57 protein-coding genes, 1 tRNA gene, 1 other RNA gene, 2 pseudogenes and 1 other annotated feature (1 of these 62 running past the window's edge) are annotated in these 56,441 nt (G+C 47.7%); of the genes and pseudogenes, 32 read left to right on the top strand and 29 right to left on the bottom strand.

The window, feature by feature from the left end; genetic code table 11:
* Positions 1-407: the 3' portion of a TlpA family protein disulfide reductase gene (locus KU854_RS20275; RefSeq protein WP_218360147.1), read on the top strand. 97 nt of this gene lie to the left of the window's left edge; the window shows 407 of its 504 coding nt (coding positions 98-504); its start codon lies beyond the left edge, outside the window; it ends in the stop codon at positions 405-407.
* Positions 404-763 (top strand): c-type cytochrome, encoded by a 360-nt coding sequence (locus tag KU854_RS20270; protein ID WP_218360146.1) that lies wholly within the window; start codon positions 404-406, stop codon positions 761-763. The genes KU854_RS20275 and KU854_RS20270 overlap by 4 nt, the downstream gene beginning before the upstream one ends.
* Before the next feature lie 13 nt (positions 764-776).
* Here KU854_RS20270 and KU854_RS20265 read toward each other — a convergent pair whose 3' ends face one another.
* Together KU854_RS20265 and KU854_RS20260 are read right to left on the bottom strand one after the other, a co-directional pair.
* Positions 777-1,463: a helix-turn-helix transcriptional regulator gene (locus KU854_RS20265; RefSeq protein WP_218360145.1), complete on the bottom strand. Its 687-nt coding sequence runs from the start codon at positions 1,461-1,463 to the stop codon at positions 777-779.
* A gap of 12 nt (positions 1,464-1,475) precedes the next feature.
* Complete coding sequence (locus tag KU854_RS20260) at positions 1,476-1,799, bottom strand: hypothetical protein (protein ID WP_218360144.1); 324 nt, start codon at positions 1,797-1,799, stop codon at positions 1,476-1,478.
* Between the two features lie 134 nt (positions 1,800-1,933).
* Between KU854_RS20260 and miaE (KU854_RS20255) the strand changes: the two are divergent.
* Positions 1,934-2,083, top strand: a pseudogene (gene miaE / locus KU854_RS20255) (tRNA isopentenyl-2-thiomethyl-A-37 hydroxylase MiaE); the annotation flags it as partial.
* A gap of 172 nt (positions 2,084-2,255) precedes the next feature.
* The gene (locus KU854_RS20250; protein ID WP_218360143.1) at positions 2,256-3,692 is read left to right on the top strand and encodes a restriction endonuclease; all 1,437 of its coding nucleotides are present in this window, start codon (positions 2,256-2,258) and stop codon (positions 3,690-3,692) included.
* A 70-nt stretch (positions 3,693-3,762) separates the two neighbouring features.
* Here the strand turns inward: KU854_RS20250 and KU854_RS20245 are convergent, their stop codons facing one another.
* The 7 genes from KU854_RS20245 to KU854_RS20215 all read right to left on the bottom strand — a co-directional run bounded on the left by KU854_RS20245 (position 3,763) and on the right by KU854_RS20215 (position 10,202).
* Positions 3,763-4,686: a hypothetical protein gene (locus KU854_RS20245; RefSeq protein WP_218360142.1), complete on the bottom strand. Its 924-nt coding sequence runs from the start codon at positions 4,684-4,686 to the stop codon at positions 3,763-3,765.
* Positions 4,687-4,881: 195 nt separating this feature from the next.
* Positions 4,882-5,643, bottom strand: coding sequence for a tRNA isopentenyl-2-thiomethyl-A-37 hydroxylase MiaE (gene miaE / locus KU854_RS20240; RefSeq protein ID WP_218360141.1), 762 nt, complete (start codon positions 5,641-5,643; stop codon positions 4,882-4,884).
* A 777-nt stretch (positions 5,644-6,420) separates the two neighbouring features.
* Entirely contained in the window at positions 6,421-6,744 is a 324-nt protein-coding gene (locus tag KU854_RS20235; protein WP_218360140.1) for a hypothetical protein, read from the bottom strand.
* On the bottom strand, positions 6,734-7,033 hold the full coding sequence (locus KU854_RS20230; RefSeq protein WP_218360139.1) for a hypothetical protein: 300 nt from the start codon (positions 7,031-7,033) through the stop codon (positions 6,734-6,736). Before KU854_RS20230 ends, KU854_RS20235 begins: the two co-directional genes overlap by 11 nt.
* Positions 7,026-7,325, bottom strand: a complete 300-nt coding sequence (locus KU854_RS20225) for a hypothetical protein (protein ID WP_218360138.1) — start codon at positions 7,323-7,325, stop codon at positions 7,026-7,028. The genes KU854_RS20230 and KU854_RS20225 overlap by 8 nt, the downstream gene beginning before the upstream one ends.
* A 329-nt stretch (positions 7,326-7,654) precedes the next feature.
* The gene (gene mobV / locus KU854_RS20220) at positions 7,655-8,551 is read right to left on the bottom strand and encodes a MobV family relaxase (RefSeq protein ID WP_218360137.1); all 897 of its coding nucleotides are present in this window, start codon (positions 8,549-8,551) and stop codon (positions 7,655-7,657) included.
* A 118-nt stretch (positions 8,552-8,669) separates the two neighbouring features.
* Positions 8,670-10,202, bottom strand: coding sequence for a recombinase family protein (locus KU854_RS20215; protein WP_336245271.1), 1,533 nt, complete (start codon positions 10,200-10,202; stop codon positions 8,670-8,672).
* Between the two features lie 43 nt (positions 10,203-10,245).
* Here KU854_RS20215 and miaE (KU854_RS20210) point away from each other — a divergent pair.
* Both miaE (KU854_RS20210) and KU854_RS20205 read left to right on the top strand, forming a co-directional pair.
* Positions 10,246-10,908: pseudogene (miaE, locus tag KU854_RS20210) on the top strand (tRNA isopentenyl-2-thiomethyl-A-37 hydroxylase MiaE); the annotation flags it as partial.
* A 165-nt stretch (positions 10,909-11,073) separates the two neighbouring features.
* Positions 11,074-11,814 (top strand): sporulation protein, encoded by a 741-nt coding sequence (locus tag KU854_RS20205; protein WP_218360136.1) that lies wholly within the window; start codon positions 11,074-11,076, stop codon positions 11,812-11,814.
* Positions 11,815-11,879: 65 nt separating this feature from the next.
* Here KU854_RS20205 and KU854_RS20200 read toward each other — a convergent pair whose 3' ends face one another.
* Complete coding sequence (locus KU854_RS20200) at positions 11,880-12,521, bottom strand: hypothetical protein (protein ID WP_218360135.1); 642 nt, start codon at positions 12,519-12,521, stop codon at positions 11,880-11,882.
* Positions 12,522-12,794: 273 nt separating this feature from the next.
* On the opposite strand from KU854_RS20200, the gene KU854_RS20195 reads away from it, so the two are divergent.
* From KU854_RS20195 to KU854_RS20185, 3 genes are all read left to right on the top strand, one after another.
* A complete protein-coding gene (locus tag KU854_RS20195; protein WP_218360134.1) occupies positions 12,795-13,391 on the top strand; it encodes a TetR/AcrR family transcriptional regulator in 597 nt (198 codons plus the stop codon).
* 103 nt (positions 13,392-13,494) lie between these two features.
* Positions 13,495-14,529 carry an NADP-dependent oxidoreductase gene (locus KU854_RS20190; RefSeq protein WP_218360133.1) on the top strand — a complete coding sequence of 345 codons (1,035 nt, stop codon included), beginning with the start codon at positions 13,495-13,497 and terminating at the stop codon, positions 14,527-14,529.
* Between the two features lie 133 nt (positions 14,530-14,662).
* A complete protein-coding gene (locus KU854_RS20185; protein WP_218360132.1) occupies positions 14,663-15,136 on the top strand; it encodes a DM13 domain-containing protein in 474 nt (157 codons plus the stop codon).
* Here KU854_RS20185 and KU854_RS20180 read toward each other — a convergent pair.
* Positions 15,114-15,596: a YbaK/EbsC family protein gene (locus KU854_RS20180; RefSeq protein WP_218360131.1), complete on the bottom strand. Its 483-nt coding sequence runs from the start codon at positions 15,594-15,596 to the stop codon at positions 15,114-15,116. The two genes, KU854_RS20185 and KU854_RS20180, sit on opposite strands and share 23 nt — an antisense overlap.
* 156 nt (positions 15,597-15,752) lie before the next feature.
* On the opposite strand from KU854_RS20180, the gene KU854_RS20175 reads away from it, so the two are divergent.
* Positions 15,753-16,649, top strand: coding sequence for a patatin-like phospholipase family protein (locus KU854_RS20175; RefSeq protein WP_218360157.1), 897 nt, complete (start codon positions 15,753-15,755; stop codon positions 16,647-16,649).
* A gap of 299 nt (positions 16,650-16,948) precedes the next feature.
* Complete coding sequence (locus KU854_RS20170) at positions 16,949-17,866, top strand: DMT family transporter (protein ID WP_218360130.1); 918 nt, start codon at positions 16,949-16,951, stop codon at positions 17,864-17,866.
* Positions 17,867-17,916: 50 nt separating this feature from the next.
* Here the strand turns inward: KU854_RS20170 and KU854_RS20165 are convergent, their stop codons facing one another.
* From KU854_RS20165 to KU854_RS20155, 3 genes are all read right to left on the bottom strand, one after another.
* Positions 17,917-18,471 (bottom strand): DNA-3-methyladenine glycosylase I, encoded by a 555-nt coding sequence (locus tag KU854_RS20165; protein ID WP_218360129.1) that lies wholly within the window; start codon positions 18,469-18,471, stop codon positions 17,917-17,919.
* Positions 18,472-18,639: 168 nt separating this feature from the next.
* Complete coding sequence (locus tag KU854_RS20160) at positions 18,640-21,414, bottom strand: calcium-binding protein (protein WP_218360128.1); 2,775 nt, start codon at positions 21,412-21,414, stop codon at positions 18,640-18,642.
* Between the two features lie 434 nt (positions 21,415-21,848).
* Complete coding sequence (locus KU854_RS20155) at positions 21,849-23,627, bottom strand: calcium-binding protein (protein ID WP_218360156.1); 1,779 nt, start codon at positions 23,625-23,627, stop codon at positions 21,849-21,851.
* Positions 23,628-24,857: 1,230 nt separating this feature from the next.
* On the opposite strand from KU854_RS20155, the gene KU854_RS24935 reads away from it, so the two are divergent.
* Entirely contained in the window at positions 24,858-26,066 is a 1,209-nt protein-coding gene (locus KU854_RS24935; RefSeq protein WP_255555660.1) for a HAMP domain-containing methyl-accepting chemotaxis protein, read from the top strand.
* 30 nt (positions 26,067-26,096) lie between these two features.
* A complete protein-coding gene (locus KU854_RS24930; protein WP_255555659.1) occupies positions 26,097-26,813 on the top strand; it encodes a methyl-accepting chemotaxis protein in 717 nt (238 codons plus the stop codon).
* Between the two features lie 52 nt (positions 26,814-26,865).
* Here the strand turns inward: KU854_RS24930 and KU854_RS20145 are convergent, their stop codons facing one another.
* Entirely contained in the window at positions 26,866-27,363 is a 498-nt protein-coding gene (locus KU854_RS20145) for a M48 metallopeptidase family protein (RefSeq protein ID WP_218360127.1), read from the bottom strand.
* Between the two features lie 128 nt (positions 27,364-27,491).
* On the opposite strand from KU854_RS20145, the gene KU854_RS20140 reads away from it, so the two are divergent.
* The gene (locus KU854_RS20140) at positions 27,492-27,833 is read left to right on the top strand and encodes a thioredoxin family protein (protein WP_218360126.1); all 342 of its coding nucleotides are present in this window, start codon (positions 27,492-27,494) and stop codon (positions 27,831-27,833) included.
* Positions 27,834-27,835: 2 nt separating this feature from the next.
* Here KU854_RS20140 and KU854_RS20135 read toward each other — a convergent pair whose 3' ends face one another.
* Positions 27,836-28,270, bottom strand: a complete 435-nt coding sequence (locus KU854_RS20135) for a VOC family protein (RefSeq protein WP_218360125.1) — start codon at positions 28,268-28,270, stop codon at positions 27,836-27,838.
* 136 nt (positions 28,271-28,406) lie between these two features.
* Positions 28,407-31,028 (bottom strand): type I DNA topoisomerase, encoded by a 2,622-nt coding sequence (gene topA / locus KU854_RS20130; protein ID WP_218360155.1) that lies wholly within the window; start codon positions 31,026-31,028, stop codon positions 28,407-28,409.
* A gap of 415 nt (positions 31,029-31,443) precedes the next feature.
* On the opposite strand from topA, the gene KU854_RS20125 reads away from it, so the two are divergent.
* Complete coding sequence (locus KU854_RS20125; protein ID WP_218360124.1) at positions 31,444-31,692, top strand: YciN family protein; 249 nt, start codon at positions 31,444-31,446, stop codon at positions 31,690-31,692.
* A 44-nt stretch (positions 31,693-31,736) separates the two neighbouring features.
* Here the strand turns inward: KU854_RS20125 and KU854_RS20120 are convergent, their stop codons facing one another.
* A complete protein-coding gene (locus KU854_RS20120) occupies positions 31,737-32,147 on the bottom strand; it encodes a DUF805 domain-containing protein (RefSeq protein ID WP_218360123.1) in 411 nt (136 codons plus the stop codon).
* A gap of 8 nt (positions 32,148-32,155) precedes the next feature.
* Positions 32,156-33,214, bottom strand: a complete 1,059-nt coding sequence (gene sohB, locus KU854_RS20115; protein ID WP_218360122.1) for a protease SohB — start codon at positions 33,212-33,214, stop codon at positions 32,156-32,158.
* Positions 33,215-33,541: 327 nt separating this feature from the next.
* Here sohB and KU854_RS20110 point away from each other — a divergent pair, with 327 nt between their 5' ends.
* Positions 33,542-34,282, top strand: a complete 741-nt coding sequence (locus KU854_RS20110) for a YciK family oxidoreductase (protein ID WP_218360121.1) — start codon at positions 33,542-33,544, stop codon at positions 34,280-34,282.
* 246 nt (positions 34,283-34,528) lie between these two features.
* Here the strand turns inward: KU854_RS20110 and rluB are convergent, their stop codons facing one another.
* From rluB to rnm, 3 genes are all read right to left on the bottom strand, one after another.
* Positions 34,529-35,563, bottom strand: a complete 1,035-nt coding sequence (gene rluB, locus KU854_RS20105; RefSeq protein WP_218360120.1) for a 23S rRNA pseudouridine(2605) synthase RluB — start codon at positions 35,561-35,563, stop codon at positions 34,529-34,531.
* A 246-nt stretch (positions 35,564-35,809) separates the two neighbouring features.
* The gene (locus KU854_RS20100; protein WP_218360119.1) at positions 35,810-36,430 is read right to left on the bottom strand and encodes an L-threonylcarbamoyladenylate synthase; all 621 of its coding nucleotides are present in this window, start codon (positions 36,428-36,430) and stop codon (positions 35,810-35,812) included.
* A complete protein-coding gene (gene rnm, locus KU854_RS20095) occupies positions 36,427-37,302 on the bottom strand; it encodes an RNase RNM (RefSeq protein WP_218360118.1) in 876 nt (291 codons plus the stop codon). Before rnm ends, KU854_RS20100 begins: the two co-directional genes overlap by 4 nt.
* Before the next feature lie 122 nt (positions 37,303-37,424).
* Positions 37,425-37,518: a sequence feature (Trp leader region), on the top strand.
* Positions 37,519-37,582: 64 nt separating this feature from the next.
* Between rnm and aroF the strand changes: the two genes are divergently transcribed.
* From aroF to gspS2, 11 genes are all read left to right on the top strand, one after another.
* Positions 37,583-38,596: a 3-deoxy-7-phosphoheptulonate synthase gene (aroF, locus tag KU854_RS20090; protein ID WP_218360117.1), complete on the top strand. Its 1,014-nt coding sequence runs from the start codon at positions 37,583-37,585 to the stop codon at positions 38,594-38,596.
* The gene (locus tag KU854_RS20085; protein ID WP_218360116.1) at positions 38,593-40,176 is read left to right on the top strand and encodes an anthranilate synthase component 1; all 1,584 of its coding nucleotides are present in this window, start codon (positions 38,593-38,595) and stop codon (positions 40,174-40,176) included. Before aroF ends, KU854_RS20085 begins: the two co-directional genes overlap by 4 nt.
* Entirely contained in the window at positions 40,173-40,772 is a 600-nt protein-coding gene (locus KU854_RS20080; protein WP_218360115.1) for an aminodeoxychorismate/anthranilate synthase component II, read from the top strand. The genes KU854_RS20085 and KU854_RS20080 overlap by 4 nt, the downstream gene beginning before the upstream one ends.
* Before the next feature lie 24 nt (positions 40,773-40,796).
* Positions 40,797-41,798 (top strand): anthranilate phosphoribosyltransferase, encoded by a 1,002-nt coding sequence (gene trpD / locus KU854_RS20075; RefSeq protein WP_218360114.1) that lies wholly within the window; start codon positions 40,797-40,799, stop codon positions 41,796-41,798.
* Positions 41,798-43,165, top strand: coding sequence for a bifunctional indole-3-glycerol-phosphate synthase TrpC/phosphoribosylanthranilate isomerase TrpF (gene trpCF, locus KU854_RS20070; protein ID WP_218360113.1), 1,368 nt, complete (start codon positions 41,798-41,800; stop codon positions 43,163-43,165). The genes trpD and trpCF overlap by 1 nt, the downstream gene beginning before the upstream one ends.
* Before the next feature lie 8 nt (positions 43,166-43,173).
* On the top strand, positions 43,174-44,364 hold the full coding sequence (gene trpB / locus KU854_RS20065) for a tryptophan synthase subunit beta (RefSeq protein WP_218360112.1): 1,191 nt from the start codon (positions 43,174-43,176) through the stop codon (positions 44,362-44,364).
* Positions 44,364-45,185 carry a tryptophan synthase subunit alpha gene (gene trpA, locus KU854_RS20060; protein ID WP_218360111.1) on the top strand — a complete coding sequence of 274 codons (822 nt, stop codon included), beginning with the start codon at positions 44,364-44,366 and terminating at the stop codon, positions 45,183-45,185. Before trpB ends, trpA begins: the two co-directional genes overlap by 1 nt.
* 163 nt (positions 45,186-45,348) lie before the next feature.
* Positions 45,349-45,894: a septation protein A gene (locus tag KU854_RS20055; RefSeq protein ID WP_218360110.1), complete on the top strand. Its 546-nt coding sequence runs from the start codon at positions 45,349-45,351 to the stop codon at positions 45,892-45,894.
* A 67-nt stretch (positions 45,895-45,961) separates the two neighbouring features.
* Complete coding sequence (yciA, locus tag KU854_RS20050) at positions 45,962-46,360, top strand: acyl-CoA thioester hydrolase YciA (RefSeq protein WP_054778897.1); 399 nt, start codon at positions 45,962-45,964, stop codon at positions 46,358-46,360.
* Between the two features lie 85 nt (positions 46,361-46,445).
* Positions 46,446-46,748, top strand: a complete 303-nt coding sequence (locus tag KU854_RS20045) for a YciI family protein (protein ID WP_054778896.1) — start codon at positions 46,446-46,448, stop codon at positions 46,746-46,748.
* A gap of 30 nt (positions 46,749-46,778) precedes the next feature.
* Positions 46,779-47,183 (top strand): type II secretion system pilot lipoprotein GspS-beta, encoded by a 405-nt coding sequence (gene gspS2 / locus KU854_RS20040; protein ID WP_054778895.1) that lies wholly within the window; start codon positions 46,779-46,781, stop codon positions 47,181-47,183.
* A 32-nt stretch (positions 47,184-47,215) separates the two neighbouring features.
* Here the strand turns inward: gspS2 and KU854_RS20035 are convergent, their stop codons facing one another.
* The 5 genes from KU854_RS20035 to KU854_RS20015 all read right to left on the bottom strand — a co-directional run bounded on the left by KU854_RS20035 (position 47,216) and on the right by KU854_RS20015 (position 50,829).
* On the bottom strand, positions 47,216-47,470 hold the full coding sequence (locus KU854_RS20035) for a glutathione S-transferase family protein (protein WP_218360109.1): 255 nt from the start codon (positions 47,468-47,470) through the stop codon (positions 47,216-47,218).
* Positions 47,471-47,486: 16 nt separating this feature from the next.
* The gene (locus tag KU854_RS20030; RefSeq protein ID WP_218360108.1) at positions 47,487-48,434 is read right to left on the bottom strand and encodes a class I SAM-dependent methyltransferase; all 948 of its coding nucleotides are present in this window, start codon (positions 48,432-48,434) and stop codon (positions 47,487-47,489) included.
* Positions 48,431-48,646, bottom strand: a complete 216-nt coding sequence (locus tag KU854_RS20025) for a hypothetical protein (protein ID WP_255555658.1) — start codon at positions 48,644-48,646, stop codon at positions 48,431-48,433. The genes KU854_RS20030 and KU854_RS20025 overlap by 4 nt, the downstream gene beginning before the upstream one ends.
* A gap of 41 nt (positions 48,647-48,687) precedes the next feature.
* Positions 48,688-49,359 (bottom strand): TIGR01621 family pseudouridine synthase, encoded by a 672-nt coding sequence (locus KU854_RS20020; RefSeq protein WP_218360107.1) that lies wholly within the window; start codon positions 49,357-49,359, stop codon positions 48,688-48,690.
* A gap of 123 nt (positions 49,360-49,482) precedes the next feature.
* Positions 49,483-50,829, bottom strand: a complete 1,347-nt coding sequence (locus tag KU854_RS20015; RefSeq protein ID WP_218360106.1) for a sodium-dependent transporter — start codon at positions 50,827-50,829, stop codon at positions 49,483-49,485.
* A 391-nt stretch (positions 50,830-51,220) separates the two neighbouring features.
* Here KU854_RS20015 and cls point away from each other — a divergent pair, with 391 nt between their 5' ends.
* The 5 genes from cls (at position 51,221) to KU854_RS19990 (ending at position 55,930) form a co-directional block, all read left to right on the top strand.
* Positions 51,221-52,681 (top strand): cardiolipin synthase, encoded by a 1,461-nt coding sequence (gene cls, locus KU854_RS20010; protein ID WP_218360105.1) that lies wholly within the window; start codon positions 51,221-51,223, stop codon positions 52,679-52,681.
* 443 nt (positions 52,682-53,124) lie between these two features.
* Complete coding sequence (locus KU854_RS20005) at positions 53,125-53,463, top strand: MarR family winged helix-turn-helix transcriptional regulator (RefSeq protein ID WP_336245270.1); 339 nt, start codon at positions 53,125-53,127, stop codon at positions 53,461-53,463.
* A gap of 212 nt (positions 53,464-53,675) precedes the next feature.
* Positions 53,676-53,978, top strand: a complete 303-nt coding sequence (locus KU854_RS20000) for a hypothetical protein (protein WP_218360104.1) — start codon at positions 53,676-53,678, stop codon at positions 53,976-53,978.
* Positions 53,979-54,174: 196 nt separating this feature from the next.
* Positions 54,175-55,095 (top strand): manganese-dependent inorganic pyrophosphatase, encoded by a 921-nt coding sequence (locus tag KU854_RS19995; RefSeq protein WP_218360103.1) that lies wholly within the window; start codon positions 54,175-54,177, stop codon positions 55,093-55,095.
* A gap of 502 nt (positions 55,096-55,597) precedes the next feature.
* Positions 55,598-55,930 carry a tRNA-binding protein gene (locus KU854_RS19990; RefSeq protein WP_218360102.1) on the top strand — a complete coding sequence of 111 codons (333 nt, stop codon included), beginning with the start codon at positions 55,598-55,600 and terminating at the stop codon, positions 55,928-55,930.
* A gap of 58 nt (positions 55,931-55,988) precedes the next feature.
* Here the strand turns inward: KU854_RS19990 and KU854_RS19985 are convergent.
* Both KU854_RS19985 and KU854_RS19980 read right to left on the bottom strand, forming a co-directional pair.
* A tRNA-Ser gene (locus KU854_RS19985) sits at positions 55,989-56,076 on the bottom strand.
* Positions 56,077-56,323: 247 nt separating this feature from the next.
* Positions 56,324-56,440: non-coding RNA, RtT sRNA (locus KU854_RS19980), on the bottom strand.
* Position 56,441 lies beyond the last annotated feature (1 nt).

Here is a 56,441-nt window from a genome sequence, read left to right as displayed (position 1 = left end):
AGAACAACATTGCATTGCCGGAGGTGCTGACCGATTTACCCAAGGCCAGGATTCAGCTTATCAACCTGTGGGCAATCTGGTGTGCTCCTTGTCGTAAAGAATTACCCATGCTGGCGTCACTTAAAGCCTCGTTAGCGGACGCGCCAGAAGTCGGCGTTCAGGGCGTGCATGTCGGCGCATTGACGGAACACGTTACCGATACGCTTGCAAAACTCGGCGCAGAGTCGTTTGGGACGGCTTCTGTAGAAGATTTACGCGCCTTCCAACCGCTCAGCATCCATGGTTTGCCCACATCCCTATTGGCGGTCAATGGCAAGGTGGCATATATCGGCGCAGGGTATCTCGGTGAGGACACAACACCTTTCAGAGAATGGTTGCTTTGTTTGGAGGAGAGTTCGGAAAAATGAAAAAATCAGCGATAACATTCGGTATTCTGATGGCATCTGTTTTGAACTTCACATTTTGCACCCCGGTATTGGCTGCGGAGGATGCGCTGTTTACACAGGGAAAGGCTTTGTACGAAAACCCCGGTCGCGGTGGTTGTATGCAATGCCATGGCGCAACGGGCAACGAGCCGGTTATTCCGCTTTACCCCAAGATTGGCGGTCAGTCGGAGATGTACCTTAATAACCAGCTGATGGATTACAAAAACAAGAAGCGCCAGAACGGATTGTACGTGCCAATGGAAGTGGCAATGCAGCCTTTCAGTGCGGAAGAAATCAAAGCCATGGCTCTCTATTTAGCACGACAGGATAGCTTCTGATTTGGATGAACGACTATTCGCGGCTGTCACACATCGATAAATAGTGCTGGAAGGACTTCATTTCATCCGCATCGAAATACTCCTCCAGCACACAACAGTGCTGCACACGGTCAACCCGGAAATTTCGGTATTCATCACGAAGCTCACACCAGGCCACCAGCGTCCAGACCTTGCCCCAGAACACCTGCCCTAGCGGGTGTATGATTCGCTGCGTACTCTTACCCTCGCCGGTTTGGTAATCAATCCGCACTTTGCGCTTATCCGCCGTTGCCAAACGCAAAAGCTCTGCATGATCTGCACAGGCGGTTTCTATGTGAAAAGCCGGTACTGCAAGGGGAAAGGCATCGATTTGCGCTTTAAGTGTTTCCGGTAACACCGAATGGATTTTACGCGAAGCAGACTCTGATGCCGCAGCGAGGCGTTTGTCCGACCAAGCCCGCACCATGCGCATGCCAAGCTCAATCGCCATCATCTCTTCTTCAGTGAACATCAGTGGTGGCAGGTGTGAGCCTTTCCCAAGCAGATAGCCAATACCGGCCTCCCCTTCAATGGGGACGCCGGAAAGTTGCAGCGACTGAATATCGCGGTAAATCGTGCGCTCGCTGACAGACAGCTCTTCGGCCAACGCCTTAGCCGTCACCGCGTAACGTTTACTACGCAGCAGGGTTAAAAGCTCAAACAAGCGCTCCGATTTACTCATGTCCTCTCCCTGTTAGGCCGATGCACACTCGCCCATTGCATTCATTTTGACCCGTTCGTGGGACATCACAACCGAATTTTCTTCGATATGGGAAACCATCTGCTGCGCCGATTCGTGTTTCATAAAATCGTCAAACGCTGCCTTGGCACTTTCCATATCTTGCCAGTAAGTGATGTCTGTCCATTCCTGTGTTTCTTCATTCACGCTCAGCGAGCGGTACAGGAACCCCCCACTCTTGGTAATAAACGACAGAGTGGATTCTGAATCAGCCAGAAAGCGCTGAACATCGGCACCGGCTTTCAGTTTGAATTTCACAGACTCGATAACGTTTTCCATGGTGTTCTCTCCTTTTGTTTGGGGTCAGGAAAAGCTTACTGACACCTACTGACAGAACCTGTCAGGAGAGTTTCTCTGAGGGGGATAGCTCGGTATACTTGGCCGCTTCAAAGCACTAAAAGATCAAGAAATCGATGTCGTTAAGTCCTGAATTAGAAAGTTTGCTCGAGCCAGTGTGCGAGTTCCTGCACTGCGAAACGCCACAGGCGTGGATTGATGAGGCAATTAAGCCGGAAAATGAAACTATCCTGCTGCGCGATCATGCCAACTGCGAGTTGAATGCTTTTGTGTGCAAGTGTGATTGATTTCATAAAACCTCCAGAGCAGCGCGTATCGACACTCCTTCGACTCACCTCTCAGAAATCACAATAGGTTCTTCCTAATTTTCCATTCTCAATCTTGATATTTTGATTAATGCCTCAATATACATGAAGTATCATATATTGGAGATTATCAATGCGCTTTTCCGAGTATTTTGAGTTAGGCAGAACCCAAGCGTATTTGGATTTTGTAGATATTCCGTTAAATACCGATCTAGCGGTATTTCTAGATCCTAGCTCTATCAAATCTCTCGACTCCGATTGGGGACATGAGCTTTCTTCTTTACTGCAGACTTTCTTCGAAACTGTTCTTCGTTCAATTCGAAATGGAGAAGATAGAAAAGCTAAAGCACTCCTAGCATCATTGAAGGAAAGTAACGAATTCCACTTGGGCTATTCAGCAGGTAGATCAAGAGGTCACGGTTTTGGTACTAATTCGGCAGATACCGTATGGAGTGCTTTGACCAAAAGTAAAGCTGCCAGCTCTGGCTTACTGAGAGATTTAGAAGATACCGCCCTACTAATACCGGGAGTGGGCACAGACATGATATCTGATGCGGTTTGCAACATTCTTCGTGGACCTTTAATCTTATACACACAGCACATCTGCAGATACCACGGCATAGAACTGACTAAAAACGTCGCATCAGGTCCTATCTGGAACCCTCAGTTAGAGATTTGGGAAGAAGCAATGGTTGACCTCCCTGTAACTCGTGAATATGGCAAAGTTATACTTGTGCCTAAAATTCTTGTGAGGAGCAAAATCAGCTATCACTCAAACGAATACTACAGTCACTTTTTACTTCCTGAAATGCAGAGAGAGCACTTAGAGATTCAAAGTCCTCTTGTAGAATCTCTTAAAAATGGCCGACTAAGAGTAACCAAAAAAAAATTGGTACAAAAATACGGTAAGGACAAGCTGGCCATTGTCAATCAAACCATAGAAAAACCATATGTCTTAGATGAATACCGAGAGCAAAAAGCTGAAAATCCACCGGAGCCGCTTTCTCATTCTCAATTTGCCGAAATAGAATCAACTACTCTCCCTGATTTAGATTCGTTGCTAGAAGACCTGAAACGTCTTCCTGTAGGCGCAAAGTACGCCGGAGAATATGAAGACATAGTTGAAAAAATATTCTCAGTGATTTTTTATCCTTCTCTTTGTAGCCCTACAAAGCAACACAACATTCATCAAGGAAGAAAGCGCATAGATATTACATATATCAACGAGGCAAAGAATGGATTTTTCTATTGGTTGTCACAACACTACACATCACCAAAAATATTTATCGAATGCAAAAACTACGGTAAAGAAGTCGGAAATCCAGAAATTGATCAACTGTCCGGAAGATTCTCACCAAGCAGAGGAAAGGTAGGTATTTTAGTATGCAGGTCAATTGAGAATCGCGAACGATTAACTTTAAGATGTGTCGATACTGCAAAGGACGATAGAGGTTACATTATTGCATTAGACGATTTAGACATTGAATTGCTGGTTCAAGAGTATAAGGACGCAGGAGAAAAGCAAAATTTCATCTATTTAAGGAAAGCATGGAATGCTTTAATCGACTAAATATAAAAAGGACACTAGTTTTGGTGTCCTTTCTTAATATGAATGAAAAAGTGGCAAAGATTTTAACGTATTAATATTCAAGTTTTCTAATGAACTTATCATACTTCCTTGGTAATACACTGTAAGCACCCCATAAGTCGATCTTTGCAGCCGGAATATTTTTACCTTCAAAATATGGCAATGTGGAAAAAATTAGATACCTACCAACACAGGTAGCATCTAACCGCTTCCTTTTATCAAGCTCGGGATTTGTGTAAAGCTTAAATATATTCCCCCCTGATTCCAATTCAACAACATGACGATAGCTTAGCTTCCGATACTCTCTAATTTTCCCAAAAAATAGCGTTTCTTTTCTGGGAAGTACGTCAGTAATCTTATTCGTTGAATATAGCTGATCTGAAAGCAGCATAGGATACTGAGAGTTAGGGAAGTAAAAGCCTTTAGTCAAATTATCTGGAAAGTCCTTACATAAGGCCATTACAGTAGTGATATTTGAAGGAGTATTAAACTCTTTTCCTCTGTGTCGGGATATTGGAACCTCAGTATCCGGTCCTTTCTCATCTTCAACAGCGGTTTTCGAATATTCGTCATCCTCGCTTATATCATCTGTACCAGAGGGAGGAAACTCTCGCCAACCACTCACGACAATAAGATTCTTATCCTCAATGGCTTTCCTTGCCTCTTCCTCATTTACATAGTTTAAGCCTTCTGGTGACTTTACTCTCCATATGCAACTTTTACTATTCGGATACAGCTTAGAACTTTTGTGTTTAAAATGTGCAGTTATGTTGTTGGCGGACACGCCCGTAATATTTGGAGTTCGGCTCAAAGGCGACGCGCATTTAGGACAAAATATTTTTCCTTTCATTGCCATCGAAAAATCTTCTGGGACAACCTCCGTTGACATTCCTTTCAGTTCTTCCAATGTGTTGATGCCATATTTCCAAGTTACAGAGTAATAACCAAAAACGATTCTGTGCTTACGTTCATCCATACTTTCTCCACCAGTAAATCGAACACCTGTCGTATTAGTTATCTAACACTAAAATAACCTCATGAACAGAAAGCAATACATTTAGTGGGTGAATTTTGAGATTTTTATCTCGTTTATGCAGGTTGCGATAAGAGCAATAAAAAGAGTAGCGGGCTAGGTTCCCGCTACTTTGAATGGCGTATAGAAATATTAGTATTAAACGGTAGGGCGACCACTGTGAAACTTAAAGTCACAGTCATTGCTTTCTATCAACTCCGCTTCTATCGCCAAGAAAAAGTTAACACGTTGCGAAATGTCATTGTTTGCAACTTCTCCAGCCAGAGTCAGGTAATCTTGGTAGTGTCGTGCTTCAGAGCGGAGTAGTGACACGTAGAAACGTTCCATTTTGTCGTCTAGGTGTGGTGCCAACATAGCGAACCTTTCACATGAACGCGCTTCAATGATAGCCCCAATAATTAGCTTATCAATAAGGGCTAACGGCTCATGGTGCGCGACATGTTTCAACAATCCTTTGGCATATCTACTCGCTGGTATTGCCTTATAAGCAATACCTTTGTCATTCATAATTTCTAAAACCTGATAAAAGTGGTGTAATTCTTCCTTGATTAATAGAACCATTTTGTCGACCAAGTCTCCCGCGTAGGTACAATTCGCCCGCAAAGTAATACTTTTAGAAGCAGTACTTTTGCCTTTTAGCGTTTCAATCGTACCTATGCCTTTGTAAGCAAAATCTTCGTAGATTTTGATCCAAGATTGAAGGCTCTGAGAGGTTTCTTCGTCTACCGCGTACTTGCGAACCAAAAACAAAGCACTTTGAGCAGCTTTCAACTCGCACAAAAGATGGTCAGTCAAAATAACGTTGAGATTCTCTGGTTTTTGGGCTTCAACTACCCACTCTCTTGGTGTCTCACAATGAAGAAATGCTTTTATCGGAGCTAATAGATGTTGGTATAGCATGTCGTGGATTCGATATTTAACAAGGCAGCAATGCTAGCACACTCTCCTCTTTTTCGACAAAAAGCGTTGCTTTTAAGCAAGTCAGAAATTGTGAGCTACAAGGAGAAAGAGCCCATCGCGATGTAAACATGGGCTCTTAACAGTATAACTTTAGGTCCAAATGTTTGTTGCCAAGGCAACAAAAATAGCGTACCGCGACAAGATCTCCGGTTATCCTATTGTTTTTATGAGGCTTTTAGGAAACATTGCTGTCCCACTTCTCTCCCTAGGCACCTTCGCTTAGTTCGGTCTGTCCTATCATAAGAATTAGTCGATTCACACCATGATCTTACCTCTAACAATGATAAGCATCGGATTGGCTTAAATTGATAAAGTTCCCCTGTGTATTCATCAACAAAGTTATGTTTATAAGGGTAAAGAGCATAATCGGCTCTGCACATTTTAGCCCACTTAATTGCTTTTGCATGGCTCCCAGTATTGTACATCGCTTCCATGAACATTCTCTGCCAGCCATTACGAAAACAGAAAAAGTGAGGACTCAGCATTCGCATACGATTTCCATGTACGTCTTCAACTACTCTTAACAAGTCATTTTTTATAAGGTCACCAAATAACCGTTGAATTGCACTTTTTGATTTTCCAGACAAAGCCTCCATCTCTCGAAAGCTAACGTCTGAGAAGCAATTATCATGTTTATCAAACAACCTATTACTTCCTCTAAGCTTGAGATTAATTAGCTCAAAAAGAAGATTGAACTTTCTATTCCCGATCATAGATTTACATACCTAGACCTTGATGTTTTTTCCCTTCACTCCCATATAAAATAAAGTTAATATCAGCAGAGATATACTGATAGACCACTCTCTTATTATTTTCATATTCCTTGATCACAAGATCCAAGATTTCTTTTGCTTTCTTCTTCTTTCTGGTATTAGTATTTTTATCAGACAAAAATAGATTCATGTATTTTATGAACGTATCAAAATCGTTGAGTTCAAGTGCCTCAATAGCTAGCTCAAAGTAAGACTTAGAGCAGGATAGCTCCTTTCGAGAGCTACCTTCCTCACTCAAAGCATGTAAAAGTTTTTCTTCAAAATTCATTCGTGTAGCTCTCCCAACACTCTAAAAGGAAAATTTTCATTAGAATATCGCTATCAATACCCTCTTCTTTTCGATAGCTAAAAATTCCATTATATCCATGCGCAAAGGTATCAACCTCGAACTTAACAGTTTTAAAGTAATACTCTTGGTCTATGGTAAGATCGAGACCGCTACAGATTCTTTCTTGAATGACTTTTAAAATCGAAGCTTTAAAGACATTTCCACAAAATCTCTCCTTGCTTTCAATTACATTCAAAACGGAAATTAGTTTTGACTTGCTGCTAATCATGATAATCAAGATCCAAAACGTCACCCATTGAGTACTCCAAAACCTCCACCATGTTTCCATTCCATCTGTTTTTAACATTAAAAAATGCATTTCTAAGTTTTCGTCTATCATTGTTATCAACAACAACTTCTCTGTTTGTTGCAACAGACTCTTCAATTCTTTCGATGAATTTAATAACAATAGGAACATCAGAATTTTCAAACTTAAGTTCTTTCAGTAATCTAATCCATTCTAAACGTTGCATGAGATACAACTGCTCACACATTTTGGAAATACTTTCTAAACTTGACATAATACCTCTTCAAAAATATTAATCTCATTTCTTATCTACATAATGCAGCACAAAAAGATCGCCAGTCAACAATTATTCCATTTGTCAACAAGTAAATGACCTAAGTTTTTGTTAAAACCTTTTAGGAACAATATTTTGTGAAATTTCAAGCTAAAGCGAATAATATTTAAGCTATTTAATTCAATAAGTTAACAACACTCCAGCCTGCCCGCACTATCAAATTCATCATATTCAACGATGCATCAAGTATCATTTACATATTTACAAATGCTGGCATGAGCAAAAATTGACCAATTACATATTTACAAATGACTTGGCCTAAACTTAAGCTAAGGATTACCGATTCCAACTTTATTCTTTCTCAGTTTAACCTTAGCATCTGAATATATTTCACCCACTTCCATTACGTCATTTTGATTTCTAATAAAAGCATCTTTTATTTCTAATTCAAGTGCAAGCTTATCTCTTTCAAATTTTTCTCTATATTCCTTTGCTCTGTAACCGAACTTTAACTTCAATTCTTTCTCTTTTATTCTCACGTGCTTTTCTATTCTTTTTATTAGATTTTCAATTTTATCTTCTAAAATTTTTTCTTTTGCCAAACCAATCTCTATTTTTAGTTCTTCTTTATAGCTATTAACAAGACTTTCTTTTTCAGATTCAATTTTACTATAGAATTCAGATATCTTTACATGCGAAGACTTGCAGCCATGTTTTGGAGGCACAATATCAAAGAACTCTTTCATATGGGAGAAATATGACTTTTGTAGATCGGAAAGTTGCTTCTTTCCAAATGTATCACGAGCTGAAAGTCTAACCTTTCCATTTATTGAAGTTAGAGGGACAATCAAAGCATGAATATGGGGTGTCTTCTCATCAAGATGCAGCGTTATTGCCAAACACCTTTTACCAAATTTCTTATTTAAAAAGTTTTTAGCTTCTCTCGCAAAAGCATCTATATCTGATTTTTCTTTTATAACATCCCCTGACAACCCAATCACCGCATCCATAGCGATAACTGCGTTTTTTCTTGGTTTTATCCCATAAGCGTTCAATATATGTTGAACACGATCAGAATACCTGTAACACCCCTTTAAAACTCTATTTGATTTATATCTATTCGGGTCAGCATTTGGCGTTAGAGAAAACCTGTTAACATGGCATGATGATTTATTTAGTTCTGCATAGCTCTTGATTTTTGAAAATCGGAGAATTGTAGTGGCCATTTACTTAAATAATAAAACAATGACACACCTTCACAAAACAATTTTGTATACTCACTATACAAACTCCGTTTGTGTGAGCTTTTGCAAGCAAAAGAAAACCCCCTAATCGGGGGTTTTATTACTCTGAATCCTCAAGCATTAAAGTATCTACTGTGAATGCATTACAAGGATAACTATAGTTTTTTCCTAAAGCCTTCCATCTATAGGACTTTGTTTTTCTACAGTATCCGGTATATGTCCATTCTGGAGCATTATTTTCAAACCCGATAGTGTTTAACGTATTCTCACCAATAACAATTTTAAATTTCAGTTTCTGCATTTCGACGTTAAAGCTTTGAGGTTTAAAAACCAGTTCATCCGATTCTTTCGATATAAAAAGTTTATCTTGAGCTTTAATTGAACGTTGCAACTCGGCCTTCTCACTCTCAAGCTCTAGAATTGCATCATCCGTTTCTGCCATCAATTCCAGAAAAATACGTACATTTTTGCTTTGTTCAAGGTAACTTTTATACGTATTTTTTTCCTCTAGCAACTTACCTCGGAGGCTGTTCAACTCCTTTTCGATTTGACCTAGCCTCAGGGTACTTTCCGCTGATACAGTTCGTTGAGTATGCAACCTACTTGCTCTTTTTCTTACCAAATTAAACATATACAAATGGACCAAAGAGTAAGGAAATGTGGCCGTTTTTCTCGAGCACGATTTTGACCTACGATGGTTGCTACACCTAAACAGCGGTAATGTATCGCCTGTTTGCTGGATGGACATGCCACCTCCGCATATTTCACAGATTACTAAGCCTCTTAGAGGCCATTGACGATCTTCTTGGACGTTTTTTACTAAACGTGAATCTAGAACCTGCTGCGCCATTGTGAAGGTCGCCTCATCAACCGCTGGCTCATATACTTTACAATCACGCCAATAGCCTTTAGCCACCTCTGACTTAATAATCCTTGTGACTGATGATGGGTCCATGTTTTGAGCAAACTTTTCGTCTGGATATTTTGCTCGGAGCTTCTTTATTATCGCTGTTTGACCGAACCCATCAATGTACCAATTAAATATATCTTTTACCGCAATATGGTGTTCATTTAGACGTCCATCTTTATCCAACCAAAATCTGCGACGCATTCTTGGCACAATTCCCAGCTTGGCTTCTCGTTCACGCTTTTCATAACTTCCGCGCACTTTCGCCGAACGCCACTCAGAGTCTCGAAAGGCACTCTCTATTTCCACTAGTAGCTTGATGCGCTGCGGCAAGTTGTTGATCGTTTCTGGTGTATATAGCTGATTATCACGCACAGTTACCAGCGTTACCCCCGCAGCCCAGATGCGGCGTAACAGCTCCTCCGTTTTATCAATGTTTTGCCTTGATAATCGAGAAAATTGTTCCACTAAGATCAACGTACCATTCGGGATAAAGCCATCTTCGATTGCTTGAAGTAAGCGCCCCAGCGAACCTTTCTCGACATTGCTGCCGTTCCAAGCAGAAATCGCCTCATCGACAAAGCTATCAATAACCACAACATCTTTGTTCATAGCCAGCCAAGCTCTTTGAGCATCGGTTTGACGTTCTAAAGAACTGTTGTTTATTTGCCTTTCGCTGCTAAATCTCTGATATGTAACAGCATAACGCGGCGTCAATTCGTTCACTATTTGGCCTCACATTACTCTAAGGTCGCGCAATATACATGAGTTGCACAAAGAGGCAAATAGTGAATTGAAAGCCAGCCAGACCGCCATGTGGCTGATCCGCAAATACGCCATTGATGCGTCGAGCGGCGCCTTGTTGCTGGAATGGGCAAAGCCTTACGAGGATTTTGTTTACCGCGGTATGCGTGATGGTATTTTCCACGCCACCAAAAATGGTTTAAGTGCGCCGCTGAAACCAAAAGCGGGCTTTGAACACGGTCAGGATCTTATCGACAAAATGGTACGCCTCATTAAAGAGGAGTTTCACCATTTCGAGCAGGTAATCGAAATCATGGATGCGCGGGACATGCCGTACCGTCCGCTGAACGCAGGCCGCTATGCCAAAGGGCTGATGTCTGCAGTTCGCACCCATGAGCCCGCCATGCTGATCGACAAGCTCATCATAGGTGCTTACATCGAAGCGCGTTCCTGCGAGCGTTTTGCCAAAGTGGCGCCGTATTTGGATGAAGAGCTGCGTAAATTTTATATTTCCCTGCTGCGTTCGGAAGCACGCCATTACCAAGACTATTTGAAGCTGGCAGCCGCCATTGCAGGTGGTGATATCAGTGACCGCATCAAAGCCATTGGTGAAAAAGAAGCCGAACTTATCCAAGCACCGGACGACATGTTCCGGTTCCACAGTGGCGTGCCAACTCTGGCAGCCTAATCAACTCACAAGCCATGGATATACCTAAACGACCTGAAGATGCTCGCATTCAGAGGTCGTTTAGGTATATATCCGTGGCTTGTTTCTTAATTTCAGTTCTGGTACTTGCGGATACTCGTATTGTTCGATAAATAAGCATCAGGAACTGAACAGAAAGGGAACACTATGTTCAAGAAATTGAAGGCATCTTTAGGCATTGGCGGTGCGACCGTGGATACGGTGCTGCACAACGAGTCACTCTATCAGGGCGAAACCTTAAGAGGCACAGTGAACATTAAAGGTGGCGGCGCAGAACAGGAAATTGATGCCATCACCCTTAAGCTCTGCACTGAAGTAAAGGTAGAGTCGGATTCCGGCGTCAGTTACCAGCCATTTGTACTCGGCCACCTTCGCGCTAACGATCCATTCGTTATCCAGCCCGGCGAAGAAAAGCAGGTTCCGTTTGAGTTCAAACTCCACGACGAAACGCCAATCACAGCGGTAAACACCCGCAACAACCAAAGTCACGTCTGGATTGAAACCACGCTGGATATCGACTTTGCCATTGACCCGACTGATCGCGACCACCTGCAAGTCCGTCCCCTGCCTTCTGTGCAACGTGCGATGAACATTCTGGAACGTGAAGGCTTCAAAATGGTAAAAGCCGATGTAGAAAAAGGACAACTGCGCGGCAACGGTTTCACTTCGCAGTCCGGCTGCTATCAAGAACTAGAGTTCCAAAGCAGTGGCATGTTCAGCCGCAAAGAAATCGAGCTGTCGTTTATTCTGAGTGGCAGCGTTATTCACTGCCTTGCGGAGATTGACCGCTCGTTCGGCCGTGGCGATACCTACCGCTCATTTACCCTCTCCCGTGACGCGTCTGAAGGTGAAGTTGAGCAAGCCCTGGCGGCAGTACTAACCGTCTGATTTACAATGCGTGAAAAACGAAAAGCCTGCGAGTGCAGGCTTTTTACGTTTATGGTATTTATTGATTACCAGTAAGCATCAAGAAAAGTGCTGTCATCAAACGTCCGGCATTCAAAGAACGCATCATGGCCGATTTCATTTTTGCAGTGCACTGTCGTGATTAAAGTGTCATCACTCCATACTGATTTGTAGTTGTCGTCATCAAAGCCACAATCGGCATGGTAGAAACTCTCAGCCTGCGCAATACAGTATTTGAATGCTTCATACTCCCCGCCCCGCGCATCAAGCATCGATTTTTTGGCAGCTAATTCTTCATCAATATCTGCCATATGCGCTTTGTCTGGAAAGGGCAGAGACTTAATTGCGGCGCCAGACACTGAAAAAGTCCGTGATACCCAGGCTTCTTCGTGGATAGTGCCTGAAAATGAAATGGGGAGGTGTTGCAGATATTTAAGGTCAATATCCGTGAACTTTTCATAGCCTTGCGGATATTCCAGCGTAAACGTCTCCTTACCTACTTTTACAATGAGCGAGGCTTCGTTGGCCGTTTCAATGATCCCTTCAAGGTTTTTGAATACCGTACCATCGCATTCAAAACTGTACTTTCCGCGGTCAAAACAGCTTTCCACGAATGTCTCGCCATCCATGTCCTTGCTGCAACCAAACAGAAAAAAGACTGACGCTAAAACAACTATTCCCTTCGCCATTATGTGATATCAGTTCCACTTTTATTATTGTCGTGATTTTCATACACCCTGATAAAGCATGGCAACAGCATAAAAATTGCAGTGTGATCTTACGCACACATTGATACTGTAACCAACTGTAAAGACGTTGCTTTTTCATCCAGCTTTGCACGCTGAAAATGCAGTCGATTTTCTATGTGCGTGTACGTCCAACTTACTTTTTAGCCCCGCCCGCCAATCTATCTACAGAACGCATACTAGACGACTGGTCTAATCGTGTGTAAGGTAGTGCCCATGAATACAGAAACACACTCAACCCGCCAGCACATTCTGGATGTAGGTTATCAACTGATCGTTGAGAAAGGCTTTTCAAACGTTGGGCTTGCACAATTGCTGAGCCACGCAGGCGTGCCGAAAGGATCTTTTTATCACTACTTTAAATCCAAGGAGCAATTTGGCGAGGCTCTTATCAGCGAGTATTTCAGCCAATACAAAGAGCGGTTGGATATCTTGTTCAGTGACCCTGATAAAAGCGGCTTCGACAAACTGATGGGCTATTGGATGAATTGGCTCGAGGTAAATGACGGCCGCTGTGGCAGTCAGCGTTGCCTTGTAGTAAAGCTCTCTGCTGAAGTGTCAGACCTGTCTGAGTCAATGCGTTTGTCGCTGCTTAATGGCGCGAGCAATATCACCACCATGGTTGCCAATTGCGTGCAGCAAGGTATTGATGACGGCTCAATCAAGGTTGCAGACGCCACAACGACTGCCAGCCAGCTTTATCAGCTTTGGATTGGTGCGAGCCTTATCAGCAAGCTCAGCCAGAGCACTGACCCCTTGCACTCAGCGTTGAAAACCACGGAGCTTCTGCTCCAGGGCAAAAACGCATTTTAATCAAAAACGGGGCATCCGCGCCGTACCAAAACCGCCACATTGAGATGGCGGATTTTTTTAAACCATCACTAGACGACTGGTCTAATTGAAAGGAAAGTGAATTATGTCAGCTTCTTTAGAAAATAACCGAATCGTTCTTGCATCCCGCCCTGTTGGCGCGCCTGTTACCGATAACTTCCGCATTGAATCCCAGCCTTTGCCGAGCGTAAATGAAGGTGAAGTGCTTCTGCGCACCATTTATCTTTCGCTGGATCCGTACATGCGTGGCCGTATGAGTGATGCGAAATCTTACGCCGATCCTGTGGAAGTCGATGATGTGATGGTCGGCTCAACCGTGTGTCAGGTGGAAGTATCAAATCACCCTGATTTTGAAGTGGGTGAATGGGTACTGGCATACACGGGTTGGCAAAGCTACGCCGTATCGAATGGCGAAGGCCTGTTGAAACTGGGCAAATCCCCTTCTCACCCATCCTACGCTTTAGGTGTAATGGGCATGCCGGGCTTTACCGCGTATATGGGTCTGCTCGATATTGGTCAGCCGAAACAGGGGGATACCCTGGTGGTGGCTGCAGCAACAGGGCCAGTCGGCGCTACTGTTGGTCAGATTGGTAAACTAAAAGGCTGTAAAGTGGTTGGTATTGCCGGTGGTGAAGAAAAATGCCGCCACGCAGTTGAGACGCTGGGTTTTGATGTCTGTATTGACCACAAAGCCGATGACTTCGCTGAACAGCTCGCCGCCGCCTGTGACAAGGGTATCGACGTTTATTACGAAAACGTTGGCGGTAAAGTGTTCGATGCGGTTTTGCCTCTGCTCAACACAGGTGCACGCATTCCAGTCTGCGGCCTGATTTCCCAATATAACGCCACAGAGCTGCCTGAAGGCCCAGATCGCATGTACATGCTGATGGGTACCCTGCTGGTTAAACGCATCAAGATGCAAGGTTTCATCATCTTTGATGATTACGGTCACCGCTATGACGAATTCGCGACCGATATGTCGAAATGGCTGGCAGAAGGCAAAATCCAGTACAAAGAACAGGTTGTCGACGGATTGGAAAACGCACCGCAAGCCTTTATGGGGCTGCTGGAAGGGAAAAACTTCGGCAAGCTGGTAATCAAAGTTGCCGATCCGCTATAAAGCCACGCTGCGAATTTGAGAATCTCTCTAAATGCCCGTTTGGATTTTTCCAAACGGGTATTTTCTCACTGAGTCACTGTTTATACCCTACTAGATTACACTCTATTGAGGTAATCCTTGCAGGAAGCACAAGATGACGAAGAACGGGATCATTCTATTTTTCACCCACCTGTTTACCCTGATTATCGGCTTTGCCGCAGGGATTTACGCCCTTCCGATCTTGATTGCGCCTGAAGGGCCGTCTGTTGAAGTGATTGAAACGTCCAACAACAACGCCACCTTTACCGGCGAATTCAGAAAAGACCTTATCGACAGCGACACGTTCCATTGGGGAGAAGGGGTTGTTACCATCAGCCCAGACACCATATCCCTGATTGGTGAACTGGCGCCGGGGCCTGACTACAAGCTCTATCTTTCCCCGCAGTTTGTTGAAACAGAAGCTGACTTCAACCGGCTGAAACCCCAAATGCAGCGGGTGGGCGATGTCAAAACCTTCGAAAACTTCTTGGTCAATGTGCCGCAAAACATCGACCCAGCCCAATACAACACCGTGGTGATTTGGTGTGAATCGTTTGGTGAGTTTATTACTGCGGCGCGCTATCAGTAGCAATACACACATCTACCCATTCAGAACAATTCGAATGGGTTTCCAGCTCTTCAATCGTCAGCCTGATTGCGGAATTTGATGCACCCGCTGCAGGAATCACCTCGGCATGTTTCTTCAGCGAAGCATCCAGATAGACAGGAACATTCTGCACCAATCCAAAGGGGCATACTCCACCTACTGCGTGACCGGTAACATCCAGAACCTCTTCCGGGGTCAGCATTTTGGCCTTCTTCCCAAATCGTTGTTTGTACTTCTTGTTATCAATTCTTGATGCACCGGAAACAACAATCAAAATCGGGTCTTCCTGCACTTTGAAAGAAAGCGTCTTGGCGATTTGATCCGGCACCACCTGATGTGCTTTGGCAGCTTCATCCACCGTCGCCGTCGACACTTCCATCACCTCGATACGGTGGTCGATGCCCTTTTGCGAGAAATAATCCCTTACTGCTTCTAACGACATGTTTCGTCCCTGTGATTCCATTCCAAACAGACAAGCATTGTAGTCTGAAAACAATCAGTCAAATCTATTGATGAGATAGACAATAGCAATTTCTCATTGTTGCGCGCCAACCCTATCCTTCCACATAGGCAAACAAGCAAAGAGATTGGGAAGATGTTGGGTAAAAGGGCTTTGGTCGTTGAAGGTGGTGCCATGCGGGGCATTTTCGCAAGCGGAGTGTTGGATACGTTTTTGGACGTTAATTTCAAACCGTTTGATTTTGCAATCGGGGTTTCCGCGGGTGCATCAAACCTGTTGGGCTATCTTGCAGAGCAACCAAAGCGCAGCTATCAGGTGATCACTGAACTGGCGACCAACGACTCTTTCTTTAACCCCGCCCGTTTCGTGCGCGGTGGCAACCTGGTTGATGTGCAATGGCTGGAGCAGGAATCCCTGCGCCGCTATCCACTGAACACCGAAACCCTGTTTAACAACATTCCCCTTTTGGCGGCAGTGACGAATGTGGATACCGGCGATGCCGATTACTACTGGGTAAAACCACAGAACATGTCCAAGGTGATTGAAGCAACCACAGCGCTGCCTATTGCCTACCGTCCAACACCCTGTTTTTCCGGAGGTTGTTATACCGATGGTGGCGTGGCTGATTCAATACCGGTGGCGGAAGCCTACCGACGGGGCGCTCGTGAAATTACCGTGATTCTTTCACAGCCAGGCGACTACGAAATGTCACCGATGAAGATGCCAAAACTGATGGATCAGCTACTGAAAAAACATCCGCATGTGGCCGAAGCCATGCGAAAACGCTCAGACCGTTATAACGCTTCATTGGCGTTTATTAAAAATCCGCCCAAAGATTGCACCGTCCATGTGATTGCCCCGCCCGAGCATTTCCCTGTCGGTCGCTTCACCATGAAAAAGGCCAAACTGGATGATGGGTACAACATGGGTATTCAGGCAGCCCAAACCCATATGTTCAATCTCTACAAAGATGCGGTGAAACAGTTGGTGATGGCACAGGGCTCGACGGCAGATGCCGCGACTTTGGTTGCGTAGTTAAAGTACCCAAGCCGGGGGATAAGCACGGTGATGGGTGGCAGACTCCGCCACCATGTCTCTGATTCCCTGTCGACAATTTCGAATATCCCCTTGCTCGTGCTCTCACAATGAGATAGCTTAAAAACTCATCACGAAATACGAGCACATTATGATATTTCAATCTCTACCACTCTGGCTTCTTCTGCTTATGCCCTTCAGTCGGTAGAGATTTCTGTTCCCGGCTGTGAGATTAACAGCCGGATGTCGTTTACTCACAGCCTTGAATTAACTGCAAAAACAACATCAAGGAAGTGACAATGAACGACGCAACCTCCGTCGGTGCACAAGACGCGGCGGATCACCGAACGGGAATCATCTACGCCTTAATCGGCACCCTGCTTTTTTCCATCAAACCTGTACTTATCAAGCTCGCTTATGCCGCCGGTGGTGACGCCACGGCAATCATGAGCCTTCGCGCTGCGTCATCACTTCCACTTTATATTGCAATTCTCATCTGGCTCTGTCGCAACCTTACAGAGCGCAGCAAAGTAAAACAGTTTGGCTGGCAGGCGGCTTTGGTGGGTGTGCTGGGTTACTACTTCGCTTCGCTGCTGGATATTCTGGCGCTGGAATATATCTCTGCCCAACTGGAACGTTTGCTGATTTTCCTGTTCCCAACCTTTGTGGTGCTGATCAGCTGGTTCTTTATGAAGGAAAAACCGCAGAAAGGCACATTTGTTTCCGTGGCTGTCGGTTACGTCGGCGTGGCATTGATCGTGGTACATGATTTCAGCTCGTTCGGCGCGCAGGTGTGGCTGGGCAGCGTGATGGCCATTGCATCGGCGTTGGTTTTTGCGGTCTACCTGGTACTGAGCAAAAAAGTGATCGCGAAACTGGGGGCGCAGCTCTTTACCAGCATAGGGATGGGAAGTGCAGGTGTGGTTATCCTTGCCCAATACCAGCTCAAAGATGCCAGCTTTTCGGCAATGTCGAGTGAGTTACTGACCATGGGGATTGCCATCGGGATTTTCTGTACCGTGCTGCCGTCGTATTTTGTGGCAGCAGCCATGGCAAGGCTGACCCCATCTGTTCTCAGTATGACCAGCAATATTGGCCCTGCCGTTACCGCGATGTTTGCCATCATCTTGCTGGATGAGGCTTTTACGGTCTGGCACGCACTCGGCATGCTGTTGGTGGTCTATGCGGTTGTGAATATCAATCGCAAGAAAGGCTGACCTTTCATACATGGACGAAAAAGGCGCTCCGGAGAGCGCCTTTCAGAATTCTATTTCCCGTAACGGAAGCAAGTTTTTACGTGGTCGTTGATCATGCCAGTGGCTTGCATATATGCATAACAAATCGTGGTTCCGACAAACTTAAAGCCTTTCTTTTTCAGCGCTTTGCTCATTGCATCAGATTCCGGGCTTGAGCTTGGAACATCTGCGATGGTTTCAGGGTGATTGATGATTGGCTTGCCACCGACAAACTGCCAGATATAGGCGTCTAAACTGCCGAACTCTTTCTGGATTTCCAGCACCAAGTTGGCGTTAATCACCGTACCGTTGACTTTGAGCTTGTTTCGAACGATTGCCGGATTCTCCAATAGCTGGGCAATTTTCTCCTCCCCGTAAGCGGCAACGGTTTCAATATGGAAGTTATCGAACGCTTCGCGGTAACCTTCGCGCTTTTTCAGAATGGTTGTCCAGCTCAGCCCAGCCTGCGCCCCTTCCAGGATCAGCATTTCAAACAACTGTTGATCGTCGTGAACCGGTACGCCCCACTCTTCATCGTGGTACTTTTGATCCAGCTCGCTTACGTTAGCCCAGCGACATCTTTCCATGATTCTTACCCAATTCATCTTTTGTTATTTAGATACTGTATATATAACCACTATTTTTGCAACCTGGGTGCTTCGTTAAAAAGACAAAGGTAGCAATGTCATTTGCCTTCAAACCTCAGACGTAAAAAAACCGGCTTGCGCCGGTTTTCAGTAGATTGCAGTGTCGCATTAAACGATGGTGCCACCGTCATAAACAACGTGCTCAGCATCTGTCCAGATGGTGATGGCATCAAAGTTGTCGTGCTCAAACACGTATGCCTGCAATTCACCCACCTGCGTGCCGCTCAAGTCCATAAAGGCAATCATCTCTGCAGACAATTCTGCCGTTGGGGCTGCGGTTGCGTTGTACGTCCAGTTAACCGCTTCCAAATTGAAGGTGTCATCACCCTCGCCCAAGTAGGCAACAAAACCATTCCAGTCACCCGGATCCACATTGGTGGTGGTTTGAATGTTGTCTGACTGCTCAACAATCGCATGAGCGTTGATGGTAAACGTCTGGTTACCTTCATCAGCAATCACTGCTTCGACCTGCGCAACCGCTTTTGCTGTGGTCACTGCGCCTGGGGCGTGGTAGCTGGAACCTGAGAAATCGACATTTTCCTGACCGGTAACAATCACTTTATCAAAGCCACGGTCACCCACATACATGTTGTTGCGTGTGTTGAGAATAGCCAGATCAGAGAAGTCTTCTTCATCAAAGTACATGATGTCGTTGCCTTCACTGCCGATATAAATGTCAACACCGGTACCGCCATCCATCACGATATCGTCTTCATACCCAGCCTGCAGATAGTCGTTACCCGCGCCGCCATAGAGCGAATCGTTGCCGCTTGCGCCATACAGTTTGTCGTCACCATCGCCACCATAAAGGATGTCGTCACCCGCGCTGCCGTTGATAATGTCGTTGCCTTCATCACCATAGATGATGTCGTCACCATTACCACCGTAGATAGTGTCATCATCTTCGTTGCCGTGGATGACGTCATTGCCGTCACCACCGTGGATCCAGTCGTTACCTGTACCACCGTTGATGGTGTCGTTGTCGGTGTAGTGGTTCTGTTGCGTCACAATGATGTTGAACGCCGTGTCGTTGAAGTCGTTGTCACCCAGATTCCACAGATCTTCCCAGCTTGAACGGTCACCGCTCACGGTTTCGTGGTCAAAACCGTCGCCGTTTTCTGCACTGTTAGCCACATAGACCACAGAGCTTGCGCCGCCTTGGGTCACTGTAGATGCGGTACCTGAAATGTCGATGTTGACAGAACCGACGTCGAAGCCTTTGCGGTCGCCATCAGGGATCAGGAACATACCAAACGACACGCCGCCGGAGATGTCGATCTCTGTCGTCAGGTCGCTGACTGTTTTCACGTTATCAATCAACACTTCAGCACGTACTACATTGCCATTTTCATCCAGCACATAGTAACCAACACTGTTGTTGTACGCGGCGCTGTGAGTGAAATCGCTCAGTGAAATGGTGACTGTGCCATCGCAACCCAATTGGTAGACAGTTGCGTCATCTTCGTGTGAAAGCGTCAGAGACTGTGAGTACTCTACACCGCCGAAAATGGTGTCATCACCTTCATTACCTTCGATGTAATCATCGCCGTGTTCGCCGTAAATGGTGTCGTTGCCGGTACCACCATAAAGCATGTCATCGTCGCCTTCGCAGTTCACTTTTTGCTGCAGGGAGACATTATCAATCAGAGCGCCGTAGCTGTCGGATTTACCTTCACCTTCAAAACGGATAGTAATGAAGTCATTGCCTTGCGGTACAACAACGTCTGCTGTGAAAGATTCGTAGTGGTCATTGGCTTGGGTGTTATCAAAGTATTTGCTGTAAATAACATTGCCTTGCTGATCAAACACTTTGACTTCAAACTGGCTGGTCGCGGTGTCTGAGCCGCGGTAGCGGTTCGCATAGTCAAAAGAAAGCGACAACACTTCATCACCACCTGCTGTCAGGCCGGTGATATCTACATCCTGTTGAACCCAGGTATTGGTGGTACTGTCGAGTTCCAGCACAGTATTGGTCACGTCATTTTGTGGTGTGCCACCAAACGTACCCTGTTGAAGCTCAATAGGGTTGGTACCCGGTGTATACCAGCCTGTTACCTGGTGATCTTGCAGCAAGCTCCAGTGGTTGGTGGTGTTGTTGCCGTAATCTTCAAAGTCGCCATTGGTCATAAGCTCGCGGGCACCGTTGCCCCACTTACCATCGTTACCATAGATAACGTCGTCACCTTCGCTGCCGTGAACTTCATCGTTACCATTGCCACCATAAAGGGTGTCATTACCAGTCAGGCCATCGATAAAATCGTTGCCTTCGTAGCCGTTGATGGTGTCGTTGATATCACCCGCGGATGAGGCTGTAAGCGCAACGTTATCGATAAGTGCGCCATAGCCGTCTGATGCGCCTTTACCTTCAAAACGCAGCGAAATGCCCGTGGTGCCTTCCGGTACCGCGAAGTCTATCTCGAAATTTACATAGCTCTCATTGGATTGGGTGTTTTCAAAGTACTGGGTGTAAAGGATGTTTCCATCATTATCCATCACCTTGACCTGAAACTGGCTGGTTGCGTGGTTATCGCCTTTGTAGCGGTTGGCGTAATCAAAAGAGAGGTTCAGGGTTGCATCGCCGTCTGTGGTTAGGTTTGTCACATCCACATCCTGTTGCACCCAGGTATTGCCGTTGGAGTCCAGCTCAAGCACAGTGTTTGAAACGTCATTGGTTGGTGTGCCGCCGAAGGTACCTTGCTGTAGTTCAATATTCATCGAGCCCGGTGTATACCAGCCTGCAACCTGGTGATCCTGAAAAAGACCCCAGGTGTTGGAAGTGTCATTTCCCCAAGCGTCGAAGTCACCATTGATCAGTAGGTTTTCGCTTTTCTCAATGTCACCATATAGAAAATCAACACCGCTAGTACCTTTAATATCTGCCATACCTTTGTCCTCGTCCTTTTTGTGTGCGCTTCCTGCCCGGGGAGATGTATTTACTTCCTGGTTACTGATTGCTGTTCAATTTATAAAACGCAATCTTATAAACAAGAATCTCGACTTACGCTCAGCGCTGGTTATGAGGAGAGTTTTATAGATAAGACAGCCTCCTACAACCTGTCGGACGCTGGTTCAGCAGAATCTCAGCGAGTCGGTTTAATAGGCCTTGAATTGGAAATGAATTAAGTGCTACGAAAAGTAGTAAAGAAGAATGACACTCTTTGTTTTTACAGTGATGCGTTCGATATGATTAATATATAAAGGAAAGTTAAAATACCCCAAATAAAGTCTTTATTTTTTTACACCATGGAATGGAAATATTGACAGAAAGAAGCCCCGGCATTGAATAATACCGGGGCTTGGTTTTTCAGGGAAACGAATTACAGATTGTTGCCGTCTGCCTGAACAGTTTCTGCGTCAGTCCAGATAGCCACTTTCTTACCCGCGTATTCAAAAACATAGGCATGCAAGCGTGTTATGTCGTCGAAGCTCAGCTGTAAGAAATTAATCATATCGTTACTCAGCACGGCTTCTGGTTGAGCATCTGGGTTGTACTGCCAAACACCGGCTTCTACGTTCAGTACGTCTTCGCCATCAGCAAGATACGCAACAAAACCATGCCAGTCGCCAGGTTGAACACCAGATTGCTGCTGGAAGTTATCAGACTGAGCATAAACCGCATTCGCATTGATGGTTACGGTTTGGTTGCCGTTGTCTGCAACTACGGCTTCGACCTGCACAATCGCTTTTGTTCCTGGTACTGTGCCGCTGGCATAGTAGCTGCTGCCAGAAAAGTCGATATTAGCATCGCCGTTCACTTTAAGAACATCAAAACCACGGTCGCCGTTGTACATGGTGCCGTATTGGGTCAGCATGGCTTCATTTGAAAAGTCATCCTGGCCAAAGACAAAGGTATCGTTGCCTTCATTACCTCTATAACGGTCTACACCTTCCCCACCATCAACGATTACATCGTCGTCAAAACCCGCTTCCAGGTAGTCGTTACCCTCATCACCAAACAGTTGGTCTTCACCACCAGCACCAAAGATGCTGTCGTTGCCTGGACCACCGTGAAGGATGTCGTTGTCCGCATTACCGTAGATTGTATCGTCACCGGCACCGCCATCAGCAAAGTCATTACCTGCATAGCCAGTGATGGTATCGTTGCCGTTACAACCATACAGTTCATCATCACCTGCAGTCCCTTCGATAACCTGATCGCTTGAGCGGTTATCAGCGACGACGCGCATTGAACGTGGACGTGAGAAGTCCAGATACTCGCCATTCCAAGCCAGCACGCTTTCCAGCTGGCGGTTTGGCGTGCGGCAACCGAAGCCACCAATGCGGTTGTAAGAAAGGTTATCCCAGTCAGATAGCATGACACCTGCGCCCAATGAAGGCACCACGTCCACTTCGTGACCAGCAATCCAGTTTGGCAGAGAGTAGCCTGAACGCTCGCCTGCTGGCATACAGTATTTCGCACCGGTTTCCAGGCTAACAATACAACCCAGAGGTTTGTCGCTGGCAACTACACGCATAGAACGAGGGTGAGAGAAGTCGAGATTCTCACCGTTGTAGGCGCGGACATTCTTCAGCTTTGCGTTATCCACTGTACCGTGGAATACAGCAAGGCGGTTGTAAGAGAGGTTATCCCAGTCAGACAGCATTACAGCTGCACCTTGGTTCGCCTGAACATAGACCTGGTGGTTGTAGATCCAGCTTGGGAGACCATAAGGTGAACGCTCGCCAACCGGCAGACAGTATTTTTCGCCATTTTCGAGGCTGACAATACAGCCCAGTTTCTTGTCACTCGCCACGACACGCATTGAACGTGGTTGTGAAAAGTCCAGATTTTCGCCATTACGCGCACGAACGTTTTCCAACTGACTGTTGGTTTTAGTGCCTTCGAATACGGCAATACGGTTGTATGAAAGGTTATCCCAGTCAGACAACATCACTGCCGCACCTTCTTCGTTTTCGACACGTACTTCATGGCCACGAATCGACTCAGGCAATGAATAGCCAGAGCGCTGACCCACAGGCAAACAGTATTTCTCGCCGGTTTGTAAGCTGACAATACAGCCCTGAGGCTTGCTTTCAGCAGCGGCGCCAGTGCTTTCCGCAGCAGCATTCCCACTCAAAGTTAAGGAAATCAACATTCCCAGGGTTGAAGAGATACCTACAATCTTGTTCATAACTTAATGTCCTGAAAGTTAATATTTTATTATTAATTTAATCAGTGAGTGGAGCGCTTAATTGTTTACCCCAGCGTTTGAGCAATTTGTTTTGTTCAGGTACTCGAAAACGGGCTCTTCAAAAAACAGCCCTTTTCATTGGTTTTAAACGCTGGACAAGTATTCGCCGCTTCCCACCGGCTCCTTGCCTGTGCCGTAACGTCAACAAATTAAAGTCTTTCTTAACCTTCATAACGCGACGAGCAACACGTGACTCAAACACAAGACTTTGTGAGTAAGGTTCAGTCACGGTGTAAAGTTTTAGAGGATTCGAGAGACAAGAGCAATGCACCGAAGTGCAGTTCAACTTTTTATCATGCTTTTTGATGAAGTACTGAATAATCAGGGGGCGGACTAATAATGACAATAGAACTATTACGTTCAAGTTAAGACTACGATCTGAGGGTGTATGGAAAAATATTCGTATCAAAATAAATTTTCTTTCTTAGAAAACAAACAATGCCTGTAACTTAATTTAGTAAATCCAAAAACTATAAATTAGGAAAGCATGAAATAACTTCTCATACTTTCCTGAAACAGTTTTAATTGTGAGGATTTATGCCCAATACTCCCAGCGCCGCATCCATCGAAATGGTTGGCCCGGCCAACAATACGGCAATGCTCATAATTTGTAGGTAGCCCTCTGCCAGGCGTGCAGTTTCCCCTTGCGCATTGAACATGGCAGGAACCAGGCTTGGAAAAAAACAGCACAAAAGGAAAAGAAACTGAATCTATCTTCAACCATCACCTCTCCTTTGCCAGCGACTTACGGTTATATCTATGTAAACATTTTAATTTACATTATCTTATACACTTCCCTCTACATTGTGTAATCCCTTGTAATTCTGACTAATTTAGGCCGTTCACTGTCTCCTTGGTGTCTATTCGAGACAAAGGTATGCCCCACACCAAGCTATTGATGACAAGGATTTATTTCCCAAAAAATTGGAGCACTTATCATTTGTGAGCTATCTGTTTAATAGCTGAGCACTCTCTCAATACCCTGTATTGTCTGTTGAGTTTGTTGTCGGCGCGTTTTGCAGGAGAAAAAAGGCGTGACTGCGCGTTTCACTCAGCGCAGCCTGACATAGTACGTACGCCGAAAGTACGTCAATTAAGACGGTCTATTTATAAGCCATTGAGCAGGAGGCTAAGATGTTAGGCAAACTTAAGCTTGCGCAACAACTTACCGTATCTTTTGCAGCAGTATTGGGATTGTTGCTTGTCGTTTCAGCAGTGGGCTATCAAGGCCTTTCTGAAGGGTTCAGTAATTTTGGCAATTACCGTGCACTTGCACGCAGCTCAAATGATGCCAGCGAAGCGCAATCTGCCCTATTAAGTGCTCGCCTTGCCGCACTGAAATTTTTGAAGACACAAGACCCCGCCCAAATTGACAAGGTGAATAAAGATCTGTCGCAAATCAATGCAGTGATTGACAGAGTTCTGGTGAACGAAACTGACCCTAACCGAATCAGTGAACTCGAAGAGTCGAAAAAGTTAATGGCGACGTACGGTGAAACCTTTGCGTTGGTCGTTAAAGACTTTGCTGACAGAAATGCAGTGGTCAGTCAGGAGTTGGATCCAAACGGTCTGAAAATGCGCCAGACAATGACCAAAATAATTGATGACTCCTCTTCAGACGGCGAAGTTAATTCACTCTCCTACGCCGCTCACGCTCAAGAAAAGTTGCTGCTGGGACGCTTGTTTGCGGCGAAGTTTTTGATAAGTAATTCTGAAACTGACTTTAACCGCTCCTTGCAAGAGCTGGAGGAAGTTGTCGCACCATTAAACAACCTGAAACGCCTGCTGGTCTCACCTGAAGAGAGCCAAATGGTGAATGAATTTGCAAATGCACACGCAAGCTACATCGCTGCATTGCGAAAAACCGCAGACATCATTCAAAACAGAAACAAGCGAATTTCCGACACGCTGGATGTCATTGGTCCACAGGTAACCACTAACTTCAATGACTTCAAAGACTCTATTCGAAACGCACAGGATTTACTTGGCCCTGAAGCGCAATCAGACAGCGAAACCGCAGTACAAACGGTGATCATCGTTTCATGCATCGCCATTCTGGTGGGCATGCTTCTGAGCGTCCTGGTGACACGCGCTATCCGCAGACCGATAGGCGGAGAACCAACACAAATCGAACACATTGCCCGAACCATTGCCAGTGGCGACTTAACCCTGTCTTTCGAAAGCAAGGGCAAATCAACCGGTATCTTTGCTGCAATGGGTGAAATGAATGGAAATCTCAGAGAGATTGTCGGGGAGCTCGCCAACTCAGTGAAGACACTGAATAATGCCTCCGGCATTTTGGTCAACGTCACGGAGGAAACCGCACGGAATTCAGAAGTATAGGCCGATCAGCTGGGTCAAACTGCCACCGCAATGCAGGAATTGACGGCAACGGTGGATGACATTGCGAAAAATGCGCAGCACGCTTCTGACATCGCCAATGTGGCAGACAGACATTCTCAGGAAGGTCAAGCCGTGCTGGAAGATACCCGCACCAGCATCCAGAATCTGGTCAGTAATATTGGTGATGTTAGCCAAATCATCAGTAACCTGGAGAATGAAACTAAAAATGTAGGCAGTATTTTAGATACCATTCGCGGTATTGCAGAGCAGACTAACCTGCTGGCACTGAATGCGGCCATTGAAGCGGCTCGCGCCGGCGAACAAGGCCGCGGTTTCGCGGTGGTAGCAGATGAAGTGCGCAGCCTTGCTAGTCGCACGCAGCAGAGTACAGAAGAGATCCAGACGCTTATCACCCGCCTGCAAAGTGAATCTAAACGCTCTGTTGAATCGATGCAAAAAAGCGCCGTTGAGGCAGAAGAAACCGTCGAAAAGGCTAACAAAACCAGCGATGCGCTGGCATCCATTACCGAGTCTGTCGCCAACATTCGCGATATGAACCATCAAATTGCGGTGGCCGCTGAAGAGCAAAACACCGTGGTGGCAGGCATCAGTGAATCCGTCGAACAGCTTAATGAGCTGGGCAAGAGCACCGCCTCCGGTGCCGATAAACTTTCCAAAGAAGCACACGGCCTCACATCAATCACCAACAGCGTGAACCAGATTGTCGGTAAGTTCTCTATCGGTTAACCGTCCTGGAAGAGATTAAAAGCGTCGCTGTTCAAGCGGCGCTTTTTTATGGCTATTTTTTCGTTTCAAGGTGGATAAGGAACAAGCGCGCATCGAACTCCAACTGGTGATAGTCAGGCTCCATGTGGCAACACAATTGATAAAACGCCTTGTTGTGTTCTTTTTCTTTGATGTGGGCAAGTTCGTGAACCACCAACATCCGCAGGAAAGGTTCAGGCGCATCTTTGAAAACTGATGCAATGCGGATTTCGTTTTTCGCTTTCAGTTTCCCGCCATGCACACGGGAAACAAAACTGTGCATGCCGAGCGCATTGTTTATCGCGTGGATTTTGCCGTCATACGCCACCTTGCTAAGCGGGGCTGACTTTTTCAGATAGCTGTTTTTTATTGCCATCACATAGTCATAGAGCGCTTTTTCAGACTTGATATCGTGATGGGTTGGATAGCGCTGTTTCAGCCAGGCACCCAGCTTTTCTAACTCGACAAGACGCTGAACCTGTTCAATCAGATGTGGTGGATAACCATTGATGTAGCGAAGATGTGTGTTCATAAACTTGGATTTATCTCAAAAACTCGGGGCAATGCTAGCAGTGAACAGGAATCTGACCTAGTAGATCCTTACAGGGCAAACTTTACTTACTGGAAGTTCTGACGCAAAACACAGGAAGGGAATCCACCATGAGAGCAACAACCACAGGCTACAACCCCGAATTTGACGAAGACGCTCCCGCATTTGAGGATGTCAGCGGGGTAAAGGGATTCGCATTACTGGAGTTTGGTGCATCATGGTGCGGCCATTGCCAAGCAGCCGCGCCCGCGGTGGAAGAAGCCATGTCCGCACACCCCTCTCTCCAACACATTAAGGTTTATGACGGAAAAGGCAAACGGCTGGGCCGGGCGTTCAGCGTGAAACTGTGGCCGACCTTAATCCTGTTGGAAGACGGGTTGGAGATAGAACGGTTGGTTCGCCCCATTCACGCCGATGAAGTTTCAGACCTGTTGTCTCACGTTCCAAACTAACACTATTTGGCGAACAACTGCCCTTCAATGTCTTTGAATGACTTGAATTCCAACGCATTGCCGGTCGGGTCGAGGAAGAACATAGTTGCTTGCTCCCCCGGCTGACCAACAAAACGGATATAGGGCTCAATCACAAACTCAACCCCTTTGTCCTTGAGCCTGTCTGCCAGTTGCTGCCAGTCTTCCATTTCCAGTACCACACCGACATGGGGCACGGGGACAGATTTGGCGTCCACGGCATTGTGATGGAGTTTAAGTGTGTTGTGTTCGCCAATATTCGGGTCGTGGTGGATCACCAGCTGGTGGCCATAGAGATTGAAATCCACCCATTCGTCGCTGCTGCGCCCTTCTTCACAGTTCAACACGTCTGCATAAAACCTACGGGACTCTTCAAGATGCCGAACGGGAATGGCTACGTGAAATGGTGTTAACGCCATGACTTTCTCCTTGTCGATAAACTGATATTCAGGTTAGGCGTTTTATCTCAACTGTGCTGGCTTAAAGGCCGTAATCCGGTACAAAAAAAGCAGCTTTCGCTGCTTTTTTCAGAGTCTTCTGACCTTGGGAAGAAGTTTACTTCTTCTTGCGCTTATCAGTGATTTCCCACTTACCGTCGATAAACAGACCTGTCCAGCCTGATGGCTTGCCATCTTCTTCGGTACGCACATAGTTCTCTTTGCTCTTACGGCTAAAACGAACCACGGCTTTGCGGCCATCTGGATCTTCGGTAGGTGCATCTGCCAGATACTGGTATTTCTCAGGCAGACGGTCTTTGAAACGAGCCAGCTCTTCTACCAATGGCGCGCGGGTTTCACGCGATTTCGGGAAGTTGTGTGCCGCAAAGAACAAACCTGATGCACCGTCGCGCAGAACGAAGTAGGCGTCCGAGTTTTCGCAAGGCAGCTCAGGGAAGTGAACCGGATCTTCCTTCGGTGGCGCTACTTCGCCGTTTTTCAGGATCTTACGGGTGTTCTTACAGTTTTCGTTGGTGCAATCCATGTACTTACCGAAACGGCCGTTTTTCAGCACCATGTCAGAACCACACTTGTCACACTCAACCACAGGGCCTTCATAACCCTTTAGCTTGAACTCACCCTTTTCAATCACGTAACCGTCACAGCTTGGGTTATTACCACAAACGTGCAGTTTACGTGTTTGGTCAATCAGGTAGGCATCCATCGCCGTTTCACACTTCGGACAACGTTTCTTCGCACGCAGTGCGGCGGTTTCCACGTCCTCTTCCAGTACGTTGACGATACCTTCTTCATCCATCAGGTTGATGGTGGTTTTACAGCGCTCTTTCGGTGGCAAGGCATAACCGGAACAGCCCAGGAATACGCCAGTAGATGCGGTACGGATACCCATCTTACGGCCACAGGTTGGACAGTCGATGTCTGTCATCACGATGCTGTTTGGCTTCATGCCACCTTCAACTTCGTCCAGCTCTGCTTTTTCAAGATCTCCGCTGAAGTCTTTGAAGAAGTTATTCAGTACGTTCTTCCAGTCTTCCGAGCCCATGGCGATTTGGTCAAGGTGCTCTTCCATGCGTGCGGTGAAGTCGTAGTCCATGAGATCAGCAAAGCTGTCATCCAGACGGTCTGTCACGATCTCGCCCATCTTCTCTGCATAGAAACGGCGTTGTTCTACACGTACGTAGCCGCGATCCTGGATGGTAGAGATGATCGCTGCATACGTCGACGGACGGCCAATGCCGCGCTTCTCAAGCTCTTTGACCAGTGCTGCTTCTGTATAGCGTGCTGGCGGCTTGGTGAAGTGTTGTTTAGGGTCAACCTTATCCAGAGACAGAACTTCGCCCACATCGACGTGTGGCAGCGTTGTGTCTTCATTTTTACCCATTGGACGCTGTACGCGTGTCCAACCGTCAAAGCGCAGGGTGCGGCCTTTCGCTTTCAGGGTGAACTCACCTGCTTCAACCGTAATGGTGCTGGAGTCGTACTTCGCTGGCACCATCTGGCACGATACGAATTGACGCCAGATCAGGTCATACAAGCGGTGTGCATCCGGATCCATGCCTTGCAGGTCATCCGCTTTCACATCAATGCTTGATGGACGGATCGCTTCATGCGCTTCCTGTGCGTTGCCTTTTGAACCGTAAACGATTGGCGAAGAAGGCAGATATTTATCGCCGTATTCGCTGCTGATGAAATCACGGGCAGATTCCACCGCTTCTTTGCTCAGGTTGGTCGAGTCGGTACGCATGTAGGTGATGTAACCCGCTTCGTACAGACGCTGAGCCAGCATCATGGTTTTCTTAACGCCAAAGCCCATACGGGTACTCGCCGCTTGTTGCAGCGTCGAGGTAATGAACGGTGCAGAAGGCTTACTGGATGTTGGACGGTCTTCACGGTCTACAACTTTGTAAGTCGCCTTTTGCAATGCCGCGGTGGCTGCCATTGCTTGCGCTTCGTTCAATGGTTTGAACGCTTCACGGTTTTGCTGAGCAACAACCAGACGCAATACGTTTTGGCTCGCAGTGGTGGTATCTGCGTGAATGTCCCAGTATTCCTGAGGAACAAATGCTTTGATCTCGTGTTCACGCTCAACCAGCAGTTTTACCGCAACCGACTGAACACGACCTGCAGACAGACCACGAGCCACTTTCTTCCACAGCAGTGGAGACACCATAAAGCCCACCACACGGTCGAGAAAACGACGCGCTTGCTGAGCATTAACACCATCCATATTCAGCTCACCAGGGGTCTGGAAGGCCTGCTGGATAGCATTTTTGGTGATTTCGTTGAATACCACGCGTTTGAAACGGTTTTCGTCACCGCCAATGATTTCCCGCAAGTGCCAGGCAATCGCCTCTCCCTCGCGGTCCAAATCCGTTGCGAGATAAACGTAATCGGCTTTTTCTGCCAACGCTTTCAATTCCTGAACAACTTTTTCTTTGCCAGGAAGGATTTGATAGTTTGCTTTCCAGTCGCGGTATGGGTCGACACCCATCTTATTGATCAGCGCATTTTGTTCTTTGTCTTTTTTGATGCGCTCTTTTTCTTCCGCACTCAACCCTTTGGTTGAAACTGGCGTAGCTTTCTTACCGCCTTGCGCGGCGCCGGTAGGCAGATCACGGACATGACCTACGCTCGATTTAACGATGAAGTCTTTGCCCAGATATTTATTAATCGTTTTTGCCTTTGCCGGGGACTCCACGATAACGAGAGATTTACCCATAGTGACCAATACGCCCTCGCGTTTATCATTCATTAAAATTGTTCAAATCGCATGCGGTGAGTCGGATTCCAAACTCGGATGCCATGCTGACGCTTTTTTTAATATTGAGCGACTCGATCTGAATATCAACCAGTTTCTTTCCAAATGACCCTGATTGGTCGCTGCTTCCGCACTTGTTGTCAGCTTGTTAACAGCAACGCACTGTTATCAGGGACTTAGCCTAGTCCTTCTTTCTTAAGCGCGCTAATCATTACCATTGACCGCTGCCCGTTTGCTATTCCATGTCGATTTTTTCTGGCTTGGCTCACAATTCGATTTCTGACGTTGCGAGGCTGAAAGCTGTCAGTGACGCTACAAAAACCATGACCAGTGGGGCTATAATGCGCCCTCTTTTATTACCTAATTCGAGACGAAAATGGCAGAGAAGACACCTATCAGTGCAGACGAACTACTCACAATTGCAAACCAGATGATCCGCGACCACGAAGCATATCTGGAAGGCATGCACGCGGATTCGGTAGAAGAAAAAGCCGGCGTTATGGTTTTCAAAGGGGAATACTTCCTCAACGAGCAAGGATTGCCAACCCCGAAAACCACGGCAGTTTTCAACATGTTCAAATACTTAGCTCATCAACTTTCCAAGCAGTACACGCTGCAGGGTTGATTCGTCTTCAGGGACAAAAATGCCACCTTGTCGGTGGCATTTTTTTATCCTTCAAACACAGCGGTGTCTTTGTCTTCATCCTTGTGAACGTCATCGCCGCCACCCGGTTTCTGACCCCGCCCTTTGGGATCTGGGCCGTATTGGTTAGGACCAGGTGTACCATCCAACATACCCAGTTCAATCAAAGCAAACAAAGGCCCTACCAACGGCAGGAAAGTGACAACTATCCACCATGGAGCTTTGTTCCGGTCTCTCAGTCGCTTAACGTTGAGGGCAAATGAAGCGTAAATCGCGAACAGCGAAATCGCCAACGCCAGTGCATCCAGCACCACACTCCCGCCCTGATAAAAGAAAGTTGGCATGATCATGACCAGAACCGGAATGCTGTAAAGCCAGTAATCCCGGCGTCGCATGCGTCCTTCAAATGATAATAATGCCCACTTTTGGTTATTCATTTCCACTCCTAAACAATTGGTCGCTGGCCGCGGCTGATCCACTTCAACAGCACGCGATCCAAAGCATCAGCTGATGCACCCGCGAGCTTTTCTGCCAGTTTTTTACGATGTACGTAACGCACGCCCAGTACGTCTTTCTCTTTGACAGCAGACACCAGATAGTCATCACTGGTTCCCACGTTATCAATCAGTCCCAGCGGAAGCGCCTGGTTACCAAACCAGTGCTCACCGGTTGCTACTTTTTCCAGCTCCAGTGACGGGCGGTGCTCTGCGATGAAATCTTTGAACAGGGTATGGGTTTCTTCCAATTCGCTGAGGAATTTCTCGCGCGCTTTATCGGTGTTTTCACCGAACATGGTCAGGGTACGTTTGAACTCGCCCGCTGTCAGCTGTTCAAATTCAATATCATGTTTTTTAAGGAGTTTATTGAAGTTAGGCAATTGAGCAATAACGCCGATTGAACCCACAACAGCAAACGGTGCTGCGATGATTTTATCTGCCACGCAGGCCATCATGTAACCACCACTTGCAGCCACTTTGTCAACGGAAACAGTTAGTGGAATACCGGCCTGTTTAATACGCGCCAATTGTGATGATGCAAGGCCATACGCATGTACCATGCCGCCGCCGCTTTCAAGTCGGATCATGACCTCGTCGCCGTCTTTGGCAACCGCAAGAATGGCGGTGACTTCTTCACGTAGGGAAGCGACTTCACGGGCATCAATACTGCCTTTGAAATCCAGCACAAACAGATGCGGTTTTCGACCTGCTGCCAGCGCCTCGCTATCTGTCACTTTTTTCGCTTCGGCCTTGGCTTCTTTTGCTTTGGCTTTCTCGGCTTTTTTATCCGCTTTGTCACGTGCTTTCAGTGCCGCTTCATCGTAAAGATGGGATTCCATAGAATGGACGAGATCTTTATGTTTTTCAGTCAGGTTGGTGATCTCCAACTCCCCTTTTTGCCCCTGCCTGCCACCAGCACTTTTGGCGAGAATCAAGACCACAATCACTACCGCAGCGAAGGTCAGCACTTTGGCCAGGAAAAGGCCGTAATCAAGCAAGAATTCCAAACTGTCTTCCTCTTTTATTGTTATGGATAAACCGGAATGACAAAGCTTTGTATGCCGTTCAGGTGTATGCCCTGTAAATGGGTATGCATCGTCCAGATATCAAGCCATTGTACTCGACATCAGAACCAGACCCAACTAGACGTCCTGCTGAAAGTTGGAAGCTGAGAATACAACTTCCTATGTCGCTTTCTTTGCATTGTTCAGTTGTTTAATCGTTGTTAGCGGTTTTACAATGCCCGTTAACCACGACGTCCAGTGATTGGGCAGTCTAAGCGAAATACCGAGATTAACAGGCTGTGCAGCCGAAGATAAAAGGAATATTGTAACGTGGAGTATCAAGTAGCCGCCGATGCATTGAAAGGCAAAGTGATTCTGGTAACCGGCGCAGGCGATGGCATTGGTCGTCAGGCTGCTATCAGCTACGCACAGCATGGTGCAACCGTCATTTTGTTGGGACGCACAGTAAAGAAACTGGAAAGCGTCTACGACGAGATTGAAGCCGCAGGCTATCCGCAACCAGCGATTATCCCGCTTGATATGATGGGGGCAACCCGCCAACACTACTGGGATATGGCTGATACCATCGAGCAGCAGTTTGGACAACTGGATGGCGTATTACACAACGCAGGCCTTTTGGGCGTGCTAAGCCCGTTCGACCAAATCGAAGAGAAAGCGTATGACGACGTGATGCAGGTGAACGTTAAAGCCACGTTTTTGATGACGCAGGCGCTGATGGCGCTTCTCCAGAAATCAGACGATGGGCGCATTGTGTTTACTTCATCCACCGTAGGCCATGTTGGCCGCGCATTCTGGGGCACCTACGCTATCTCGAAATTTGCTACCGAAGGCATGATGCAAGTGCTGGCAGACGAACTCAGCAACACCAGCGTGAAGGTCAACGCCATCAACCCGGGTGGTACCCGCACTAAAATGCGCGCGTCAGCATTCCCGGCAGAAGATCCAGACAACCTGAAAACGCCTTTGGATATCATGCCATTGTACCTCTACCTGATGGCACCGGAAGGCAAAGAGGTCAATGGACGGTGTATTGATGCGCAGCCGAAGTGATAGAGAGATTAGAGATTAGAGATTAGAGATTAGAGATTAGAGATTAGAGATTAGAGATTAGAGATTAGAGATTAGAGATTAGAGATTAGAGATTAGAGATTAGAGATTAGAGATTAGAGATTAGAGATTAGAACGTTTCTCCTGTCTGCTCTATCTAAAGTCTGCTCTATCTCAAATCTGCTTTCTCTTTGATATAAAAGCAAAAAGCCAGCATCTCTGCTGGCTTTTTGCTTTTATTTCAAACCATTAACGTGGCTTGCGGGTGCTTCCACCGGTGTTCTTCTGGCGGGAAGATGACTGACCGCCACGGTTACCTGTTGGCTTACCACCAGGCTTACCTGTACGCGCACCTGGCTTGCCTGGGCGACCACCGGTAGCTGGTTTGCCTGCCGGCGCACCGCCGCGACGTGTGTTGCGAGGCTTACGGGTTGGTTCGCCACCGTGTTCAACACGATCTTCATGACGACGCACTGCACGACGGATCTTACGAACACGTGCTTTACGTTTTTTCGCTTCCGGAGAAATGAAGGTTTCACGCTCTGCACGCAGTTCTACCATCTCACGCAGGTAGTTCACGTCTTCCAGCTCAAGCTCCATCCAGCCGCCGCGTGGCAGCTCTTTGCTCAGGTAGATATCACCATAGCGAACACGCTTCAGTCGGCTTACGGTCACGCCTTGCGTTTCCCACAGACGACGTACTTCACGGTTACGACCTTCAGTGATCACAACGTAGAAAGTGTGGTTAGAACCTTCACCGCCTGCGTACAACACGTCTTCGAAACGTGCTTCGCCGTCTTCAAGCTGAACACCACGAACCAGGTTGCGGATCATATCTTCAGTAACGTCACCGAATACACGCACCATGTACTCACGTTGAACCTGACGGCTTGGGTGCATCAAACGGTTTGCCAGTTCACCATCTGTGGTGAACAGGAGCAGGCCAGATGTGTTCGCATCCAGACGGCCTACTGCCACCCAGCGCGCGCCGTTCAGACGAGGCAAACGGTCAAATACGGTACGACGACCTTCTGGGTCACTGCGGGTACACAACTCGCCTTCTGGCTTGTTGTATGCGAGGACGCGACAGACTTGCTCAGAAGATGCAGAAACCTGCACGCTGTGTCCGTCAACACGTACATTTGCGTTCAGGTCTTCCAGGCGATCGCCTAGTTTGGCCACAACGCCATTTACACTGACTCGGCCAGCCTGAATCATGCTCTCGATTTCACGACGAGAACCCAGACCTGCACGGGCCAGCACCTTCTGTAATTTTTCGCTCATTTACATTTACCTTACTGTCGCCTTCACAGGCGTCGATGTCGGAAAGAGAACCTTTCGAGGCGCGACTGAGCGCGGATCTAAGGCAACGGTGTATTATGCCAAAATCATCACATTGACACCAAGCTATTTCGCGAATTCAACCCTGCAGGTTTTGGCAATTTAGGTTTGCACTGTAAGCCACTTATCTCGCTGACTCACCATACTTAATTGCTGCCCCATTGCTTCCTGCGGGATGATTCCTTAAGCCTATTCGAATGGCGTGGAGTCGCCTGTGCCATGTCGGAGAATCTGTGGTTCATCTTCGCTCAGATCCACGACCGTGGTTGGCTGTTCACCGAGGTAACCACCGTTAAGTATGCAATCAACCGCATGTTCAAGATGGTCACGGATCGCTTCAGGGTCAGATTCGGTATAATCGTTGCCGGGCAAGATCAGTGAAGTCGACATCATTGGCTCACCAAGTGCTTCAAGCAGATCCAGCGCGATTTGGTTATCCGGCACCCGGATACCAATGGTTTTACGTTTTGGATTCGCCAGCCTGCGTGGTACTTCTTTGGTGGCTTTAAGGATGAAGGTATAGCGCCCTGGCGTGTTGTTGCGGATCAGGCGATACGCTGTATTTTCAACCCGTGCATACACAGAAAGCTCCGACAAATCGCGACAGAGCAAGGTGAAATTGTGTTTGTCGTCCAATCGGCGGATACGGCAGATACGCTCCAGTGCCTGCTTGTTCTCCAACTGGCAACCGAGCGCATAACCGGAGTCTGTTGGATACACAATCACACCGCCATTGCGGATGATGGCAACAGCCTGATTGATCAGGCGCGCTTGTGGATTTTCAGGGTGCACATAAAAAAATTGGCTCACACTTCCTCCTCTTGTGGCTCAGTTGCCACGTCGATTTCAGGCAGCGACCAGTTCTCCCAGACTTCCCGACAGCCTTTCGGCAAATAGAGATTGCGCCCCAGCTCAAGCCATGGAGAGGGGTAATGGAAATCAGAGCCTTGGGAGCACGCCAGCCCATATTGAATAGCATAGTCACCTAACAGGCGACGTTCATTGGGTGATTGTTGGGGCTGTGCAACTTCCATTGCATCACCACCTGCATCAACAAAGGTTTGAAGCAGACGTTTCAGCCATTTAGCTGTCAGTTTATAACGCCCTGGATGGGCGAGCACGGCCTGACCACCTGCTTTGTGAATAACGTCAACGGCTTCCTGAATCGTGCACCAGTTCGGTGGCACATAGCCCGGGTTGCCGCGGGTCAGGTATTTCTTGAACACAGTCTGCATGTTCTTCACATGCCCTTGCTCCACCATCCAGCGAGCGAAGTGGGCGCGGGTAAGCGCAACATCACCGGCAAGTGCTTTCGCCCCTTCCAGTGCACCCGGCATGCGTTGCTTTTCCAAGCGCTCAGCAATTTGTTCTGCGCGCACATCGCGGCGGGCAGCCTGCTCGGAAATCAGCGCCAGCAATTCCGGCGATTCAGGATTGACGTTCAAGCCAACGATATGGATATCTTTGTTTTCCCACACCGTTGAAATTTCGATGCCATTGATAATATGCAAAGGCAGCCCTTCACGTTTAACAACCGCTTTCGCTTCATCAAGACCTGCGACGGTATCATGATCGGTAATCGCCAACACGCTCACGCGAAAATCGACCGCACGCTTAACTAAGTTTTCTGGCGTGAAGCGCCCATCTGACACGGTTGTGTGGCTGTGTAAATCAAATAGCATTAATTTTCTTCAACTTGTTGCTTGACTTCGCCACCATACACTAGTTAACTAGTACACGATTACTTATTCAAATGGATTACGTCTTCATGGTACAGCATAACCTCATTCAACAAACAGCACTGATTGGCTGGTGGTGGCACTCCCTAACGCGGGCGGTGTGATGAGTTGCAACTAAGATAAGACGTCACCAAGCCCGCATAACGCGGGTTTTTTTGTATCTGATTTTCTCCGGCGATACACAACAGAATTGGCGGAGAGCACAAGTTAAAGGATGGACACCATGATTATCGTACTGAAACCACAAGCCACTGAAGCCGAAGCCAAACGCATCCTGGCCAAAATCGAACAAGCAGGTCTAAAACCTCTGTATATGCCGGGTGTTGAACGTATTGTGCTCGGCGCATTGGGTGATGAGCGTATTTTGCAAAAACTGCACCTCGACAGTGACCCTATGGTGGAAGAAGCGAAACCCATCCTAACTAAATACAAAATGGTTTCCCGTGAAGTGCAGGCACACAACAGCGTGGTGCGTATCGGTAATGTTGCTGTTGGTGGTGACAAATTCGCTGTCATCGCTGGCCCCTGCTCTGTCGAATCAGAGCAACAACTGATGTCAGTCGCCGATGTAGTCAAAGGGCACGGTGCAGTCGCCCTTCGTGGTGGCGCTTACAAGCCACGCACCAGTCCATACGATTTTCAGGGCATGGGTATGGAAGGTTTGAAACTGCTGAAAAAGGCCAGCGAGGCGACGGGCATGCCAACGGTTTCAGAAGTCATGGAAGTGGGTCAGGTCGATTCACTGTGTGAATACATTGATTGCCTGCAAATAGGTGCGCGAAATATGCAAAACTATGGCCTGTTGAAAGCGGTCGGAGAAACGGGCAAACCAGTCTTGTTAAAACGTGGACTTTCCGCCACTATCGAGGAACTGCTACTGGCGGCGGAATATATCTATGACGCTGGTAACCCGAACATTATTTTGTGTGAGCGCGGCATCCGGACTTATGAAACCGCGACACGCAATACGCTGGATTTAAACGCCGTTGCTTATATCAAGCAACGCAGCCACTTGCCAGTGGTCGTTGACCCAAGCCATGGTACAGGCGTGCGCGAGCTGGTGATTCCTATGTCCCGTGCGGCCGCCGCGGTCGGCGCAGACGGCATCATCGTTGAAAGCCACCTCAACCCCGCAGAAGCGCTGTCAGATGGACACCAGGCGCTGACCGGAGACATGTTCGCCCAGTTAATGCAGGAACTGAAACCATTCGTAGAAGCAGCAGGGAGAACGCTGTGAAGAACCACGCTTTAAAACAAGGCGAACTCGACGTACTGAGCCTGGATGTGCCATACGTCGCAGCCCCCACTGAATTGTATGCGGCGGTCTGTCAGGACCGTCCTTACAGCCTCCTTTTGGAATCGGCAGAGATCGACTCCAAGCTGGATTTGAAAAGCTTGATGCTAATAGATGCAGCCGTTCGCATCGTCTGTCGCGGCCGCACTGTCGAACTCGAAGCCAAAAGTAAAAACGGCCGTAACGTCCTGGATGCGGTGGAAGCAGAGCTTACCCGTCAGGCGTTGGCCGTTGATAAAACCCGTGAGACCGATCTGCTGACCCTGCATTTTGCTGAGGAAAACCGCGTTCTCGACGAAGATGCCCGCCTGCGTCAGCCGTCGCCGTTTGATGCCCTGCGCTTGGTGCAGCACGCCTTCAATCTTGACGGCTTGCCAAATGAAGCACTGATGGTAGGCGGCTTGTTTGCCTATGACTTGGTCGCACAGTTTGAGCCTCTGCCAGACGTGAAATCAAGTAACCGTTGCCCCGACTATTTGTTCTACGTGGCTGAAACCCTGTTGGTGATTGACCACCAGCGCCGCAAAGCCAAGCTGCAAGCCACCCAGTTTGGAGGCAATGAAAACACTGAAAGCTACTTCGATTTGAGCCGCCGCCTGCAGGCCATCAAAGAACGCTGCCTCAACCCAACTGACATGCCGAAAGCCCAACAGCTTGATAGCGTCGATGTAGACGTGTCGGTCAGTGACGCTGATTTTTGTAGCGCAGTCGATGAGTTAAAAGGCTATGTCGTAAAAGGTGATGTGTTCCAGGTAGTACCGAGCCGCCGCTTTACCCTGCCTTGCCCGTCGCCGCTCAATGCCTACCTTAAGCTCAAACAAGGCAACCCGAGCCCGTACATGTTCTACATGCACGACAGCGAGTTCACCCTGTTTGGCGCCTCACCGGAAAGTGCTCTGAAATACAGCAAAGATACCAATCAGGTTGAGATCTACCCTATCGCCGGTACCCGCCCACGGGGCAAAAACAGTGACGGTTCCATTAACCTCGATTTGGACGGCCGCATTGAGCTTGAGCTTCGTAACGACACCAAAGAAAAAGCCGAGCACATGATGCTGGTTGACCTGGCGCGCAATGACGTCGCTCGCATCAGTGAGCCCGGAACACGTTATGTGGCAGACCTCCTGCAAGTTGACCGTTACAGTCACGTCATGCATTTGGTCTCGCGCGTGGTTGGTCAGCTTCGTGGCGATCTGGACGCCCTGCACGCCTATCAGGCCTGTATGAACATGGGTACCCTGACCGGGGCACCGAAAATCCGCGCTATGCAGCTTATCCGCCAATTTGAACAAAGCCGTCGTGGCAGTTATGGCGGCGCAGTGGGCTACATCACCGGTCACGGCGACATGGACACCTGTATCGTGATCCGCTCAGCCTATGTGGAAGATAGCGTTGCGCAGGTTCAGGCTGGCGCTGGTGTGGTGTTTGATTCCATTCCACAGGCAGAAGCGGATGAAACCCGCGGCAAAGCAGCGGCTGTTTTGACCGCTATCCGCGCGGCACACACAGGAGCGCAGTCATGAGCAGCAACATTAATGCACATATTGTGCTGGTCGATAATTTCGACTCGTTCACCTACAACCTGGTGGATCAATTCCGCTCGCTGGGTTACCCGGTCACCATTTACCGCAATAGCCTTTCAGCAGAGCAAATCGAACAGGCGGTTTCTGAGTTGGAAAATCCGGTTGTGGTCTTGTCGCCAGGCCCGGGCGCGCCATCAGAAGCGGGCTGCATGCCAGCGCTGATTCTAAAACTTAAAGGCCGCGTACCCATGATTGGGATTTGCCTTGGCCAACAAGCCATTACTGAAGCGTATGGCGGTACTGTCGCTGGCGCAGGTGAAATCGTTCACGGCAAAGCATCATTGATGAGCCACAACGGTCACGCCGTTTTCGGCAAGATTGAAAGCCCGCTGACCATTGCCCGTTACCACTCCCTGGTTGCCACCCAAGTCCCCGAGTCGCTGGATGTGATTGCGGATGTAGACGGGCTGGTCATGGCGGTGGTCAACGATAAGGACAAAGTAGTGGGTTTCCAGTTCCACCCCGAATCAATACTGACAACAAAAGGCGCAGACCTGTTAACCAACACAATCAACTGGGCCACGCAAACGCGCTGATGGAAAAAGGACAAGGAGAGCATCATGGAAGCGATTATTAACAAACTTTATGACCAGACGTCCCTGACGCAGGAAGAAAGCCATCAGCTGTTCGACACCATTATCAAAGGTGAACTCGACCCAATTTTGCTGGCATCTGCCCTCACGGCACTGAAAATCAAAGGCGAGACGCCGGAAGAGATCGCGGGGGCAGCATCGGCACTGACTGAAAACGCCAACCCATTCCCTTCACCAGACTATGAATTTGCCGATATCGTCGGCACGGGCGGCGACGGCGCAAACACCATCAACATCTCCACCACGGCGGCATTTGTCGCTGCAGCCTGCGGCGTAAAAGTGGCAAAACACGGCAACCGCGGTGTGTCGAGCAAATCCGGGTCTTCCGACTTGCTGGCAGCGTTTGGTATTGATCTGGCAATGAGCCCGGAAAACGCGCGAGGCGCATTGGACGACCTCGGTGTCTGCTTCCTGTTCGCACCGCAATACCACAGCGGTGTCCGCCACGCGATGCCGGTGCGCCAGACCATGAAAACCCGCACCATCTTTAATGTGCTTGGCCCCTTGATTAATCCGGCTAAGCCGACGCTGGAACTGATGGGTGTCTATGACCAGTCTCTGGTTCGCCCCATTGCGGAGACCATGCTGAACCTGGGTCTGAAACGCGCTGCCGTGGTTCATGGCAGTGGTCTGGATGAAGTCGCTATTCACGGCGAAACCACCGTTGCTGAAATCAAAGACGGCGTCATTTCAGAATACACCCTGACTCCGGCAGATTTCGGCGTTCAAACCTACCCGCTGGAAGCCATCAAAGGCGGCACACCGGAAGAAAACCGCGAGATCATCGCCAATGTATTGCAAGGTAAAGGCACTGACGCGCAGCAAGTAGCTGTCGCGATCAATGTCGCCCTGCTGCTTCGCCTGTTTGGACAGGAAGATCTCAAAGCTAACACGCAAAAAGCGCTGGAAGTGATGAATAGTGGTAAGCCCTATCAACTGGTTCAGCAACTCGCATCACGGAGCAATTAATGGAAACGGTACTGGCAAAAATAGTTGCAGACAAAAAAGAGTGGGTTGCCGCACGCAAGACAGCGCAGCCACTGGATAGTTTTATCAATGAGGTCGAACCAAGCGATCGCAGCTTTTACGATGCCCTGTCCGGCAAACCGGCGAAGTTTATCCTTGAATGCAAAAAGGCATCACCTTCGAAAGGCCTGATCCGCGACGATTTTGACCTTAATTACATCGCGGGTGTTTACGGCAATCATGCCGCCGCCATTTCTGTACTGACCGACGAAAAGTACTTTCAGGGAAACTTTGATTTTCTAACAGTAGTGCGTACTCAAGTACCCTGCCCTGTGCTTTGCAAAGACTTCATGATTGACACTTATCAGGTCTATCTGGCGCGATACCACCAAGCAGATGCCATTTTGTTGATGTTGTCAGTATTGAGTGACAATGAATACCGCGAACTGGCTGATGTGGCGCATTCGCTGAAACTCGGTGTGCTGACCGAAGTAAGCAATGACGAAGAGTTGGAACGCGCTATCGCACTTGATGCCAAGGTGGTTGGTATTAATAACCGCAACCTGCGCGATCTCAGCATCGACCTTAACCGCACCAAAGAGCTGGCGCCACGTTTGCCACAAGACCGCATCGTGATTTCAGAGTCGGGCATCTATACGCACCAGCAAATCCTTGAACTGGCTCCATTCGCTAACGGCTTTTTGATCGGCAGTTCACTGATGGCGGAAACCGATGTAGAGCAAGCGGTGCGCCGTGTGCTTTACGGTGACAACAAAGTGTGTGGCCTGACCCGCGCGGAAGATGCCAAAGCAGCCTATGACGCTTACGCCAACTACGGCGGCCTGATTTTCGTTGAGAAGTCACCACGCTACGTCGACTTGGATGCTGCACGCAAAGTGATGGAAGGTGCTCCTTTGCAATACGTTGGCGTGTTCCAAAACCACGACGTTGACCAAGTTGCTGACACTGCACAGACGTTGAATCTGGCGGCTGTTCAACTGCACGGCACCGAAGGCGCTGATTACATTGATGAATTGCGCAAGAAGCTGCCAGAAAACACCCAGATATGGAAAGCGCACGGTGTCAGTGACCAAGTACCTGAACTGCTCGACAACGTTGACCGCACTTTGCTCGATAGCAAAGTGGGCAATCAAAGCGGTGGCACGGGCTCCACGTTTGACTGGTCACTGATCCCAGATGATCGTAAAGACGCCATCATGATCGCAGGTGGATTGAACAGCGACAACGCCAAAGCGGCCGCAGAGTTAGGCTGCATTGGATTGGATTTTAACTCGGGCGTTGAAGACATGCCCGGGCTCAAAGATAAAGACAAATTGGACGCGGCCTTTTCGGCGCTCAGAGATTACTAAGGACTGTTATGACTAAGTTGAACGCCTATTTTGGTGAGTTTGGTGGACAGTATGTCCCGCAGATTCTGGTGCCAGCGCTCGATCAGCTGGAACAAGCGTTTATCGACGCACAAAACGACCCGGCATTTCAGGAAGAGTTTGTTTCTCTTCTTAAAGAATACGCTGGCCGACCAACTGCCCTAACCTTGTGTCGCAACCTGACCAAGGGCACCCAAACCAAGCTCTACCTAAAGCGTGAAGACCTACTTCACGGCGGCGCGCACAAAACCAATCAGGTGTTGGGTCAGGCGCTGTTGGCAAAACGCATGGGCAAAAAAGAGATCATCGCAGAAACCGGTGCAGGTCAGCACGGTGTCGCAACTGCACTGGCGTGTGCCCTTTTGGATCTGAAATGCCGTGTTTACATGGGCGCGAAAGACGTTGAACGTCAAAGCCCGAACGTATTCCGTATGAAGCTGATGGGCGCAGAAGTTATCCCCGTCCATTCCGGCTCATCCACGCTAAAAGATGCTTGTAACGAAGCGCTGCGCGACTGGTCAGCCAGCTATGAAGACGCGCACTACCTGCTGGGTACGGCCGCGGGCCCACACCCCTTCCCGACCATAGTGCGTGAATTCCAGAAAATGATTGGCGAAGAAACCAAGCAACAAATTCTGGAAAAAGAGGGCCGCTTACCGGACAACGTGATTGCCTGTGTGGGCGGTGGCTCGAATGCTATCGGCATGTTTGCTGACTTTATCGATGAAACTGAAGTGGGTTTGATTGGTGTGGAGCCAGCAGGCCTTGGCATTGATACCGACAAACACGGCGCGCCACTCAAACACGGCAAACTCGGCATTTTCTTTGGCATGAAATCGCCACTGATGCAGGATCCGAACGGTCAGGTTGAAGAGTCATACTCTGTATCTGCCGGTCTCGACTTCCCGTCCGTCGGCCCACAGCACGCCTACCTGAATTCAACCGGTCGCGCGCGATATGTTGCCATCACCGATGATGAGGCCTTGGATGCCTTCCAGGAGCTGGCAAGTCACGAGGGGATCATTCCTGCGCTTGAGTCCGCTCACGCGCTGGCGTATGCCCTGAAAATGGCCAAAGAGAATCCGGAAAAAGAGCAACTGCTGGTTGTGAACCTGTCAGGTCGCGGAGATAAAGATATCTTCACCGTGCACGACATTTTGAAAGAAAAAGGAGTGTTCTAATGGCTGTCACCTTGTCCCACCGCTATGAAGCGATGTTTGAGAAACTGGATGCCAAAGGTGAAGGTGCCTTCGTTCCTTTTGTCACCATCGGCGATCCAAATCCAACACAGTCACTGCGTGTGATTGAAACCCTGATTGAAAATGGCGCAGATGCCTTAGAGCTCGGTATTCCGTTTTCCGACCCACTGGCGGACGGCCCAACCATTCAGGGTGCCACAATCCGCGCGCTGGACGCCGGAACCACACCGGATAATTGTTTCGACATATTGAAACAAGTGCGTAAGCGTCATCCAGATATCCCAATGGGTCTGCTGATGTACGCCAACCTGGTGTTTGCCAACGGCATCGACACTTTCTACGCCAAGTGCGCAGAGGCGGGTGTTGATTCTGTTCTGATTGCCGATGTGCCTGCGGGTGAATCAGCTGAGTTTCGTGAATCTGCGGCCAAGCACGGCGTGCACGCTATCTTTATTGCACCACCAAATGCCAATGAAGAAACCCTGAAAACCATCTCTGAGCTTGGTGGCGGTTACACCTACCTGCTCTCCCGCGCCGGTGTGACGGGCACCGAGTCCAAAGCCGGAAAGCCTATCGATCACTTGTTGGCGAAACTTTCTGAATACGGCGCGGCGCGTCCACTGCTCGGCTTTGGTATTTCTGAGCCTGCACAGGTACAGGAAGCCATTAACGCTGGCGCCGCAGGTGCAATTTCAGGCTCGGCAGTGGTCAAAATCATTGAACGTAACGTGAATGACGAAACCAACATGCTCAAAGAACTGGGGGAGTTTGTGTCCGGCATGAAAGCGGCAACCAAGAAGTAATCCCGAAAATTCGCCCCCTTCCAGGCCAGCGACATGCTGGCCTTTTTCATCTCGAAACAGTTCTCTTTGGCGTTTGGATTTTATCTGTTGTGAGAATTCGGTAAACTCGACGGTCTAACTGATGAAGCCCTGCTTTTTCTGGGCAACAAGGACACGTAACTGAATGAAACAGCTTCTCGACTTTATTCCGCTAATCATATTCTTTGCGCTCTATAAGATGTACGACATCTATACCGCAACAGGCGCGCTGATTGTTGCCACCATAATTCAAGTTGCGGTGACCTGGTTCCTCTACAAAAAAGTGGAAAAGATGCAAATTGTCACGGCCATATTGGTAGCAGTATTTGGCGGTATGACCCTGTTTTTCCAGGATGACAATTTCATCAAATGGAAAGTCACCATCGTATATGTTCTGTTTGCAGCCGGATTGGTCGTTTCCCAATTGATGGGTAAGCCATTGATTAAAGGTATGCTGGGCAAAGAAATTACGCTGCCGGATTCAGTATGGCGCAACATCAATAATGCATGGGTAGCGTTTTTTGCTGTATTAGCTGTATTGAACGTTTACGTGGCTTACAGAATGCCACTGGATGTCTGGGTTAACTTTAAGGTCTTTGGTTTAATGGCGCTGACACTGGTCTTCACACTGGCCAGCGGCGTGTATATCTACAAACACCTCCCTAAAGAAAAAGAATCAGATTCTGAGTAATACTTTTTGCTGCGCTATAGGGTGACTCTGTCACCCTCTTTTCGTTGTACATTTCTGGAAATTAACGATGTCGGAAAACAATAACTGCCCGCGCGGACAACTGCTTCTGCGTACACTTGCGATGCCCGCTGACACCAACGCCAACGGCGATATTTTTGGTGGTTGGATCATGTCTCAACTGGACTTGGCCGGCGCTATTCTCGCCAAAGAGATCTCCCATGGCCGAGTGGTTACGGTTTCGGTTCAAGAAATCGTATTCAAAACACCGGTTTCTGTTGGCGACGTTGTATGCTGCTACGGCGAATGCACCCGAATTGGACGTACATCCATGTCCGTTGGTTTAGAGGTGTGGGTTAAGCCCGTCGCTACCGATGGCGTGGGTAACCGACGCAAAGTGTGTGAAGCCACTTTCAATTATGTTGCTATTGATGGTGATGGCCGTCCAAGAGCGATAAATAAGTCATAAATCAGAAAAAGTTGTCTGCGCTATGCTTTAGCCTTGCATACAATAGGCCAAGTAGCAGAATCGCCGAGACGCGGGAGATCATAAAATGTGGTACGTCATTTTTTCACAAGACGTTGAAAACAGTTTGCCTTTGCGCATGCAAGTCAGAGAACAACACCTCGCCCGCTTACGCGATCTCGACGCACAAGGTCGCTTGTTGGTGGCGGGCCCTAACCCGGCGGTTGACAGCGAAGACCCTGGTGAGGCGGGTTTTACCGGATCAACCGTGATTGCAAAGTTTGACAGCCTTGAAGACGCAAAACGTTGGGCTGATGCTGACCCATATATCGATGCAGGCGTTTATAAAGACGTGATCGTCAAGCCATTCAAAAAAGTGTTGCCTGCGTAACGCACAGACTAGAAAAGATAGGAAATTTTGATGCGTAAGTCTTTAATAACAGGACGTTTCCTTTTTGCTGGCACCGTTGCATTGGTGCTTTCTGCATGTTCCAGCACGTCTGATTTGGAAATCGCTGAAACTTTTGCAGCCCAACGCGCTGATATGCTGAGCAAGATTGTTCCTGTTCAAATGAACGGTTACAACCTTGTTCGCGCAAAAGCAAACAGTACGGAAATTGAGTTGACGCTTCTATACTCAGGCAGTGGTGACATTGCCCCTGCAGCGCTCGCTGAGAAGCTGGAAAAAACCTACTGTACCGACACAGAAATTGAATCGTTGATGGAAAAAGGCGTTCAATACAAATTGCTGTTCCGTGATTCCCGTGGCCGACCAGTTCTCGAGCACATCATCACCAACTCAGATTGCGAACAATACCAGAAATAGCCAAAAGCCCGCAGCAGCGGGCTTTTTAGTGCTTATTTTTCCACATGAAAGCCATTGAGGAATGCTAGTACCTTCTCCCTTGACATTTCACAGGGTTTCAACGACCAAACATCATCTATCAAATAGAAATTTCCACTGACAAAGTCACTACCGGACAAGGCTTCGGCGAATACCTTCACTGCGTGACCGTTACTGTAGCGGTTTATCGATAATCCCCATTTTTCACCCAGATAGCGGACAATATGATGGCCGCTTTCAAGGGCATTGATACGCTGAAATGCATCCATGATGACACCAAAGTGATTAGCCCTGATGTTTAAAATGCATCACTTTCAGGGCGCTGTCTGTATCAATATCTTCAAATTCCGGTGGATTCTCAAGACGTGACATAAACGCAAACTCGGGCGCAAGCTCTGCCATCTGATCAGTTAAAAATTCCGGTTTCACATCCGGCGCATTGACACATGCCAGTACATTACCACCTTTCGCAACCAGTTCCGGCAAACGGCGTAGGATTTTCGCGTAATCTTTAGTCAACACAAAGCTGCCTTTCTGAAATGAAGGCGGGTCAATGATCACCAAATCATAAGGGCCAAACTTTTTCACTTTGCCCCAGGATTTGAAGAGCTCATGACCGAGGAAGCTCACTTTACTTACATCATGTTGGTTCAGGTGATGGTTTTCACGGCCTCGGGACAGCGACGATTTCGCCATATCCAGGTTCACGACTTTCTCTGCACCACCTTCAATGGCTGCAACAGAAAAACCGCAAGTGTAAGCAAACAGATTGAGCACACGTTTGCCTTGAGCATGCTCTTTAACCCATTGGCGTCCCAGACGCATATCCAGGAACAGGCCATTGTTCTGACGACGCCCCAAATCCAGTCGGTAGTTCAGGCCATTTTCAATAACCTCCGTTTGATCTGGCATTTCACCCACCAGCACTTCCGTTTCTGCCCCTTCACGGTCACGGTGCTGCAAAACAACCGTACGCCCGCCAATACGCTGCCAAACTTCGCTGTTACACAGACTAGTAACACCTACTTTTAGCTCGGCGTAGAACTCAGGCTCCGCTTCCTTGAATACGGCTATTTGCAGAATGCCATTGCCCAGCCAGTCAGCAGTGATCTGCTCCAAGCCTTCGTAACAGCGGCCACGTCCATGGAAAACACGTCGCACTTCATTGGTCGTGTCATTCAGTCGCTCAGTAACAACGCGGAAAAAAATAGGTAGCGCCGCTGGCTGCATCATTCTGTCGTTTCCTTTTCCATCGTAAAAACTTGAATCGGCTCTTGGGAAATCGGTGTGCCGCTCAGTTGTAAATTTGCAAAACCGCTGCAGCGGCGGTTACGTCCGCGAGCCTGTTTCTTTTTCAATTGACGTCTAAGGTTTCCCAATGACCAAAAGCGGCTGGAACCGCCGGATTTTCTTAACATGCGTGTCTTCTTGTGTTTGAGCGCCATTTTTGACTCCGTGCGACTTCCATCCATGGAGTACATAAACATCATTTTTTGTGGGGTAGTGTCGGCCAGGTCAACGTTTCTGGGCTTTCCCATTCGGTTGGTAGTTCTGGCCAATACTCACCGACAGATGGCAATTGCTTAAATGAAAAATGTTCGTTGCGGTGGGTAAACTGAAGCGCATAGGCGTGCAGGTAACCACGGTCAGCATCTGCGCCACTGTAGATCTCATCCCCAAGGATAGAAGCACCAACGCTTTTCAGAGCGACGCGGATTTGGTGGGTTTTTCCCGTGTAAGGTTTACAAAGGAACAGACGTTTCCCGTCACCACCAGCGGTGGAAAAAAACTGTGTCACCGCAGGGTTGGTTTTGGTCGGAAGCAGCTTCCACATCGAACGGCGGCTTTTTGTCATGTCACCAATGATGGTGCCCTGCTTTTTACCCGGTTTTTTAGCTGACAGCGCCAGATAAAACTTCTGGACAGTTTTTTCCGCAAACATCGCAGACAGCGCCGATGCAGCCTGTTGATGACGGCCAAGCAGAAGCAAACCAGATGTCATTTTGTCCAGACGGTGAATAAGATAGAGCTTGTCGTCGCCCGTTTGCTGGGCCACAGCAGCCAACAACGGCTGATCATTATCGTCTTTATGAACGCTGACCCCCGGGTGTTTATCGATAACCAGAAAATCATCGTTCTGAAAAACCAGACTGAACATGAAACGACCTGTAACGTTGAAAAATCAGCGCAGAGTGTAATGATTTAGGGGAAATGAATAAAGCGCAGCATTGGCAGAAAGAAAAATCCCCGGCTTTTAACCGGGGACAGTATTCTCAACTTTTTATTTGAACATTGGCCAGAGGAAAACCAGCGCCATCAAAATTGGGCAGACTACGCGCACATAGGTCGGCCACACTTTCCAGAACAGGCTGTGTTCCAGTTCCGGGTTGCCCTGGGAAAGCTCCTCCAACACCTGGTTGCGCTTCCAAATCCAACCGGCAATCAATGCCATGATAAGACCCAGAATTGGCTGCATGTACTCGGTAGTCACACTGATCACCAGACCAAACATCGAACCAAAGTTAAAGATGATGAGTGCAGAGAACAAAGCAATCGCACCGCCAATCCACCAAACCACCGTCTTACGGTCTTTTTTCAGTTCTTCAGACGCGCAGGATACTGGCACTTCCAGCATTGAAATGGATGAAGTCAGTGCCGCGATGACCATCAGGGCAAAGAATGCCACCCCAACAATCAGCCCTGCACCACCCATGGTGTCAAATAACGCTGGCAACACGTTGAACACCAGAGTATCACCATCCAACAGTGCACCAGCTTCGTTGTATATCTGCACGCCGTTGTGCTGCGCCGCAAACATAGCAGGCAGGATGAGCAAACCCGCGACAAAAGCGACACCAGTATCCAACAGCGCAACTTGTGCAGCAGTTTTTGGCAGATCAGCATCTTTGCGCAGGTATGAGCCGTAAACCATCATGGTGCAAACGCCGATAGAAAGTGAGAAAAACGCCTGCCCCATTGCACTCACCAACAGATCGGGTGAAAGGTGCGACATATCCGGTACCAGGTACATTTTCAGACCGTCAACCGCGCCTGGTTGGAACAAGGTGTAAACAACCATCAGGATAAACAGCACAAACAGCACAGGCATCAGACGGCTTGACCATTTTTCAATACCGTCGGCAACGCCATTACGCACTACTAAGATAGTGAGGAGCATGAACAGCACCATCAATACCAAGTTACGCTCGGTACTGAAACCTTCGAGCCAAGCCGCAGCGCTGTCAAAACCAATTGCGCTGAGTAGTGGGCCAATCAGGAAACCAAAGAACCAGCCAGCAACGATGGAGTAAAAACTCAAAATTCCGCTTACACCGAGCATACCAGCGATACCCACCGCTGAGCCCAACGCTTTATTTCGTGGCGCCACAGAAATCAGGGAACGAATAGGGTTAGAAGCACCGTAACGACCAATCGTCAGTTCAGCCACCAGTAACGGATAAGCCAGGACGAAAACCATCACCAGATATGTAATTAGAAATACTGCACCACCATTGCTGGCGGCCTGTGTAGGGAAACCCCAAATGTTACCTAAACCCACTGCGGAGCCCGCAGCGGCAAGGATAAATCCTAAACGGGAAGAAAACTGGGCTCTATTACCGCTTGCCATAATCACTCTCTACTTCTGAAGATTTTGATGTTGTATCCATCCCCAGCATCTTTTTACCTTTCCTTGGTAACTCCCCGCCGGGCTGTAAATATTAATTTACAGTAGACATGTTTCCTGTTTTCGAAACAGGCATGGCAAGTAAACCAGTAAAAGAATAAAATTTGAAGCGATCGCGCTATATTTTTCGACCAAGCAACATATTTGCCTATCAAAAAACCTCACCTCGTTACTTTATAAAAACCATATTGCAATTAATTCGTAACAACTGTTTATATTTCACTCGGAACGCCTGCCGTCAAATTCTCTGTTTGCGAATTTGTGACATTAATTTCGGTGCATCGAGTCACCTAACCCTCTATATTGGAGTTTCATCCGAGCTAAGTGGATTGAAATGGAAAAGATTTATCAGTTTATTGTCTGGGCTAGCATCTTCTTTTACTGGCTGTTAATTGCCGGTGTCACTATCCGTGTGGTTCTAAAACGTCGCGCCCTTGGTGTTTCTATTGCGTGGTTGATGATTATTTACATCATCCCTATTGTCGGTGTGATCCTCTATTTGCTTTTCGGCGAGCTGAATCTTGGAAGGAAGCGAGCCGAGCGGGCCAAAGCGATGTTTGCTCCCTATGGCGAATGGATGGAAACAGTCAATGAATGTGAAGCGCATCGCCCCCAACATCAAAGTTTCCTGGCTCGTCCTGTGCATGACTTGTGTCTGCGCCGGGCAGGTATTCCTGCACTCGCGGGCAACCAACTGACATTATTCAAAGAAACTGCAGATATCTTGCGCAACATCGCCAATGATGTGAGAAACGCTGAACACTCGGTCAATATGGTGTTCTACATCTGGCATCCTGGCGGACACGCTGACGACGTCGCACAGGCTGTTTGTGAGGCCGCGAGACGTGGCGTAACAGTGCGGTTATTGCTCGACTCCGCCGGCAGTAAAACCTTTTTCCGAAGCCACTGGCCTGACGCTATGCGAAAAGCCGGGGTTGAATTGATTGAAGCCTTGGCTGTAAGCCCAGCACGTATGTTCCTGAGAAGGCTTGATATCCGCCAACACAGAAAAGTTGTCGTCATCGACAACAAGATTGGCTACACAGGTTCAATGAATTTGGTCGACCCACGTTTTTTCAAACAAAATGCGGGCGTTGGCCAATGGGTGGACATTATGGTTCGAACCGAAGGCCCTGCTGTACCTGTGTTGAACAGCATTTTTTCCTGGGACTGGGAAGTTGAAACCGGTCTTCGCTATTTGCCAGAACTGCCGCAGTGCACCTTGGTCTCAGAACATCACCACGCCAATCACTCGGTACAGATTGCTCCTTCTGGACCAGGCATGCCCGACGGTATCATCCAGCAAGTACTTATGCTGGCCATTCATCAAGCAAAAAAATGTCTGACAATTACCACACCTTATTTGGTGCCCAGTGAAAGCTTACTCAGCGCTCTCCAAACGACGGCGCAACGCGGTGTTACAGTTAATATTATTGTGCCAGCGAAGAACGATAGCTTAATGGTGGAATGGGCAAGCCGTTCATTCTTTAACGACATGCTACGCGCAGGTATCAATATTTATCGATTTAATGGCGGTCTCCTCCACACCAAATCTGTCATGGTAGACAGCAAGTTTTGCCTTATCGGAACGGTGAATTTGGACATGCGCAGTCTTTGGCTTAATTTTGAATTGACGCTATGCGTAGATGACCCGGAGTTTTGCGCAGAAATTACCGCACTACATGAGTCTTATATCCTTGACTCAACACTGATTAATCAGGACGACTGGGCCAAACGATCCCTGTTGAACCGACCCGTTGAACAGTTCTTTTACATGTTTAGTCCTTTGCTGTAAAAGCGCTGGATTTGTAGGCAATACCAAAAATGTACTCAGAATAATCAAGTATTTACAATCTATTACAAATTAATTGTCTCTTAAAAAAAGCCTCCTAAATTGACAATAGGTCGCAAAGCAAGCGCTAGTGGTTACTTTGTGACCGAGAAACCATGGCACACATCTCATTAATGAGACTGATGTAAAATTATCATCCAGTGTATTTCTTTTTGTTTCATATGCTTACGGTGATCGTTCAAAATTAGCGCTGGTCAGTTTGGTTTCAATCTGATACTGCCCAGCAGATTAGACTTACTTTTGATTCTGAATGTAATATGCGCCCACTAATAACTCGAATAACAATAGTGATAAACGTGTATATTCAATCGGAACTCAGTTTTCTGTGTAGACTGGTTGCGCTGAAAGCGGCAAAGTGCCGTCATGATTGGCTTGAGCAACAGGGTGTGGCATTAAGTTCTGAGCAGGCAATTACTATTGCAGCAGTGGCAGAAAAAGGTGAACTAAGACAGGGTGAGTTGATGGGCTTATCCTACTTGGCCAGTGAAAAATCCAAAGTGAGCCGCGTAGTTCAAGGACTTGTTTTGGATGGCATCGTATATCGACGTGATGATATTCACGACCGACGCTCCAAAATCCTGACGCTGACAGACAAAGGTATGGAGCTGGCCAGCCTGTTAAAGCAAGCCGATGAGCAACATCAAACCGTCGTTAACACCACGATTTCAAACGAAGATCTCGCATCAATTCGATCGACGTTAAACAAAATCGCCCAAGCAATTTGACGACATGGCCCGAGCACTGCTCGGGCTTTTTTATGCTGTAAAACTTGTAAAACTCACAAAAATTACCGTATTAAATACGAGAAAAAAGATCTGTTTTTAACTCAAAATCTTGCGAATTATTCGCGTTATAACGTGACATTTAGCACTCTGCACACCTTTCCGTGAGTCTACACTCAAAGAGCAAATAGGGGATGATGCATGGGGATAACGTTATGCTGGCACGACATAGGAAATATCTTTTAAAAGATACAAAGCAACTTCACGCCCACGTCCAGGTTAATCCTACGGGGTTATTGGAAGTGGAAATTCCAAGTCAAAAACAAAGCCACACTGCCGAGTTCGAGCATTTACGGTTCGAACGCAGCGGCCGGGTTACAAAACTGGTCGGCAAACATACGTCAAATGGCAAACCTGTTCATTGGCAACTCCCACTTGCCAATGATGATGCCCAGGAATTGGAGCATCTAATTGACGAGGCCGCAGAAGAATTAGAGATATTGATGCGAGACCTCTAAAACAACACTGAAATAGCCTCCTCCTTGGCGCTGCAAATGCAGCACTTTTTTTATTCAAACCCAATGAAATCAACATCAAGTTACGTCGAATTCATTGACATCAAAGACGTTATCTACGCCAAACGACGAATGTACTTTTGAGGCCACTCTGGTAAAATGCGCCGAAATTTAAACATGAGCATGACGAGAGCAAACTATGCCAATGTATGTAGTGGGTCATAAGATCCCAGACTCTGATTCAATCTGTGGTGCAATCGCACTTGCCTATCTGAAAAACCAAATCGGCGAACCAGCAGTAGCAACTCGCTTGGGCGACATTTCTCCGGAAACAGCGTTCATTCTGGAGCGTTTTGGCTTCGAAGCGCCAGAGCTGAAACTGAGCTACGCGGGCGAAGAAGTTTACATCGTCGACCACTCAGAACTGACTCAAGCACCGGACGACATCGCTGACGCAACAATTGTTGGTATTGTCGACCACCACAAACTGGGCGATCTGACCACCTCTACCCCACTGGAGTGCTGGATCCGTCCTGTTGGTTGTTCAAACACCGTTATCAAAATGATGTACGATTTCTACGGCGTTGAAATTCCAAAAGAAATCGCAGGTATCATGCTGTGTGCAATCCTGAGCGACACGGTTATTTTCAAGTCACCGACTTGTACTACCGCTGACATTCGCTGTGTCGAAGACCTGGCGAAAATCGCAGGTATTGAAGATTTCGAAGCGCTGGGCATGGAAATGTTCAACGTGAAATCTGCAGTTGCAGGCACGCCAATCCGCGATCTGGTAATGCGTGATTACAAAGATTTCAATATGAACGGTAACCTGGTTGGTATCGGCCAACTGGAAGTTGTTGACCTGTCTGTGTTTGATGAAATCAAAGCAGAACTGGAAGCCGACATTGCTGTACTGAAAGAAGAAGGCAGCCGCCACACAGTAATGCTGCTTCTGACTGACATCATGAAAGAAGGCTCTGAACTGCTGGTTATTTCTGATGACGTTGCTGTGGTTGAACGCGCCTACGGTAAAGAAACAGAAAACGGCCGTGTATGGCTGGACGGCGTGCTAAGCCGCAAAAAACAAGTTGTTCCACCACTGCAAGACGCATTCGCGTAAGCACAGGAATAGGGATATCAAGGGCAGGTTTTTAACCTGCCCTTTTTTGTAACGAGCTTACGCTGATGTATCACCACTTGTGGTTGATAAAAGTTCAAAAGTAGCCACTGAACACTATTGAACCAGATCACATTTTTGTGCATAATTCGCGCAACTTTTGCGAGGAGTACGAAATGATCACCAAAGTCACAAAACGTGTAGCAAACTATGGTCCAATGGTAGCACTGATCAGTGCCACAGTAGGCTTCACCCTTTTCAATGCAATGTATTGGGGCGGCGTACTATAAAGCGCCAAGGCATAAGGATGTGCAGTGTTTCTCCCCCCTCACTAAGCCCTCCCCTCCCCAGATTCGCAAAACGTCGAACCACAAAAGCTTAAATGCTATTAACTCTCTCAATAGAAAAGACATTTCTTGAAATGAGATCTCCCCCACTTGCGTTTGTTTAGTTGCCTGATAGTGTTATTTACCAGTTTTAGTAAACTTTTACTGGATTTTTATTTATGGACACTATCGCATACTCGGACTTTGCAAAGTTAGACATTCGCACAGGGAAAATCATCGACGTCGCACGTCATCAAAACGCTGACAAGCTTTATATCGTTAAAATCGATATTGGCGAGAAGACACTACAGACCGTCACAAGCCTGGTGCCTTATTACACCGAGGAGGAGTTATTGGGGAAACAGGTTGTCGTACTCTGCAACCTCGCTAAAGCTAAAATGCGCGGAGAGACCTCAGAATGTATGTTGCTGTGCGCAGAAACAGAAGATGAATCGGAAAGTGTTTTGCTGACACCGGAGCGCTTAATGCCGCCGGGTATAAAGATTGTTTAGCCCGTTTCTATAAGCTCAAAACGAAAAAACCCGAGCATCTCTGCTCGGGTTTCGAATATGGCGGTGAGGGAGGGATTCGAACCCTCGATACGTTGCCGTATACACACTTTCCAGGCGTGCTCCTTCAGCCACTCGGACACCTCACCATATTGTTCGTTGGACTTTGCGTCCCAACGGGGCGCTACTATAGTTAGTAGAACGTTCGACGTCAATGGGTTACTTTCATTTACGCATTCACATGAATACTTATCGAACAAATCAGCTTGAATTGAATCCAAAACTATTCTTTGTGACCCAATATCTACTATCGAGGCTTCTCACCCTCCCACAAGATTTCGCTTTCCATAAGCCCAAAACGAGAAAACCCGAGCATCTCTGCTCGGATTTTGAATATGGCGGTGAGGGAGGGATTATTCGTCGTTCCACTCCTCACCCCTTCGGGGCCGTCGGCAAGCCGACGTTGCGCGGCTTCGCCGCTGTGCGAACCCTGTCGAGGCTTCTCACCCTCCCA

Origin of the sequence: Enterovibrio paralichthyis (assembly GCF_019209835.1) — a bacterium.
In the GTDB taxonomy this organism is placed as follows: Bacteria; Pseudomonadota; Gammaproteobacteria; order Enterobacterales; family Vibrionaceae; genus Enterovibrio; species Enterovibrio paralichthyis.
This window is presented reverse-complemented; position numbering and strand designations above follow the sequence as displayed.

Excerpts from the sequence above, each read along its gene's own strand:
- rluB (WP_218360120.1), bottom strand. The coding sequence starts at position 35,563 with ATGAGCGAAAAATTACAGAAGGTGCTGGCCCGTGCAGGTCTGGGTTCT.
- KU854_RS24935 (WP_255555660.1), top strand. The coding sequence starts at position 24,858 with ATGTTAGGCAAACTTAAGCTTGCGCAACAACTTACCGTATCTTTTGCA.
- KU854_RS20165 (WP_218360129.1), bottom strand. The coding sequence starts at position 18,471 with ATGGAAAGATGTCGCTGGGCTAACGTAAGCGAGCTGGATCAAAAGTAC.
- KU854_RS20260 (WP_218360144.1), bottom strand. The coding sequence starts at position 1,799 with ATGGAAAACGTTATCGAGTCTGTGAAATTCAAACTGAAAGCCGGTGCC.
- KU854_RS19990 (WP_218360102.1), top strand. The coding sequence starts at position 55,598 with ATGGACACTATCGCATACTCGGACTTTGCAAAGTTAGACATTCGCACA.
- KU854_RS20265 (WP_218360145.1), bottom strand. The coding sequence starts at position 1,463 with ATGAGTAAATCGGAGCGCTTGTTTGAGCTTTTAACCCTGCTGCGTAGT.
- trpCF (WP_218360113.1), top strand. The coding sequence starts at position 41,798 with ATGGAAACGGTACTGGCAAAAATAGTTGCAGACAAAAAAGAGTGGGTT.
- rnm (WP_218360118.1), bottom strand. The coding sequence starts at position 37,302 with ATGCTATTTGATTTACACAGCCACACAACCGTGTCAGATGGGCGCTTC.
- KU854_RS20140 (WP_218360126.1), top strand. The coding sequence starts at position 27,492 with ATGAGAGCAACAACCACAGGCTACAACCCCGAATTTGACGAAGACGCT.
- KU854_RS20170 (WP_218360130.1), top strand. The coding sequence starts at position 16,949 with ATGAACGACGCAACCTCCGTCGGTGCACAAGACGCGGCGGATCACCGA.
- trpB (WP_218360112.1), top strand. The coding sequence starts at position 43,174 with ATGACTAAGTTGAACGCCTATTTTGGTGAGTTTGGTGGACAGTATGTC.
- KU854_RS20190 (WP_218360133.1), top strand. The coding sequence starts at position 13,495 with ATGTCAGCTTCTTTAGAAAATAACCGAATCGTTCTTGCATCCCGCCCT.
- miaE (WP_218360141.1), bottom strand. The coding sequence starts at position 5,643 with ATGCTATACCAACATCTATTAGCTCCGATAAAAGCATTTCTTCATTGT.
- KU854_RS20270 (WP_218360146.1), top strand. The coding sequence starts at position 404 with ATGAAAAAATCAGCGATAACATTCGGTATTCTGATGGCATCTGTTTTG.
- KU854_RS20155 (WP_218360156.1), bottom strand. The coding sequence starts at position 23,627 with ATGTTGATTTCCTTAACTTTGAGTGGGAATGCTGCTGCGGAAAGCACT.
- KU854_RS19995 (WP_218360103.1), top strand. The coding sequence starts at position 54,175 with ATGCCAATGTATGTAGTGGGTCATAAGATCCCAGACTCTGATTCAATC.
- KU854_RS20225 (WP_218360138.1), bottom strand. The coding sequence starts at position 7,325 with ATGTCAAGTTTAGAAAGTATTTCCAAAATGTGTGAGCAGTTGTATCTC.
- trpA (WP_218360111.1), top strand. The coding sequence starts at position 44,364 with ATGGCTGTCACCTTGTCCCACCGCTATGAAGCGATGTTTGAGAAACTG.
- KU854_RS20120 (WP_218360123.1), bottom strand. The coding sequence starts at position 32,147 with ATGAATAACCAAAAGTGGGCATTATTATCATTTGAAGGACGCATGCGA.
- KU854_RS20055 (WP_218360110.1), top strand. The coding sequence starts at position 45,349 with ATGAAACAGCTTCTCGACTTTATTCCGCTAATCATATTCTTTGCGCTC.
- KU854_RS20015 (WP_218360106.1), bottom strand. The coding sequence starts at position 50,829 with ATGGCAAGCGGTAATAGAGCCCAGTTTTCTTCCCGTTTAGGATTTATC.
- KU854_RS20185 (WP_218360132.1), top strand. The coding sequence starts at position 14,663 with ATGACGAAGAACGGGATCATTCTATTTTTCACCCACCTGTTTACCCTG.
- cls (WP_218360105.1), top strand. The coding sequence starts at position 51,221 with ATGGAAAAGATTTATCAGTTTATTGTCTGGGCTAGCATCTTCTTTTAC.
- KU854_RS20030 (WP_218360108.1), bottom strand. The coding sequence starts at position 48,434 with ATGATGCAGCCAGCGGCGCTACCTATTTTTTTCCGCGTTGTTACTGAG.
- KU854_RS24930 (WP_255555659.1), top strand. The coding sequence starts at position 26,097 with ATGCAGGAATTGACGGCAACGGTGGATGACATTGCGAAAAATGCGCAG.
- topA (WP_218360155.1), bottom strand. The coding sequence starts at position 31,028 with ATGGGTAAATCTCTCGTTATCGTGGAGTCCCCGGCAAAGGCAAAAACG.
- KU854_RS20145 (WP_218360127.1), bottom strand. The coding sequence starts at position 27,363 with ATGAACACACATCTTCGCTACATCAATGGTTATCCACCACATCTGATT.
- KU854_RS20080 (WP_218360115.1), top strand. The coding sequence starts at position 40,173 with ATGAGCAGCAACATTAATGCACATATTGTGCTGGTCGATAATTTCGAC.
- mobV (WP_218360137.1), bottom strand. The coding sequence starts at position 8,551 with ATGGCCACTACAATTCTCCGATTTTCAAAAATCAAGAGCTATGCAGAA.
- gspS2 (WP_054778895.1), top strand. The coding sequence starts at position 46,779 with ATGCGTAAGTCTTTAATAACAGGACGTTTCCTTTTTGCTGGCACCGTT.
- KU854_RS20035 (WP_218360109.1), bottom strand. The coding sequence starts at position 47,470 with ATGGATGCATTTCAGCGTATCAATGCCCTTGAAAGCGGCCATCATATT.
- KU854_RS20180 (WP_218360131.1), bottom strand. The coding sequence starts at position 15,596 with ATGTCGTTAGAAGCAGTAAGGGATTATTTCTCGCAAAAGGGCATCGAC.
- KU854_RS20025 (WP_255555658.1), bottom strand. The coding sequence starts at position 48,646 with ATGGCGCTCAAACACAAGAAGACACGCATGTTAAGAAAATCCGGCGGT.
- KU854_RS20250 (WP_218360143.1), top strand. The coding sequence starts at position 2,256 with ATGCGCTTTTCCGAGTATTTTGAGTTAGGCAGAACCCAAGCGTATTTG.
- KU854_RS20125 (WP_218360124.1), top strand. The coding sequence starts at position 31,444 with ATGGCAGAGAAGACACCTATCAGTGCAGACGAACTACTCACAATTGCA.
- KU854_RS20045 (WP_054778896.1), top strand. The coding sequence starts at position 46,446 with ATGTGGTACGTCATTTTTTCACAAGACGTTGAAAACAGTTTGCCTTTG.
- KU854_RS20245 (WP_218360142.1), bottom strand. The coding sequence starts at position 4,686 with ATGGATGAACGTAAGCACAGAATCGTTTTTGGTTATTACTCTGTAACT.
- KU854_RS20235 (WP_218360140.1), bottom strand. The coding sequence starts at position 6,744 with ATGAATTTTGAAGAAAAACTTTTACATGCTTTGAGTGAGGAAGGTAGC.
- KU854_RS20020 (WP_218360107.1), bottom strand. The coding sequence starts at position 49,359 with ATGTTCAGTCTGGTTTTTCAGAACGATGATTTTCTGGTTATCGATAAA.
- KU854_RS20000 (WP_218360104.1), top strand. The coding sequence starts at position 53,676 with ATGCTGGCACGACATAGGAAATATCTTTTAAAAGATACAAAGCAACTT.
- KU854_RS20195 (WP_218360134.1), top strand. The coding sequence starts at position 12,795 with ATGAATACAGAAACACACTCAACCCGCCAGCACATTCTGGATGTAGGT.
- KU854_RS20205 (WP_218360136.1), top strand. The coding sequence starts at position 11,074 with ATGTTCAAGAAATTGAAGGCATCTTTAGGCATTGGCGGTGCGACCGTG.
- KU854_RS20160 (WP_218360128.1), bottom strand. The coding sequence starts at position 21,414 with ATGGCAGATATTAAAGGTACTAGCGGTGTTGATTTTCTATATGGTGAC.
- KU854_RS20135 (WP_218360125.1), bottom strand. The coding sequence starts at position 28,270 with ATGGCGTTAACACCATTTCACGTAGCCATTCCCGTTCGGCATCTTGAA.
- KU854_RS20230 (WP_218360139.1), bottom strand. The coding sequence starts at position 7,033 with ATGATTAGCAGCAAGTCAAAACTAATTTCCGTTTTGAATGTAATTGAA.
- trpD (WP_218360114.1), top strand. The coding sequence starts at position 40,797 with ATGGAAGCGATTATTAACAAACTTTATGACCAGACGTCCCTGACGCAG.
- KU854_RS20200 (WP_218360135.1), bottom strand. The coding sequence starts at position 12,521 with ATGGCGAAGGGAATAGTTGTTTTAGCGTCAGTCTTTTTTCTGTTTGGT.
- aroF (WP_218360117.1), top strand. The coding sequence starts at position 37,583 with ATGATTATCGTACTGAAACCACAAGCCACTGAAGCCGAAGCCAAACGC.
- yciA (WP_054778897.1), top strand. The coding sequence starts at position 45,962 with ATGTCGGAAAACAATAACTGCCCGCGCGGACAACTGCTTCTGCGTACA.